Raw genomic sequence first — 57,671 nt, 5'->3', positions numbered from 1 at the left:
GGGTAACTGGTAGTGAACTTTATTTTTCAAGAATGAATAGACCATATCTGTTTTTGTTAAATCCAACCTTCAAAATCATCTTTATACTTCCTATTACATTTCCGGTAGCGGCGGCAAAGGAAAACAACGGCCAGACTGATGATGATCACGGTGAGTCCTGATATAGTGCCTGTTGATAAATGATATTTCATGCCTGCTAAGCCTGTTTGATGATTAAACCATTAATTAAGATCTGCTGCTGCTGTCAACGTTTTCACCGAGGCTCTAAGTTTATCAATTGCCGTATTTCGCAGCTGCCTGATCCGCTCAGCACTCATGTCCAGCTGTTTGGATATTTCAGTCGGGTTCATTTCATGCCCGCCGGTTATGCCATAGCTCAATTCGATGATTTTCCGCTCCCGGTCTGACAGGCCGGAAAGGAGCTCATCCATGGCGGTACGCTCCGACTCCGCCACCAATATATGATCGGGTGGCGGCACATCCTCCGGAAGCCGGTCCAGTAAAGAAACATCTTCGCCGCCGGAAGGCATGTCATAAGAGAAAGTCCAGGGGGCGCTATATAAAGCGTCCCTGATCTGTTCCTTTGACCTTTGTAAATGCTGAGCAAGTTGTTCCATCGTCGGCTCTCTCAGCGTCTCCTGCTCGATTTCCGCGATCGCCCTGTTGATCCTGGTAATCTCGTGGATCTTATTCATCGGCAAACGGATCATCCGGGCATTTTCTATAATGGCAGCACCGATACTTTGTCTGATCCACCATACCGCGAAAGAAATAAATTTGAAACCTCTTGTTTCGTCAAAGCGTTGCGCCGCTTTGATCAGGCCTAAATTCCCTTCGCTGATCAGGTCGCTCAGCGGCAATCCCTGGTGCTGGTATTTTTTTGCCACCGAAACGACAAAGCGGAGGTTACTCCGGACCATCCGCTCAAGGGCGGCTTTGTCGCCTTGTTTTATCCGTGCACCCAAAATGGCTTCTTCATCCGCGTCGATCAGGCCCTCTCTGTTTATTTCACTGAAGTAAATTTCGACGGAAGCATTGTCCCGGTGGGCAATATTGGGGGTAATTTGCAGGTTCCGCATAGGTTAAACAGACTGGGTAAATACATAGTTATCGATCGGAAAATCAGGATAATCCTGTTTTGCCATGGGCGGCTTTGGCAGGCCGTTGCCTCTTTTATCCGACAAATGCTCGAACATGTCCGCTGTCATCGTTTGGAGGTCATATTCAGGCCGCCATTGCCAGTCGAGCCGGGCCGCGTCATCTTTAATGCTGCCAGGCCAGCCGCGAGCTATCACGTTCCGGTAATCCGGTACGTAACTGATCCTGAAGTCCGGCAGGTGTTTTTTGATTTCCGCGGCCAGATCGCAGGGGGCAAAACTCATTGCCGAGAGGTTATAAGAGGTTCTGATACTGATCTTTTCTTTAGGGACCCTCATCAACTCCAGTATTGCCCGGACAGCATCCGGCATGTACATCATAGGCAGGCAGTTATCTTCTTCCAGGAAACAATCGTAGCGGCCATTTTTCAATGCTCCGTGAAATATTTCAACCGCATAGTCGGTAGTGCCGCCACCCGGCGCAATCGCATGGGAAATTAATCCGGGGAAACGGATACTTCTGACATCGACGCCATATTTTTCAAAGTAATAATTACACCAGTATTCCCCGGCCTTCTTGCTGATCCCGTAAACCGTAAGAGGTTCCGCTGCCGTATGCTGCGGGCAATTATACCTGGGTGCCCCTGGGCCAAAAACAGCTATACTGCTCGGCCAGAACACTTTCTCCACTTCATTCGATCTGGCGATCTTCAAAACAGACAGCAGACTTTGAACATTCAGTTTCCAGGCCGTATCAGCCTGCATTTCCCCTTTTGCGGAAAGCATGGCCGCCAGCAGGTAAATCTGAGTTACGCTGTACTCACGGACAACATTTTCCAACCGCGGATGATCCAGTACGTCAAGGCAGATATAATTCTTCAATCCCGGCGCTTCAGGAAGGATATCGGCTGCAATGATATACTCGGGACCATATTGTTTCATTAAGGCCATCGTTAGCTCGGTGCCGATCTGGCCACAGGCACCAATAATAAGAATCCTGTCTTTTTTCATCTGTTGCTGTTAGGTTTTGTATTAATCAGGCCGGTTAAAGGCAGGTCCGGGGGATACCAGGTATCCCAATCTGTCAAATACGGTTTCCGCCCTGTTCGGTTTAATTGATAATTGGTTGATGGAAGCCGCGCGGGTTGCGTCGTTTTCTGAAGCAAAGGTTGCGGCTTTTGGTCATTAAAACCACAGTACCGTATGATTTTGGAAAACATGACTGTGAAACACCGTTTTAAAATACATTATGCCTTTTTAGAGGCAAAAAACACGACACTTTCAGGAAAAAGAGCTTTTCAAGACAGGTCTGATACACTATCCAATACCTGACAGAACCTATACAAAATCTGATTTCAGGGCCTGTATTTGCATATTCAACACATTAATAACTAAATTGGCTTTACCGATTAACCAAAAACAAACCGTACAATTTACACTAAGCCAATGACCAGGGTGATTACTTTAGGCCAGTTCATCATTGAAAAACAGGCGGATTTTCCATACGCCAAAGGCGAGCTTTCCCGCTTGCTGCGGGATATCGGGATCGCCGCCAAGATCGTTAACCGGGAGGTAAACAAAGCGGGATTAATGGACATCCTCGGCAAGGCCGGCAGTACCAATATCCAGGGTGAACAGCAGCAAAAGCTGGACCTGTATGCTGACCAGCAATTTATCGCCGCGCTTAAAAGCGGCGGCGAATGCTGTATCGTCGCTTCAGAAGAAAACGAGCACATTATCAGGCTCGATACGGATGTCTCCAAAAATGCTAAGTATATCGTGGCGATCGATCCTTTGGACGGCTCCTCAAATATCGACGTCAACGTACCCGTAGGAACGATCTTTTCCATTTATCGAAGAAAATCAAATGAAGGAAGTCCCGGATTAAAAGATGTCATGCAAAAGGGCACGGAACAGGTTGCCGCGGGCTATATTATTTACGGCTCCTCTACTATGCTGGTCTACACGACCGGCAGGGGCGTAAACGGTTTTACCCTCGATCCTTCCATCGGGGAGTTTTGCCTCTCCCACCCCAACATGCAGATACCGGAAACGGGGACGATTTATTCCATCAATGAAGGAAATTATGTTCATTTCCCGCAAAGCGTGAAAGATTACATCAAATACTGCCAGGTCGAGGATACGCAGACAAACCGGCCCTACGCATCGCGTTATATCGGTTCCATGGTCGCTGACCTGCACCGTAACCTGATCAAAGGGGGCATATTTATTTACCCTGTTACGTCCCGCGCGCCATCCGGCAAGTTACGTCTGGTATACGAGTGCAATCCAATGGCTTTCCTAATCGAGCAGGCCGGGGGAAGGGCAACCAATGGTCATCAAAGGATACTCGAACTTGACATCCATGAACTGCACCAGCGCTCTCCGATTTTTATCGGATCGAAGAACATGGTCGAGAAAGCGGAAAGTTTTAACTTAATCCAACCTGAACTGCAATCATGCTAAAAACCGAACACCGCCTGGATAAGATAGATCTGGGGATTTTAAAGTTGCTGGAGAAAGACGCCAGACTTACGCACAAGGAGATCGCCCATGCAATGAGTTTATCCATAACACCAATTCACGCCAGGATAAGAAAATTACAGGAGGAGGGCTATATCCGGCGCTATACAGCAATAGTCAATCACAAAATGGTCGGCAAAGGCCTGATCGCCTATACACAGGTACAGCTGAAAGAACACTCCCAGGAAAGTCTGAGAGCCTTTATGGATGCGACGATAAAGCTTCCCGAGGTTATGGAGTGTTACCACATGACGGGGGCATTCGACTTCCTGCTGCGGATCGCGATCCGGGATATGGACGAATACAATAAAGTACTGATTGAAAAACTGTCCAAATTGCCTGACGTGGGTAACATGCAAAGCTTTTTCGTCATGTCTGAAGCTAAACATGAAACGGCGTATATGTTCGAGGGGACATAGCAAAATCGATCTTATCTGGCATAGCAATATTAATTTCACTGGATAGCGGTTATCCCTCGCCATAGTGGCTATCAATTAACGCCTCAAATTCCTGTATTTTTAATGTGATGAGCCAAAAGATTTGACATTTTGAGTCGATAAATCCACGTCGCCTCAAAATATCATTTTTTTGAGGTGATAACTATTTCTCACAATAAATCAATTCGAAAAATGGCCCACGCCTCAAAATTTAAACATTTTGAGGCGATTATAATTCATTTAATTATACTCCGAGTCGGATCAAATCGGAGGGCGCAAAGAAGTCAAGGTTGAACTTTGTGTAAAAATTATTGAATAACAAATCAACCCAATGTTCTTGTTATGTATATGTTACCGCTATCCTATTTTTTTGAAATGGCCGAATGTGACCCGAGAATCTCGGTGACGCATGTCGGCCTTTACGCGGCTATCATTTATTATTGGCACAGGCTGGATTGCCCGGGATCTTTTCGTGTTTTTGCAAAAGAATTAATGAAGCTGGCAAAAATTTCCTCATGCACCACTTACCACAAATGTATCAGAGACCTTAATGCTTACGGCTATCTGAATTACGAGCCTTCATTCGATCGTAAAGTTGGCAGCCTGATCATCTTTACGTCCATTAACCACAATCAGCGCAATGAATAAAATTACTTTTGAAGAGCTGCCTGAAATGGTAGGCAGACTATTTGCCAAATTAGAAAAGATCGAGGCCCTGCTGAAGGGGCAAAAAGCAAATGAACAAGATCCTGACGAGATGCTGACCGTCGACCAGGCTGCTGTCTTTCTTGACCTGGCAGTACCAACGCTTTACAGCAAGGTCAGCCGCCGTGAGATTCCTGTATGCAAGCCGGGTAAACGGCTTTATTTCAGCAAATCGGAGTTGACTGAGTACAAAAAAGGTGGTCGTCATCAAACCGTAAACCAAATGCTTGATGAGTACCAAGTGATTCCAAAAGTATTGAAACGTCGCTCCAAACGCTTTTCAGGAGGATACGGACGCTAACTTTTGGTTGATCTCCTTTAATTCTTTCATCAGCAGGTCTATGATATTAACTTCGCTCAATGTCTTATTACTTAAACTGATCTTGCCACTGGCTTCTTTTTTGACCTTATCAATCAGATGCAGGTAGCGTTGTGTACTTTTCAGGCTTTTCTGTCCCAGCATCCGCATCACCGTATGAATATCGGTCCCCATAATTAGTTGCAAAGTGGCAAAGGTATGCCTCAAGCAATGGAAAGTAAAGTTCGTTTTCTGTATTCCCGCACCTGTCAGCCATAATGTAAGAAAAGGCTTAAGCCGTGAATACCTGATCCCTCTGAAAACCCGGCTGTCAGATTCGGCTCTTACCCCCAACTGACTGTGCGCTTCATTGGAAATCGGAAGCGTCTCGGCTCCCTCTGTCTTCTCCTGCCTGAACTGTATATAATAATTGTCCTCATAGCCTCTAACTTCCGACCATAACAAAGTCTCGATATCCGAATAACGCAACCCAGTCATAGCGGAAAAAAGCGAGGCTCTTGCCATCAGATCATCATCATTTGGTGTCGCGGCTAGTTGCTGCAATTCTTCAAGCGTTAAAAATTCCCGGAATACCTCGCGCTCTTTGATCGGCTTCACCTGAGCGTAAAGATCCTCGGTGATCAGCTTTTCTTTGTATGCTGCTTTAAGCATAGATCTGAATTTTGCAAAATAAGCGACCGCCGTATTTAAAGAGATACCTCTTCCATGACGTCCAACCGACGGGCCCGACAAAATATAGTCCCTGTATTCCTCACAGTAAGCTTCAGTCAGATCGCAGAAGCGGATATGCTTGCCCGCATATCCTTCAAAATAACGCCATCCCATCTCCCAGCCCCAAGCATTCGTACCTGACTTCTTTGCGGCTACTTTTTTAAAATAATCAAGAAACTTACTTTGCCGCTGTGCTTTCGCAAGAAAGCCATAGGAGGCGTTTTGAATTTCCAGTGTTCGTTTTGCGCAAATATTTTCAGCAAGCAACATGGTTTCTTTATTATGCGTTTGCTCCAGTTCTGTCTGCGGTTTCGCAAAAATATAAAGCCCCAGAAACTCCCTTCGGGTGAATTGCCTGGTGTCAGGGTGTGGGATGGCCGGGTAGAAATCAAGATATAGTGATTTCCTTCCTTTCCCAATTGTTTTTTTCCTCAATGTCACACTCATAACTTCATTTATTAAATAGTTTATGAATTTCCTTTTTGGGCACATAGACGAACTTGCCCTGCTTCATTTTACGGACATTATGTTTTTTAATAAGTTCGTAAAAAGCTTTGCTCGACATACCGCTTACGTATTCAGCCTCAGCGATGGTATAACAATCGCTGATCCGAAGTGGCTTTACCGGAACATCCTGTATCATGGGCTTCATCTTTGGCGGATTGAACAGTTTGTCGATATCTGCACGAAGTATCCGGGTTTTTCTGATGCCCAGGTTAGTTGCCGCTAATCTTCCTGAATTGATCATGTCATAAATCGCCTGCTCACTGCTTTGCAGCAAAGTGGCGACATCGCCCACGGTGAGGTAGGATTTAGCCTGAATTTCATTTAGCGGTTTACTTTTAACCACTTTCATCTCTTCTTCACTTTTGGCGATCTTCCCTTTTCTGATCCGCTCCTTATAACCACGTCTTGCGCAATCAGTGGAGCAGAATTTAGTAACCGTGGTTCTGGCTTCAAAGTCCTTCCCGCAATATTGGCAAACCCGTTGAACCTTGATATTTGAAGACATCTTCTTTAATATTTATAATTACAAATTAACTTATTTAAGATTAAATAAGTTTAAATAAGCCAAGTTATTTCCCCTTTAAAATATGGCGAGGTACAAAATCTCAGCCGGGGTACAACTGAGGTACAAAAATAAACAAATCAAAACGAAAGAAACGAATAACAACACAAAGAAAAAACCGCTTTAAACATTGGTTTAAAGCGGTTTAGTATGTTTTATTGGGTGATGTTTTGTGGGCTTAAATATGTGTTATTTGCCGATACAAAACTTACTAAATATATTCTCCAGCAAATCGTCCGTAGTAACCACCCCAACTATCTCACCCAAATAATGCAAGGCCTGTTTAATATCCATCGATAAAAAATCGGAAGTAATACTACCATCAATTCCCCCCAATACCCTCACCAAAGCCTCCTCTGTTTTCTGCAAGGCCTCCAGGTGGCGGATGTTGGTTACCAGGGTTTCATCGCCGCTAAGCTGGTCTTTCACGGCCGATGAATAGATCTTGTGCTTCAGCTCATCAATGTGGCGTTTCTGTTTGGCCGAGATAATGATCGCCCTATCGGTATGCGGCAAAGCGGCTAATTGTTCGGGGTTAAGCAAATCAGCCTTATTGGCCACCACCAGCATGGTTACACCGGGCTTTTGCAGGCTTTCAATATCTTTATTCAGTTCTTCTATCGTAATCTCCGCAGCATCAAAAACGTAAATCAGCAAGGCCGACTGGCTTATTTTTTCCATCGTACGCTGCACACCTATCTGCTCAATAGCATCAGTGGCTTCGCGGATGCCGGCGGTATCTATCAGCCTGAAATTAATCCCCTGAATATTCAGCACCTCTTCAATGGTATCGCGCGTTGTACCCGGAATATGGCTTACTATAGCTCGTTCTTCGTTTAACAGCGCGTTTAACAGGGTTGATTTACCTGCGTTAGGCCGCCCCGCAATAACGGTGTTTACGCCGTTTTTGATGGCGTTACCCAGTTCGAACGAGTTTATTAACCGGCCAACAACTTTGGTTATCTCGTGGATAAGGTGTTTTAGCTCGTCGCGGTTGGCAAATTCTACATCCTCCTCGGCAAAATCAAGCTCCAGTTCAATCAGCGAGGCAAAGTTTACCAATTGCTCCCTCAAACCTTGTAGCTGGCTGCTGAAACCACCGCGCAGCTGTTGCAAAGCAACCTGCTGCGACGCTTTGGAATTAGAGGCTATTAAATCGGCAACGGCCTCGGCCTGGCTCAAATCAAGTTGGCCGTTCAGGAATGCCCGCAATGTAAATTCGCCCGGTTTGGCAGATCGCGCCCCTTTTTTTATGAACAGCTTAATAATGCTTTCGATAATATACCCCGAGGCATGGCAGGAAATCTCCACCACGTTTTCGCGTGTATACGACCGCGGACCAACAAACAGCGAAACCAGCACCTCATCCAAAATCAAATCACCATCAGCAATACTCCCAAAATGAATGGTATGCGATGCCTGCCTGGTTAAATCCTTGCCCTTAAAAACACTATTGGCAATAGAAATGGCATCCGGCCCCGAAAGGCGAACTACGGCTATGGCACCAACACCGTTTGGTGTGGCAAGGGCAACTATGGTATCGGTGGTATCAGTCATTTTTTAGTTGATAGTTCATGGTTCATAGATCATAGCCGAGGGCTGCCCTTATTCACCAAAGTACAAAGTTCGTTATTTCACGGGGATTTTTTTCAGATTAGCCGCAATACCGATTGATATGACCTTATTATTAAAAAGCGCTTTCTGCCATGATCTATGAACCATCAACCATGAACTAAAAATACTACCTTCGCAGCATTATGGTAACTTTTTTTGAAGCTTCGCTCGAAACTATTTCGGTGCATCATGTAGGCAACCAAACACAGGAAGAGATGTACGCGCTTTCAGATCAACCGCTTGAACTGAAAGACGAGATCATCCCTAACCTATTGATGCAATATTTTCTGAAACCCTTCGAGAAAGCCAACGAAGTTTACCACCTGATGCACAGCAGCCGCGACCTGGCTTTGAACGAATTACACCACTTTGCCACACAGGTATTTGATGATAACAGCAAATTTCACGAAGCATCGCAACAGATAGCCCGCCACCTGTATAAAGTTACCAACCACCCCAACATTAAAGGCGGCGAGCTTTATGTTGTTTATTTTAAGCAGGTTCAAATTGAAGGTAACCCGCTGGATACCATCGGCATCTTTAAATCAGAAAATAAGGAAACCTATTTAAAAGTATATCCGGACCAGGGCGGTTTCCAGGTTGATTATGAGCAGGATGCCATCAACATCAACAAACTGGATAAGGGCGTACTGATATTCAATATTGAAAAAGAGAATGGCTACAAGGTAGTTGTAGTTGATAAAACCAATGGCGGCCAGGAAGCTGCCCGTTACTGGAAGGATGAGTTTTTACAACTCAAAATCCGTAACGACAGTTTTAACCAAACCAACAACACGCTTGGCATCTACAAAAACTTCGTGACCGAGAAACTCGACGATGAGTTTGAAATGAGCAAGGCCGATAAGATCGACCTGCTTAACCGCTCGATGAAGTATTTTAAAGAGAAGGAAACCTTTGATATGGAAGAATTTTCGAACGAGGTGATTGGCAACGAACAAGCCATCGAATCGTTCAAAAATTTTAAAAACCAGTACGAGCAGGAGTTTGATAGCCCCATTGCCGATAATTTTATCATATCTGAAAATGCGGTAAAAAAACAGGCCAAGGTTTATAAAAGCGTGTTAAAGCTTGATAAAAACTTCCACATTTATATCCATGGCGATAAAGAACTGATTGAAAAGGGTTTTGACGATGGCCGCTCGATGAATTATTATAAGGTTTATTTTAAGGAGGAGGCATAACCTGCGCCTGCTTTCAAAACAATTTAAAATTTAATCTTTCAGTAAAACAGACGGTTATATTTTCCGGCAGATTTACTGTAAACCTTTGTAGTGGTGATAAGTCATACTGGTACAAACACGGTATTACTAACCAAATCACAACGTACAAATGAAAAGATCAATTATTATTCTTTCCCTGTTATTTATTATTACAAGCTGCGCCGCTTTAAAAAACGGAGGTGTACCTCAATACACCCTTGGCATGAGCGAACAAGATTTTACCGCTTCGCAACGATTTAATTTATCGCTTGTGGAGGCCACTCCGGGGCATACTATTTATAAAAGAACGGTAGAAGTCGATGCGCAAAGAGTAGTTGCCAGCATGTATTATTATTTTGATGATGGCAAACTGGTGCGGATGCGCCGGGTTGAAGAGCCAAAACCTATTGTGGTGGTTGAACAGAAACGGCAGGGCTTATAACATAACTGATGGTTTTGGGATTACTTAAAACTGCACACCCCAACGCTCTTCAATTCCGAGTCCAAACAGAGCGAAATCGTATTTAACCGGATCGGCAGGGTCAAATTCGCGCAGCCTTTCGGTTAGTTCTACTGCGGTTTGCCAGTCGGTTTGTTTACGGGAGATGAGGTTGAGCTTGCGCGATACCCTATCTACATGCAAATCGAGCGGACAAATCAGGTCGGCAGGTTTAATGCGGTTCCAGATGCCGAAATCAACGCCATTATCGTCCTTACGCACCATCCAGCGTAAAAACATATTTAAGCGTTTACAGGTTGATTTTTGAGAAGGGGATGATACGTGCTTTTTTGTACGATGAGGAAAATCGGGCAAAGAAAAAAAGTAGGAACGAAAGCCCCCCAGCCCCCTGAAGGGGGAGTAATCGCCATCTTCGGGAATAAAAGCGTCTTCGAGGGATTCAAACCGCTCATAATGCTGCCTGAAAAAAGCGATAAAGTACAATGTATCTACATCATTAAAAGTACGGTGCTTAAATTGCAGCAGTTTTTTCAGATCAGGCTCTTCGTGGTTGATGATGAAATCGTAAGGTGCGCCATCCATCAGGGCAATCAACTCCTTACATTTTTTGATGATGGTAACCCGCTGTCCCCAGGCCAGGGTGGCTGCCCAAAAGCCCATAATCTCGATATCCTGCTTTTGGCTAAACATGTGCGGGATGATTACCGGGTCGTTGTCAATAAATTCGGGGCGGTTGTATTGGGCAACTTTGGCGTCGAGGAAAGTTTTAAGGGCTTCCCCTCCTATTCCCATGAATGGCGATTTATCAGTATTAATACTCATAGCGCACAAAAATCAATCATTAGTATATCTCAGGTGCGCCGCTGTTTATCATACTTATCGACTCTTTAAATGTTCCGGCTATAAACTCCTCGCCTGGAGCAACTGAATAATCTTTAAAAACTCCGGGTTCGTTCCTTTTAAAGCCGATAACGTGGCTCATAATTAAAAAGTCGCAAAAACCTACCACATGCTTATTAGAGCTCTTTGCAAATTCTTCTATGATCCTGTCGAGCGACCAAAATGAAAACATATACTCCTGCCATTCATAATCTTCAAACCCATTTACTACAGTGTAAAGCGCTTTAAAATCATCAGGAAAATTGAAATTCAAAGTAGTTTCGGCTTTTTCGATATCAACAGCGGTTGCAGGAGGATTCATTTTTACCTCATCCTCCTGCCACAACTCAATCGCTTCTTTTATCCAATCTTCCATAGGAAACTTTAGCAAAAAGTACCCCGCTTATAGAGTGAGTTAGCTCAGAGCCTGTTTAACATCCTCTAACAAATCCTCAATATCCTCTACCCCTACACTCAAACGCAGCAGGTTATCAACCACACCAACCTTTTCACGCTCCGCTTTAGGTATCGAACCGTGGGTCATACTCACCGGGTGGTTAATCAGCGATTCAACACCTCCTAATGATTCGGCAAGCGAAAATACCTTAAATGATGACGCTATACGGAAAGTCTCCTGCAAGTCGGCATCTTTTAATATTATAGAGATCATGCCGCCAAAATCGCGCATTTGTTTTTTGGCTATTTCATGATTTGGATGATCGGTAAGGCCCGGCCAGTAGATTTTTTCAACTTTAGGATGATCTTTTAAAAAATCAGCTATCAGCCTGCCATTTTCGCAATGAGCTTTCATGCGCAGGTGTAGGGTTTTAATACCACGCAACACCAAAAAGCTATCCATAGGTCCCGGAGTAGCACCGCAGGCATTGTAAATGAACCAAAGCCTTTTATATAGCTCTTCGTCGTTCATCATTAATGCGCCCATTACCACATCGCTATGGCCGCCAATATATTTGGTTACCGAGTGCATCACGATATCGGCACCCAGATCGATAGGGTTTTGCAGGTACGGCGACGCGAAGGTATTATCTACCACAAAAAGCAGATTCTTTTCTTTGGTGATCTTGCCTATAGCCTCAATATCCACAACTTGCATTGTCGGGTTGGTAGGTGTTTCTATCCAAACCAGCTTGGTATATTCATTGGTATATTCAGCTACGATCTCCGGATCAGAAAGATCCAGAAAATGAAACTTGATACCATAGCTGGCATATATTTTGGTAAAAATACGATACGAACCACCGTACAGGTCGTTACCGGTAATCACTTCATCACCCGGCGAAAGCAGTTTCATAACTGCATCTGTAGCACCCATTCCGCTCGAAAAAGCGAGGCCAAATTTCGCGTTCTCCAAAGCGGCTAAACAATCTTCCAGGGCTTTGCGGGTTGGGTTGGTACCACGCGAATACTCATACCCTTTGTTATCTCCCGGCGATTTTTGCCAGTAGGTTGATGTTTGATATATCGGCGTCATGATGGCACCGGTAGTTGGATCGGGCTCCTGCCCTGCATGTATTGCTTTAGTTGCGAATTTCATTGTTCGTGCTGTAAGCACAGTCCATAGCCGATAGTCTATGAACCATAGTTAAAAATATTCATTCATAGCTATGGACTATCGACCATGGGCTATGGATCAACTTGCTAGTATGCTCTGGCGAAAAGCACCCTTTGTTTAGATGGGGCTCCTGTAAAAATACACTTACCCTCCTCCTGCTTATTATCCAAAGGTATGCAACGGATTGTCGCCTTAGTTTCCTCTTTTATCTTTTGTTCGGTTTCGGATGTTCCATCCCAGTGCGCACTAAGGAAGCCCGGTTGCTCATCTAACATACGTTTAAACTCATCCCAGGTATCAACCTCGGTGGTATTTTCAGCACGGAAATCGAACGCTTTTTTGTAGATATTATTCTGGATCTCTTCAAGCAGGCTTTCAATTTTAACGGCAAGACCCTCTTGTGTAGTAGTCTCTTTGGTTTTGGTATCCCTGCGGGCCAGCTCAACGGTACCGTTCTGCATATCGCGGCTGCCTATGGCTACGCGCAATGGCACGCCTTTCAGTTCGTACTCGGCAAATTTAGCGCCCGGGCGGTGTGTATCGCGGTTATCAAACTTAACCGAAATACCTTTGGCCTTAAGCTCTTTTTTCAACCCATCAACATAAGCGCTAATGTTGTCCAACTCCTCCTGGTGTTTATAAATCGGCACAACAACAACCTGTATCGGTGCCAGTTTTGGAGGCAATACTAAACCGGCATCGTCACTATGCGCCATGATCAACGCGCCTATTAAACGGGTTGATACCCCCCATGAGGTAGCCCAAACGTGCTCTATTTTATTTTCCTTGTTGGTGAATTTTACATCAAAAGCCTTGGCAAAATTCTGACCTAAAAAGTGCGATGTACCAGCCTGCAGGGCTTTACCATCCTGCATCAAAGCTTCAATGCAATAAGTATCCAAAGCACCGGCAAAACGTTCGTTGGCTGTTTTGCGGCCTTTCACTACCGGCAGCGCCATCCAGTTTTCGGCAAAGTCGGCATATACATCCAGCATTTGCTCGGTTTCGGCTATGGCTTCTTCGGCAGTAGCGTGCGCGGTGTGGCCTTCCTGCCATAAAAACTCGCTGGTACGTAAAAATAAACGGGTACGCATTTCCCAGCGCATAACGTTGGCCCATTGGTTAACCAGGATTGGTAGGTCGCGGTACGATTGGATCCAGCCTTTGTAGGTGTTCCAGATAATGGTTTCGGATGTTGGGCGGATAATCAGCTCTTCTTCCAGCTTGGCTTCCTCATCAACAATAATATTGCCTTCACCATCATTTTTTAGGCGATAGTGCGTAACTACAGCACACTCTTTGGCAAAACCATCCACGTGACTGGCCTCTTTGCTGAAGAATGATTTGGGTATTAAAAGCGGGAAATAAGCATTGCTATGCCCTGTATCTTTAAACATCCCGTCAAGCACTGCCTGGATCTTTTCCCATATCGAGTATCCGTAGGGTTTAATGATCATGCAACCTCTAACCGGCGAATACTCGGCCATGTCAGATTTAATTACTAAGTCGTTAAACCATTGCGAATAATCTTCGTCTTTACTGATAACACCTTTGCTCATATTGTTTGGATAGAATTAACACCTATATAATTAGTTGTATATTGCTGCCAAATTTATAAATTTAAAACTTATTTGAACTTGAACTTTTTACTTACCTGCTTATTATGAAACGGTATATCGCAATTGGAATAATCACTATCGGTGCCATGGCGCTGAGTTCCTGCTCAACAAGCAAGCTTGCATCAAACCAAAGTAATGACAATGTTTACTTCTCGGACGCGAAAGCAGCCGATGAACCTGTTTACGCACAGCAACCCGTATATAATCAAACGCCTGTTGCCGAAGATGGCTACAGCGATGATGATGACGATTATTTTTATTACGATGACTACTCATCGCGCATAAACCGTTTCAGCTACTCCTCGCCTTTCGGCTACTACGATGATCTTTATTACGGCTATAATAGTTACCCTTATTATGGCTATGGTTACGGTGGCCCTTACGGCTACGGTGGTGGCTATGGCTACTACGGCGGCACCTGGGGACTTGGCTATGGAGGCTGGGGCTTAGGACTGGGCTGGGGCTCTGGTTATTACGGAGGCTGGGGTTATGGAGGTTACTACGGTGGCGGATATGGCTATGGTGGATATTATGGTGGTGGTTACGGATACGGAGGCGGATATTATGCAGGTGGTGTGATATCATCGGGCACTCCCCGCCCCAACCGCGGCACAGGCAACCCGTTTGCCACCCGTGTTAATAATGGGCCACGCTCGGTTAGCAGCTTTACAAGAGGCATAGGTTATATTCCGGGCGGGCGTACCCGCACCAATAGTAATCCTAATGCCTATACCAACGGCGGCAGTAACGGCAATAACGGCACACGCTATGCACGCCCTGCCCGTACCGATGCACCGCCAAGCCGCGATAATCAGCCGGTTTACAGGCAACCACAGGTTGATCGTACTTCACAGCCGCAGCCATCTTATACCCCTTCAAACTCGGGCGGTGGTAGTTCGCGCAGTACCGGCAGCAGCAGTGGCGGCGGTGGTGGCCGTCCGTCAAGACCATAAACCTAAATTGTATTTACCTGAATTTTATGAAAATAAAATATTTACTAAGCGTAATTGCTATAGTAGCAATTACTAAAGATAGCTTTGCGCAATATTCGCAGGATGCCATCCGGTTTTCTACCTTTCAAACCGGCTCTACAGCACGTATAAAAGCCATTGGTAATGCCGGCACAGCCATCGGCGGCGATTTAAGTTCGGTAGGCGGCAACCCGGCAGGTTTAGGTTTCTTTACCCACTCGGAAGTTAGCTTAACACCCGAATATAATAACTCGAAGGTAAACTCAAGCTATTTTGGCCAGGCTGGAAGCGCCAATCGTAACGATGTAAATTTCAACAACGCGGACATCGTTTTTTATCAGCAATTAAGTACGCCCCGCGGGCGCGATAAAAGCAAAGGTTGGCTGAGTATAAATTACGGCGCAGGCTACAGCCGCACCAACAATTTCTACGAAAACATAGGCTACGGTGGCCGAAACCAAACCAGTTCCATAACCGATTATTACGCCGGCATAGCCAAACGCGAAGTTGGCCAATATGGCAGCGTTAATCCCGACGGACTGGACGGATGGGCTTACGATCAGGGATTGGTGGATAACTTTGGTCCGGCCGATAATCCAAACTCTTACAGCAGTACGGTAAACGTTCCGGTTACGCAACTGGCCGGCATCACCCGTACCGGTGGACAATCAGAATTTAACCTTGCCCTCGGTGCCAACTACAGCAATAAACTATATATCGGTTTAGGTTTAGCCATTACCGATCTGCGTTACGATTCGCATGCCAGCTTTACGGAAAGCGGCGCTGCCAATATTATTGAGAATGGTCCGTCAACTGATTTCAGATCAACCTTTGCGCAGGATCAAAGTACCCGCGGCTCGGGCTTTAATGCCAAACTGGGCCTTATTTACAAACCGGTGCAGGCTTTACGTTTAGGTTTCACTTTCACCACACCCACTTTTTATAACATTGATGATTCATACACCGAATCGCTGGCTACAAGGTATACCGGTGCCGGGAGTTATGAAAATAACCCTTCTGAGCCTTACCAGCTAAGTTATAACCTGCGCACCCCGCTAAAAGTTGCAGGCGGCGCCTCGGTATTTATCGGCAAATATGGTTTTATAAGCGGCGATGTTGAATATATTGATTATACAACCACCCACCTCAGCAGTAACGACAGTTATACCGCCGATGAAGATAATGCCACCATCAAATCCTTATACCGTTCAACCGTAAACCTGCACTTAGGTGCCGAGGTTAACGTGAACAGCCTTGTTTACCTGCGCGGAGGTTACAGCCAGCAAGGCAATCCGTTTAAAGATCGCAGCATTGGCAAGGATACCAAAACCGTAACAGGCGGTATCGGTGTGCGCTTTGGCAGTTATTTTATTGACGCTACGTATGCCCGCGTAACCGGCAAGCAAACTATTTTTCCTTACGAAGTAGGCGCAACCAGCCCCGGAGCTGTGTTGGATAAAACCAATAACAACGCGTTCCTAACCTTAGGATACCGCTTTTGACCGTTGATATTTTTTGATTACGCTGATTGCGTTGATTTTTTAACAGCCTTTTTGCTTTGTCGGAATGAGAATTTACAGAATTATAGAATTTTCAGAATAAGACTATGGCCCGCAAGTATACCACGCGGGCTTTTTAATTCTGCAAATTCTGACTCAGACATTCTGTTAATTCCCAAATTCTGCAAATTCTGATTCAGACAAAATCAACAGTTAATATCATTAACTTGCCTCTTTATTTTCAGTTGACATGATCAAACCATCTACATTAAAAATAAGCGGCACCATGCTTTTACTGGCAGCTGCCTGTTTCAGCTCGCGTGCCCAGCAATCGGCCGGAACCAAAGCCTGGGTAGCCAAATCAAACGAGTACACCAAAATCATCATCGAACTTGATAAAAAATACTCGCCGGAGTACGGCTCATCGCAAGGTTTGGCCGAATATGATAAGGACATCGCCGTACCCACCCTGCAAAACATCAAAGCCGAGCGCCGTGACGAAGAGGCCGTGGTTGCCAAGCTTACCGAAGCGCTTAAAACCGAGCATAACAATTTTATAAAGCAGGATATCAATATCATTATCACTCATTTAAAACTGGGCTTCCGCCAGCAGGATTTTGAACTGAACAGGCAGGTACCCTTTTTAAACGCAGCATCAACCGTTTACAGCGGACTGGAAACTTTACTTGACGACCAAACGCCCGAAGCCCGCCGCCAATCGGCAGTGATGCGGATGCGTAAATATGCCGGATTGGAAAAAGGCTATAAACCCCTTGCCGACATTTATAAAGAACGCGTACAGCAGCAGATGGCCGGTAAAAATATGATCTACCCATCCAAACAGCGCATGGGAACTGACCTATCGCGTAATGCAGCCATCATTAGCGGTATTGCCGAACTTTGCACCAAATACAAGGTAACTGGCTGGGAACAACCTTACGCCCTGCTCAAAAAGCAACTGGAGGCTTACGATGTTTGGACAAAAGCCAACGTTTTACCCAAAGCCCGCACCGATTTCCGCCTGCCGCCTGAAGAATATGCCATGAACCTCGAATCGTACGGTATTGATATTCCCCCGGCTAAAGTTGCTGAAATGGCTCATGCCCTGTTTAACGAGTTACAGGACGAGATGAAGCCCATTGCCGAGCAGATCGCAAAAAAACGCAACCTAAAATCGAGCGATTACCGTGATGTGATCCGAGAGTTGAAAAAAGAGCAGATTCACGGGGATTCGATCATACCCTTGTATGAGCAGCATTTGAAAGATATTGAGGCCATTATCCGCGATCATCAACTGGTTACCCTCCCAACCCGTCCGGCCATTATCCGCCTGGCATCAGCCGCCGAAACGGCGCAAGGACCCGCCCCGCACATGGTACCGCCTCCATTTTTGAACAATACAGGCCAGCGCGGCGTGTTTGTGCTGCCATTAAATATGCCAGCCTCGCCCGGCGAAAAGGCTACCGATAAATACGACGATTTCACCTTCGATGCCGCTTCATGGACCATCATTGCTCATGAAGCAAGGCCAGGCCACGAATTGCAATTTGATAAAATGGTGGAAGAGGGCGTATCGCAAGCTCGCGCTTTATACGCTTTTAACTCCACAAACGTAGAGGGCTGGGGTTTGTATTCTGAATACATTACCCGTCCGTACATGCCGTTAGAAGGGCAGTTGGTATCGTTAGATTATCGCCTGTTAAGGGCAGCCCGCGCTTTCCTCGATCCGGAATTACAGGCCGGTAAAATCACACAGCAACAGGCTCTGGATGTGCTGATGAACGATGTAGTACAATCACGCGCTTTTGCCCGCCAGGAGGTTGAACGCTATACTATTAATGCGCCCGGCCAGGCTAACAGTTATTTTTATGGCTTTACCAAGATGATAGCTTTACGTAAGGATACTGAAGCAGCATTAGGCAGCAAATTTAATGCGCTGCATTTTCATGATTTTATATTATCGCAGGGCATTTTACCACCTGCGTTGATCCGTGAGGCGGTGATGAATGAGTTTGTGCCGAAAGAGAAAACACTATAAAACAAAAAGCCGGATGGTAAAAGCATCCGGCTTTATTATTAAAACGTTATTGCTAAGTAAGCTAAAGCGGGCGTTTCTGAAAGCTTATAATACCTCAGGCGGGGTGGTCTGTCACAACCTGAGTAGGTAAAAGCCAAGACCTCTGAAAGAAATATTACATTACTATCTTGTCATGCTGAGGAACGAAGCATCTTCTTCGCCCTGTATAGCGGCTATGCAAGTTGTAGAAGATGCTTCGTTCCTCAGCATGACAACATGTTTTAAATGTCATGGGTAGCTTATCGAAAGGGCACGCGTAGAGCCCCCGCCCACCATGCTTCGACAGGCTAAGCATGACAACTATTTTGAGCACGTCATGAGTAAGAACGAAGAATGGCGTTAATTGATAAACTTACTTTTTCGCCTGCTTCAAAAGCCACCCGGCAATATCATTTGCCGCCTTATCATTTTCATATCCCGCCGGCAAACGGCCGTTTACATATTCGTTATACAGCCATGGGTCGCCAACAGCAATAACGGTACCTTTTCCATATTTGGTTGAAGCAATTATTACAGCGCCCTCCTTATTTTTAAGCACAGGAATGGCGGCACCGCTTAACCGTATCGAACAGGCATCTTTCATAAAAACTTTACCCGCTGTTTTTAATACAGGATTGTTTTTTACGTAGATGGCCCCATCTTCAAAATGAGCGTCATCCACAACATGATTTTGCAGATCATTATTAAAATGCATCCCAAACTTAGCAGCAAGATTGTTAAAATGCGGCAGCTCAACATTAACACTATCGTTAGCCATCATCAATAACACACCGCCTTTTTTTACCCAGGCCGATATATTTTCAATATCATCCTCCTGGATATAGTTAGGCCTCGGGCTTTCCTTTTTGGTATCCGGATCAACAATAATATATACCGATGATCCTTTCAGGTTATTTAATGTAGGCGCTACACCAAGGGTATCCAGTTTAGCACCTTTACTTGTAAATGCCTCACCAAAAATCTTAAAACCGTTGTTATCCGTTTCATCCCACAGGTAATGAAAACGCTCGGGCTGGCCGTTGGCACTTTTATGTACTTCGTGGTTGAAATAATAATCAAGCGTTACGGTTTGTGCATTTGCGGCAAAGCCGGCGAAGATGAATAGACAGGTTAATGATGATTTGAGTTTCATGATGATAGCTTTTTCTTATTCCCTTCCTCCGGAGGGCTGCGGTGGGCAAGCGCGGTGGCAGAGAGGGGATTGTACGCCTTGCATATTTACGAGCATGGCGATGAAACCCCTCCCTACACCCTCCTGAGGGAGGGAATCGCACGGCCCTATGCTTTTTATTTGTTTGATACCTTTTATTACACTCCTCCAAAAATCGAAAACCCGCCATCCACGCAAATCATCGATCCGGTTACAAATGCCGAGGCGTCGCTTAACAGCCATACCAATGCGCCTTTCAGTTCATCGGCCTGGCCAAAGCGTTTAAATGGCGTCTGTTTGATCACCAATTCGCCGCGTTGGGTGTAACCTCCTTCAGGTTTGGTAAGCAGGTTACGGTTTTGCTCGGTAAGGAAAAAGCCGGGTGCAAGGGCGTTCATGCGGATGCTGTCGCCATAGCGGTTGGCCAGTTCAACCGCAAACCATTGGTTATAGCAGTCAACAGCCGCTTTGCCCATGTTATAGCCTAATACTTTGGTAATGGCACGCTTAGAGTTCATGGACGAGATATTGACTATACTTCCCTTACCCGTTTTAGCAATGGCTTCACCAAAAACCTGTGTGGGGATCAGTGTGCCCCAAAGGTTCAGGTCCATCACTTTTTTCATCCCTTCGATGTTCATTTTAAAAACATCCTCATCGGGTTGTAAAACGCCCTCGGGCATATTGCCCCCTGCGCCGTTCACTAAACCATCTATCCGGCCAAAAACAGCCAGCAATTTATCTTTGGCTGCTATCAGTTCGGTTTCGTTCATTACGTCGGCAACTAAAGCTATGGCTTTACCACCTGCCTCATTTATCGCGTTAGCACGTTCTTCGGCTACCTGGGCGTTACGACCCAAAATGCCTACAGCGCCTCCGGCTTCAACTATGCCATCAATAAATGCTTTACCTAATATCCCTGTTCCGCCGGTTACTACTATTACTTTACCGGCCAATGAAAATTGATTATCCACTTAAATTATATTTTTCGGGTTGATGTATTGTTATTTTAAATCAGCTATCGCGATGGCGTCCATATCGGTATAATCGAGGTTTTCGCCGGCCATGCCCCATATAAAGCTGTAGCTGGCCGTGCCGCTGCCCGAATGGATGCTCCATGGCGGCGATACCACGGCGTCGTAATTATCCATGGTGATGTGGCGGGTTTCGTTCCCTTCGCCCATGTAATGAAATATCTTTTGGCCGGCAGGCACATCGAAATAAAAATAAGCTTCCATACGCCTGTCGTGCACGTGAGCCGGCATGGTATTCCAAACGCTACCCTCATGCAGAATGGTTAAACCCATCACCAGCTGGCAGCTTCGTACACCTTCCAAATGGATATACTTATTAATGGTACGCTTGTTGGCCGTAGCCGATGAGCCCAGTTCAACCTTTACAGCATCGGCATGAGTTAATAAAGTTTTTGGATACACTGCATGGGCGGGCGACGATAAAAAGTAAAATACGGCCGGGTTAGCAGCATCAACACTTTCAAAAGTTACGTTTTTGGTGCCTTTGCCAATGTACAGGCAGTCCAGTTTGTTTGTTTCAAAAACCTGTCCATCGGCTTTAACCACACCCCGACCGGCCACGCTGATAATCCCTATTTCGCGGCGCTCCAGGAAATACTCCGCACGTAGGTTAGGATAGTTTGGTAACTCAAGCACGTTGCTTACCGGGTTGGCCATACCTACAATCATCCTGTCGTAATGGGTATAGGTGCAATTAAGCTCATCGGGCTTAACCTGTTTATCAATCAAAAATCTTTCGCGTATGGTGGTGGTATTGTAGCTTTTAAAATCCGAAGGATGGACGCTGTGTAATGTTTTCAAAGCAAATGTTATTTTAGAAAATTCGTGGTTATCAGATACAAGTCTACAATCTTAAAAAGTATTAAAAAAGGGCTCTCAACCTTATTTTCACTCCAACGTTATAGTACAAATCACAATTCCTTATCAGCAAAAAACCAATTAAACTTTAACTATAACGTTTAAGTAAATATTTAAGGTTTTACATATCAATTTAATTAATTAAGCTTGTATAATTGAAGCATAAAGTGGTGTAAAATACCAAAACCGCCCTTTAACAACCGGTAAACCATACTAAACTATGAAACATTTATCAGCCTGCAAAAACATAGCCTTAGTTGCGCTTTTTTTGCTCATAACAGAGATAGCATCTGCACAACAACAGGAAATAACCGCCAAAAGTGCAAAAGCATGGGTTAAGGAACGCGTATGGGCCAATGGCTTAAAACTTAAGCTTAACTCATCAACCAATAATGTTGAATTTGCCAAACAATATGCAGCAAACAAGCCCCTTTGGGACAAAGCCTTCGAGTTTTTACGCGATCGTAACCTCGACCTGATGCCCCCCGGCAAATACCCTATAGATGGCGATAATGTTTATGCCTCGGTTACCGAAGGCCCATCCAAAGAGTTTGATCAATCGGCCTGGGAATCGCACCAAAACTACATTGATTTACAATATGTAATTAACGGCAAAGAAAAAATTGGTGTAGCTCCCATCGAAAGCCTCACCGTTACCAAACCCTACGATGCAGCTAAAGATGGTGCCAATTACAGCGGAGAGGGTAAATATTTTACAGCTACGCCCGACGAGTTTTTCCTGTTTTTCCCATCAGATGGTCACCGGCCTAATATTAAGGTTGATGGGTATGATAAGGTGAAGAAATTGGTGATTAAGATAAGGGTGGCGAAATAAAATTGTCGTCTGAATCAGAATTACAGAATTTTAGAATTTTCAAAATTAAGAGTACCAGCCCGCAGATAGATCGTGCGGGCTATTTTAATTCTGTTAGCTCTAAAATTCTGATTCAGACATTCTGTTAATTTTAAAATTCTGTAAATTCTGATTCAGACACCCTGCATCGTCCTCACCAGCTTCCTCACGTCAAAGCCCTGCTCAGCCGCCTGCGCTACCAGTTTATTATAGATCTGCTCATCAAGCGTCGAGCGCCGACTCAATATCCACAGGTATTTACGATTGGGATGACCAACCATGGCATAACTGTAATCATCGCCGAGTCCGATGATCCAGTATTTACCTTTAAAGGGCCATTGAAACTGCACCTCCAGTTTGGCATTACTCGTTTTATCGGCCACATAAGCCCGGCCCTCGGCAATTTTTATCTTATTATCCTTAATGCACCTGTTTTTAACAATAATGCCGCCATCAGGAGCCAAACCATAAGCAGCCGAAGTAAAGGTGCATCCCGATTCGAACCATTGCGGGAAAGCCGCAATCTCAAACCAGGCACCCACATATTTTTTTAAATCGACATAGGGAACGGTTTCAAGCGGTTGGCACCGCAATGCCTGAGCGGCAATGGCAGCTAAACCCAGTGCTACAGAACCTGCAATGATCTCTTTCTTCATAAATTAATAACGCCCGTTACGCCTGAAATGTTTAGGCAACGGGCGCATAAATGACATACAAAGGGCATATCATTATTTAATTACCTTTGCGCCAAAGCATTATTTTATAGCATGCCCCATAAAACAAACATCAGTATTTTAGGCTGCGGCTGGTACGGCAGTGCATTGGCAAAGGCATTGATTGCCGATGGTTTGCAGGTGAAAGGATCAACCACCTCAGTAGCCAAACTGGATGAGTTGGCGGCCGCAGGTATTAAACCCTACCTTGTTAATTTTTTACCGGGCGAGGAAAGTTATGATGCCGCTTTTTTTGATTGTGATGTGTTGTGGATAGCCATTCCGCCCAAAAGCCGCGGCGGCGAAGGTGCTGTTTTTGTTGATAAGATAAAAGGCATTATCAATGCCATAAAGCAGCATGCTGTACCTAACGTAATATTCATCAGCTCGACAGGAGTTTATGCCGATAGTAACCGGCAGATAAACGAAGAAACCGATCCGCACCCTAATACTGAAGCAGGCCGGGTTTTGCTGGAGGCCGAAAATCTTTTTCGTACTGAGGATAGCTTTAAAACCACGATTATCCGTTTTGCAGGTTTGATAGGCCCGGCACGCAACCCGGGCAGGTTTTTTGCCGGAAAAAAAGAGATTCCGAACGGAAATGCACCTGTTAATCTGATCCACCTGGACGATTGTATCGGATTAAGTAAAGCGATATTGGCAAAAAATGCTTTTGGATATTTGTTTAATGGATGTGCTCCTCATCACCCTGCAAAAGCTGATTTTTATACCCACGCGGCCATGCAATCAGGCCTTGAAAAACCTGAGTTTATAAGGGAGTTAAAAGAATGGAAAATTGTGCGCAGCATAAACGTGGGGCCGGTACTTGGCTATGAATATACCACCCTGTGGTAAGCTATCTTTATTTCGGAATTCGGATGTTCAATTTCGGATTTATTTTTTGGGGTTTACACCGATTATTTTTTGATTACACCGATTTACTGTGTGATTTCAGAATTCGGATTTTCGACTTCGGATTTTTTGTCTGAACTCGAATTTATGGAATGAAGGAATTAACAGAATGCTTTACAAATTCGAAAAATTCAAATAATTCCCCCAAATTCCGGTTCAGACTTTTTTTCACCAATTTGCCTGGCATTCTGCTCATTCTTTAATTCTGTAAATTCTGATTCAGACACTATTCCTTATACTCCAACGTTTTCTTCAGCACCACCTCCTCTGCCGAACGGGCTATCATCACATCGAACGTACCGGGTTCTGTAACCAGCTTCATATTAACATTCCAAACGGCGATATCCTCAGGTTTTATCTTAAATTTTACCGTTTTGGTTTCGCCGGGTTTCAGGCTGATTTTGTCGAAGCCCTTCAGGGCCATAACGGGTGTAGTTACCGAATTTATTTTGTTGCCGAGATACAATTGCACTACCTCTTTTCCCTCCATGCTGCCACTATTGGTAACATCAACCGAAACCGTTACCTCTTCTCCTTTGCTAAACGTAGGTGACGACACCTGCATATTGCTGTACTTAAATGATGTATAGCTTAACCCGTAGCCAAAGGGAAACAGCACACCAGGCGATGAAAAAACATAATCCTGCCCCGGCTTTTCGGGCGAACCGGGGTTATGGTAAAAACCCTTGTTTGATGCAACGTGGTTATAAAACACCGGGATATGCCCGGTTGATTGGGGGATAGAAACTGTAAGCCTGCCGGATGGGTTTACCTTACCAAACAGAATATTGGCAATGGCGTTGCCACCCCGTTCGCCGGGGTACCAGGCTTCAACAATGGCCGGGATGTTTTCCTTTTCCCAACTGATACTTTGCGGGCGGCCGTGTACCAGCACCAAAACAATCGGTTTACCTGTTTTATACACCTCCTGTAGCAACTCGCGCTGTACGCCATCCGGATTGATATCGGTAACATCGTACCCTTCACCACAGGTAAAGGGATCTTTAGGTTCACTTTCGGGTGCGTGCCCGTTCCAGCCTACACCCGAAAATACCACACTGGTAGTACCTAAAACCACCACTACGGCATCGCTGTTCCTGGCGGCATCAACAGCCGCTTCAAAACCGCTTTTGTCCGATCCGGAGAGCGCACAGCCTTTGGCATAATTGATCTTTATTTTATTGCCTGCCAATTGTTTAATCCCATCCAACACGGTAGTGCCTGAACGGCTATCCCTTGTTGAACTATAATCGCCGTACTGAACCTGGTTAGCGTTGGGGCCAATCACCGCCAGCGATTTCAGGCTGTTTATATTAAGCGGTAACAGCTGTTTTTCATTTTTTAGCAGGATGATGGATTCTTCGGCTATCTGTTGTGACAGCGCGATATGATCGGGCGTATGTACACGTTTTTTTAGCGCCAATGTATCAGGCAGGGCCTTTTCAAACAGTCCGGCTTTAAATTTTATGGTGAGGATACGGGCAACGGCGCTGTCAATCTGCGCCTCTTTTACCTTTCCTGTTTTTACCAAGTTAATCAGCTTTTCATATACATCCGGGCTGGGTGCTTCCAGGTCGACCCCGGCGTTGAGGCCTATGGGCGCAGCGTTATCAGCATCTTGCGCGATATGATGAAACGTATACAAATGCTTGAGGCCTTCATAATCAGAAAAAACATACCCTTTAAATCCCCACTCCTGCCTTAATATAGTTTGCAGCAGCCACTTATTGGCATGCGCGGGTACGCCATCAATCTCGTTGTAGGCGGGCATCAGCGCGTAAATATTTGCCTTTTGTACAGCGGCCTTAAAAGGCGGCAAAAACATCGACCGCAATTCCCGTTCGCCTACCGATGCCGGGGCCAGGTTAATACCTGCTACCGGGATGCTGTAAGCGGCGAAATGTTTGGCTGTACAAATCACCTTATCCTTCCCTATTCCATAGATAGTTTGCGACGGATCGCCCTGCATGCCTATAACAAATGAAGTTCCCATCCGGCTTACGAGGTAAAGGTCTTCTGCATAGCATTCCTCATTACGGCCATAACGCGGGTCGCGGATGAGATCGAACAGAGGCGATAATGCCTGGTCTACTCCCGATGAGCTGGCTTCATAAGCAATTACCGAACCCATTTTTTCTATCAATGCCGGGTTCCAGGTACTGCCTTGCGCAATGGCCTGCGGAAAGATAGTGGCTCCTGCGGCCAGTTGCCCGTGCAAACATTCGCCTATTTGTATGGGCGGGATACCTAAGCGGGTTTGTTCTTTGGCGTATTTTTTTGCCGAGATGGATAGCGTGGCAATATCATTGATATTTGTAAAAGGACTTTCACAAACGCCATAAGCTATGGGGTTTTGCATCGAGCCTTTTAGGGAGTTCATACTCATCTGGCCTACTTTTTCTTCCAAAGTCATGCGGGCCAGGAGGTCTTTTACTCGCTCGGCTACCGGCGCTTTCGGGTTTTTATAAACCTGTGCGTTGGCGGTTTTTATTACAAAAGCAAAGGCTATAAGTAGGGCTATTTTCTTTTGCATAGGAAATATAAATTTATCATTTTTAACGTAGAGACGCATCACATGCGTCTCCCGCATGCAAATCACGAAAGCTAAGCAACCCGGACTTGCAGGTAGCTTATCCTAAAGGAGGCGCATGTGATGCGTCTACAAAAAACAGGGAGACGCATGTGATACGTCTCTACAAAACAGCCATTAATGTATCAGATAAAACTTCGGATAAAGCTTATCTCCTCCAACTGTTTTCAACTCAATCAGTGTTTGATTTTCATTGGCCTTATCCGCCATATAATGTCCGCTTAAAGCATAAACGCCTTTTTTCAGATGCAACAATGCTTTTTGCGGCTCCACGTAAGTGTTAAATCCGGGTTTAATTACCTCCTCATTATCCACAAACAAGGCAGGGCTTACTTCAAAACCTGATGTAAGTTCGTAATCAGCTTCTTTATCTATCTTAATAAAACCTTTAATTTTCACCCAGTTAATATATTCTTCAGCAACCGGTTTAAACGGTACAATAAGGTTGGTTACACCGGTTTCAAAGGGCTTTTCATTTTCCAGTTTGGCAATATCGCGTTCGCGGGTTTTAAAAATTTCATAGGCCATACCCGGTTTCAGGCTGGCCGGTTTTTCATGGGTCGGTTTAATGCTTACCCGTTTAATATTTGCCGTTTGGCGAATGTGCTGATCATTCAGCGTCCAGGTGGTAAAAGTTCGTAAGCCGATGCTATCTTTCAGCGGGACGTTGATATTTACCGGGAAAGGTACTGCGGTGCTGTTTGCATCGGGCATTTTACCGTTAATATTGTAACGAACTTTAGCTCCGTTCAGCGGATAATTCATCACTAACTTAAGCCTGGTTTTGTTGGTTACTATGTTGTCAATTCCGTCAATATCAGGCAAGCGTGCGTTAAAATTCCAAAGTTTGAACAAGCCGTACTGGTTTTTCATTTTCCAGCCAAAGCGGTCAAGGTTCTTCTCGCTCTTCGGGCTCCAGGTTAACTCTGCAACAGCAAGGGCACGGGGGTAAACCATGTATTGCAGGTGTTGCGCATTAGGAATCTTTTCATTCCAGATATTGCCCTGCGCGCCTAAAATGTATTCAGCCTCGGCGGCAGTTAACTCTTTCGATTGAGGTTCGTAATTATACACCATTTGCCAGGTAACCGGCGGGTTCCAGCCTATAGGTTCCAGCTCTTCGTTGGCCTGCGGGGCATCAAAATACATGTAAGGCAGCGGGGTCATCACCACATGGTGGCGCATTTTGGCGGCGGCTATCCCACCGGCTTCACCCTGCCAGCTCATAACGGTAGCCGATTCGGCAAGGCCACCCTGCAGTATCTCATCCCATCCTACCAATCGTTTATTTTTGGAGAGCAGGAATTTTTCTATCCGTTTAATAAAATAGCTTTGTACCTCTTTCTCGTTTTTCAGATGTTCGCGCTTCATGAGGGCAACAGCCGTAGGGCTTTTCAGCCAGTCCACCATTTCGGCTTCGTCGCCGCCTATGTGTACATATTGGTTGGGGAATAGCTCTATCACTTCTGTAAGTACATCTTCCATAAACTTAAAAGTGTACTCGCCGGGGTCGAGCATCCGAACGCGGTGTTTGGCTCCTGTCGAGTCCTGGCAGCCCAGTTGCGGGTAGGCAAAAATGGCCGCCTCGCTATGGCCGGGCATTTCTATTTCGGGGAGGATTGTCACAAACCTGTCCTGCGCGTATTTAATCACGTCTCTAATCTCATCTTTGGTGTAAAAACCATCACGCCCATCATCTATCAGGTTATCAAGCTTACGGAATTCGCCTCTTTTTGCGTAATAACTGATTTTTGAGCCAACTTCTGTAAGGCGCGGGTATTTATCTATCTGGATGCGCCACCCCTCATCATCAGTTAAATGCCAGTGAAAAGTGTTGAGCTTATAGTGCGCCATCACATCGATGTATTTTTTCACTTCATCCACAGTAAAAAAATGACGGCTCACATCCAAACTCAAACCACGCCAGCCAAACCGGGGCTGATCGGCAATGGCACAGGCCGCAATTTTTAATGGTGCGCCTTTATCCGTGGGTAACAGTTGAATAAGCGATTGCACCCCATAAAATACACCGGCGCCATTACCGCTGATGCTTACCGAAACAGGTGACACATGCATAGTGTAAGCGCCCTCCTGGTTCGACCATACATTGTTCAGCCTGATAGGCGTTTTGGCAGGGATCTGCCCGTAAACCTTCACCGTCGTTGCCAAACCATAATTTTGATTGAGGTATTCCTGCAGATACCTGCCTATTGGCTCGGTTTCTTTATTTACGCCGATAACAGCGGCTTTACTTAACACCATGCTTCCGCTACCTGCTTTCAGGCTAACCGGCTGCGGGATAATATGAAACTGCGCTTCGGCCGCTGCCGTTAAAAACAGCATGGCCGATAGCAAAATATATTTTAATGATGATTGCTTATTCATTTCGGTAGATAACAGACAGGATTATATTTTAACGGTGATATTCTTTTTGTAAAGGATCCACACGGGGATAAAGATAATAAGCACAGTAAGGATTGCCCCCGCCAGCGAAGCATTCTCGGGTGACAGGTACAGCACAAACGCATGATAATAAACAAACGACCATAAATTGGTTTTCTGCACCGGGATGGCCGCCAGCACAGCCGGAATAATATCGGCCAGTACATACGCAGCTATCGCATTTCGTCCAAAAGCCAAAAACGGCGGCAGCAGGGCTTTGTTACCTTTTATATCGATAAACCAGTAGGATAATGCGAGGATATTAATGGCCAACCCGGCGGTCAATAATACAAACGAGCTTGTCCATAACTGTTTGTTGATGGGGAAAAATGTGTTCCAGATGAGTGCTAAAACAATCAGAATGATTCCAACGCCCATCATCTTAAACAGATCGGTACTGGTTTTGAATTTGCCTGTTTTAAGCCAGGCACCGGTAAACACGCCCAACAAACAGGTTGCCACCGATGGAATGGTGCCCAACAACCCTTCCGGATCCCAGGTTTTGGATGCACCCCAGAGGTGATTTTCGGTAAACACCGAGCGGTCTATCCAGGCACCTAAATTGGTTGCCGGCTCAAGATTTGGTGTACCGAAGCCCGGTACAGGCACCAACGTCATCAATAAATAATAGCCTATCAAGCAGATTACGGCAATAATCACCTGCGTACGGATACCCGTTTTAACGTACAACAAGGCAGTTATGCCAAATACGAGCCCGATGCGCTGCAACACACCGGGAATGCGCAAATGCGCGAACTGAAAATCGTTTATCAGGGGCAAACAAATGCCCAATGCTATGATAATAATAGTTCGACGTAAAATGGATAGCAGCAGCTTACTGTGGTTTTCAACCTCGGCTTTTTTGCTTTCCATGGCGTAAACTATGGATACGCCGACCATGAATAGAAAGAAGGGAAACACCAGATCAGTAGGTGTACAGCCGTTCCATTTGGAGTGTTCAAGCGGCCAGTAAATGTGCCCCCAATCGCCGGGATCATTCACCAATATCATGGCAGCTACGGTAAATCCTCTGAAAAAATCGAGCGATAAAAGTCGAGGCCGTTTTGTTTTTGATGTGCCTGATTCCCGGGCGGGTTGCTGAGGATTGAATACTATGGTTGCCATTATGCTTGAGCTTGCTTAGCTATTTTTTTTATGCGTTTTTAATGTGTATTTAAATTGGTATGTGCCCGAGCCAATGTCCATTTGCAAATCGCTGCCGGTTGCCGGTTTAACATTGGTAATATCATTATTGGCAGTGATATCAACATTTCCCTCGGTAACCGTACCGTTAACCGATGGCAGGGTAACATGCGCGGTGGTGTTTGGCGGCACTATCACATCTAAAGTAAAAATGCCATTGTCAATACTCCATGCCGATTTCACCTTTCCGTACAGGGTTTCCAATTCGGCGTGGGCATTGGTGAGTTTGCCGCCCGGGTGCGGGAAAATATTGATTTTATGAAAACCCGGATCAGCCTCATCTGTATTAATACCGGCTACAACGCGGTACATCCAATCGCCTATGGCACCGTAGGCGTAGTGGTTAAATGAGTTCATCTCCGGGTCTTCGAAGGTGCCGTTGGGTTTTATGCCATCCCATCGTTCCCATATAGTAGTTGCTCCGTTTTTTACGGGATAAAGCCATGAGGGGTATGATTCCTTCATCAACAGATCGTAGGCGATATCGGTATGACCGAAGCGACTTAACACGTGGCAGATGTAGGGCGTGCCTAAAAAACCTGTTGTAATGTGTTCATCATAATCCTCAATATTGTGAACCAGCCTTTGCGCGGCAGACTCGCGCAGGTTTTCGGGCAGCAGATCAAAGTTCAGCGCCAGCACGTAAGATGTTTGCGTGCCCGAAATCATGCGGCCATTTGGCGTGACATATTCTGCCTGGAAGGCTTTTTTAATATCGGCCAATAGCTGGGTGTATTTTTTAACATCGTCCTGCTTACCCAATATGGTGGCTGCATTGACAACCAACTGGGTTGAGTATGCATAAAAGGCCTGGGCTATCAGGTTTTTATCGGTAAGGGCGGCACCGTCTTCATAATCGGTGCCGGCGTAAAACAGCCAATCGCCAAAGTGGTTGCCGGTATCCCATAAGCCGGCGCGGGTGTGGGCGGTTATGTAGCCGACCCAGGCGGTCATGCTGGCGTATTGATCTTCCAGTACCTTTTTATCGCCGTAGGCCAGGTAAATATTCCAGGGGGCAATAGTTGCCACATCACTCCAGCCCGATGCCGCCGACAAGCTTTTGTCGCCAAGCACATCAGGTATCACGTATGGAACGGCACCGTTTTTATGCTGATCTGCCGAGAGATCTTTCAACCATTTGGTAAAAAAACCGGCCACATCCATATTGAATGTTGCGGTGCGGGAAAAGGCCTGTGCATCACCTGTCCAGCCCATACGTTCATCACGCTGCGGGCAATCGGTAGGCACATCAATAAAATTTCCTTTTTGCCCCCATTGAATATTGTGCTGTAATTGATTGATAAGCGGATTTGAAGTAGAGAAGCTACCGGTTTGCGCCATATCCGAATACAAGGCAAAAGCGGCTACACTGGTTGAATCGATCGGGCCGTTATAACCAACTACCTTCAGGTACCTAAACCCCTGAAAGGTGAAATGCGGTTCGAAGGTTTCAACGCTATCGCCTTTAAATACATAGGTATTTTCCTGTTTGGCAGTACGCAGGTTTTTTGTGTAGAAGTTTCCTTGCTGATCCAAAACCTCGGCATGAAAAAGCTTCACAGTATCCCCTGCTTTGGCTTTAAACTTAAACTGCACCCATCCTACCAGGTTCTGCCCAAAATCAACAACCTTTTCGCCTGCCGGCGTAGTAAATACCTTAAGGGGCTTAAACATTTCGTGCTTACGCACCGGCGGACCAAAAGTAGCAACCAGATTTTCTCTTACAGAATCGGTACGCACCGAGTCCCAGGTGGCAGCGTTATAAGTAATGGTTGCCCAGCCCTTCTTTTCCTTACGGGCATCATAAACCTCCCCATCAAAAAACGACGATGAGCGGATAGGCCCATACGCAACCTTCCAGCTTTTATCCGAATTGATAATTACGCGTTTGCCATTGGTATAAACCACTTCTAACTGGAACAGCAAACCCAGCTTGCTGCCGTACACGTTTTTTTTGCGGTTGTAAGTATAGCCGCGGTACCAGCCATCACCAAGGGTTACGCCAACGGCATTATCGCCTTTCAGCAAATCGGCAGTAACATCATACACCTGGTATTGCAGGCGTTTGTTGTAGCTTGTCCAGCCGGGGGCAAAATAATCAGTGCCTATGCGTTTGCCGTTAAACTGGGCTTCATACAGGCCATGGGCTGTGATGTATAAATGTGCTGCACGTACTTTATGATCGAGCTTAAATGTTTTGCGAAACATGGGGCTGGGGCCGCCTGTGGTATCCGAAAGGTAATTGTCTTCTATCCATTTGGCTGTCCAGTCGGCAGGTTTTAGCAAACCCATTTTCCAGGAGTTTACCATGCTCCAGGGAGTAACCTGCTGGCGGTTATTCCAAACACGCACCTGCCAGTAAACCTTTTGGCGCGAGGCCAGCATAGGCCCGCCATAATAAACGTGCAGCGATTCACCCGAAGTTACCTTTCCTGATGTCCAGATCAGGTCTTTTCCTTTCAGCAGGGATACGGCATTACTGCCTACCCTCACTTCATAAGCCGTTTGTTGGATATTGCGGTCGCGGGTTATCAGTTTCCAGCCGAGACGCGGGTTGGCCTGGTCTACAGCAATGGGGTTGATCTTATACTCGCAGATCAGGTTATCAACCCGGAACGGCGGCGGAACGGGCGGCGCTTTCTGCGCCAGTACAATTATCGGCAAATACAAAAAAAGCAATACAATAATGCGTGTGCATACCTTTTTACACATACCTTTTTGGGGTTTAATAGTTGATGCTATTAAATATACTTTAACAGCAATATTGTTTTGATATGCACCTGTAATTTTTTTTGAGCAGGCCGTAAAATGATGCGTTCATTGCAATATAGGGTATAAACGTATTATGGCCCGGTAATAGTTTTAACCGGGCCATGTAACATTATTAGTGTTCGAGGTTGGCCTGGTTTAATGGATAAGGGTACAGCAAACGGATATTGGCATAAGCAGCCGAATTAATCTGCCACGAATCATTTTTATAAGCGCGTTCGCTGGCTGCGTGGGCTTTCATTACTTCGGTAGCTTTGCCGGTACGCAATAAATCAAACCAGCGGTGGTTTTCGAAAGCAAGCTCAACCTGGCGTTCGTGAGCTATTGCTGTGCGGAACTGTTCCTGAGTGCTTACATTCAGATCAGGATTGGAATTTCCGATTGATTTAGGATCGAGACCGGCTCGGTGCCTAACCAGGTTAAGGTATTTAAATGCATCGCTGCTACCAAAACCCTGTTCGTTCAGGCATTCGGCAAGCATCAGGTAAACATCGGCGTAGCGATAAACCGGGAAGTTGTTACCGGTAATGCCTTGTACTGCGCCAATGCTCTGGTATTTTTTGATGAAGGGCAGATCGATGCCATACTCATCCGATGTAAAGTCGGTTAGTGAGGCATCCCTCCTTGCATCACCATCTTCATAAGCGTTTACCAGGTCCTGCGTTGGGATATTCCAGCCGTTGGGGGCGCCGTTGGCTATCTCATAGCCGGTGATATCGGTATCGTAATAATCCCAGGGGATGAAGGTATCTACAAAATCGCTGCCCAGCCCGTTAGGGCCTTCAATATATTGGATCTCAAAAATCGACTCAGGACCGTTTTCCTTTTTGATGTCAAAATTATCGGCATAATCATTATTCAAACTGTAAACCCCCGATGATATAATACTGCGGAGTAAGGGTATGGCCAGATCAAATTTCTTCTGGGTCATGTAAACTTCGGCCAGCATGGTTTCGGCTGTTCCTTTGGTAACACGGCCCTTGTCGGTTTGAGCAGTAAACCTTAACGGAAGCTTGGTTATAGCAGCCTGCGCATCGGCAATAATCTGGGTGTATATATTAGCTACCGATGTTTTAGTTGCGGTTTTGAAAGCATCACCTACCGATTGAGTTTCGGTAATTACCAACGGTGCATCGCCAAACATGCGTACGATGTTAAAATAGTTAAAGGCGCGTAAAAAATAGGCCTGCCCACCAATGGTATCGGCCGAAGCAGCATCAACGGTGCCTGTGGGGAGCCTGGCGAGGATTACATTACAGCGCTGAATATCGGCATACGAGTTATTGAAAAATGATTCAACTATATCGTTATTGTTCAGTTCCCTAAACTCATCTATCTCCTCTTTATTGGTAGCCGAACGATCATAGGGATCATATTCGTACGAGGTATTGTCAGACCGCATCTCGGCCATGGCCCACATCGAGCCGTTGTAGATGCCCTGCAGCGGAGCATACGCGCCGTTTATGGCCTGCTGAAACTGAGCCTTGGTTTTATAAAAATTTTCTTTGGTTTGCGAATCGGTTGGCTGAAGCGAGAGATAATCTTTTTTACAACCGGCAAAGCCAATGGTGATAACAGTAAGAAAAACGTAGATATATATTTTCATGATCTGTTGATTGTTAAAGTGTTGATAATTAACCATACCCGCCGCATTAAAATGTAACGTTGCAACCCAGCGTATAAACTGCCGATACCGGGTAGCCGGTAAAGTTTACATTAGGCGATAGGGATCGGTTACCGTCCTGCCCTTCAATGCCCACTTCGGGATTACCACCCTTATAACCGGTTATCAGTATAGCGTTCTGTGCACTGAAATAAACCCTGAAGTTTTTGCTGAATTTGGTTTTGAAGTTATAGCCAAGGTCAATGTTCTTCACGGCGAGGTATGAATTGCTCTCAACCCAGTAAGATGGATAATAATCGCGGGCCAGGTTGGTGTTTGATACCGTTGTGGGCAACAAACCTGCGCCCGGCTGCTTGGCCGAACGCCACCGAGCCATAACGCTTTGCTCAACATTAAACACGCCATCCAAATTGGTGGTGAATTGCTTGTACATGTTAAACACATGCCCGCCTACCGAGCCTGCCGATATGATATTCATATCAAAGCCATGGTATGCAAAGTGGTTATTAAAACCAAAAGTAAATTTAGGCCATGGGTTGCCGATAGGCACCTGGTCGCTGCCGTCAATTACGCCATCATTGTTAACATCTTTATAGCGGATATTCCCCACCTGTTCGCCGTCAAAATGAGGGTACTTATCCAGCTCGGCCTGGTTTTGGAAGATGCCCTCGAATATGTAGCCAAAAAATTGCCCCAGCGGCAGGCCTGCTTTGGTAATACTGGTTGGGTTATCATTGATAGGCGCATCGTAAATATGATCTGTTGATCCAAGACTCAACACCAGGTTGCGGTTAAATGACAGGTTAAAATCGGTATTCCAGGTAAAATCTTTACTTACTATGTTTTTAGTGGTAACTGTAAACTCCCAGCCCCTGTTGCGCACATTACCTACGTTTGAGAGTGCCCCTGTGTAACCCGATGAGCCAGGGATAGTAATAAACTGCAGCATATCCTGCGTATAGCGGTTGTAATACTCTGCTATAATGTAAACCCTGCCTTTAAACAGCGAGAGGTCCATACCTATATCCAGCTGGCGCGTGGTTTCCCAGCCCAACTGCGTATTTCCCGGATCGCTTAATGCTGCACCCGGAACCAGCACACCGCCAAAAGTGTAATTGGCCGGATCAACCGGCGGGATGGATTGGTAGTTGCCCACGCTGTTATTACCTGCGTGGCCGTAGCTGCCGGTAAATTTTAACTGATCTATAAAGCTGGTTTTAGGGAAGAATGATTCATCCGAAATACGCCAGCCGCCCGATATCGAAGGGAAAGTCCCCCATTGATGACCGGGTGCAAACCTTGATGAACCGTCGCGACGGATAGAGGCACCCAACAGGTATTTATCTTTATAGGCATAGTTTACCCTTGCAATTAATGATTGCAGGCGCCATTCTTCATCACCGGCATCGGCAGTAACAATAGTAGCATGATTTAATGATTTTATCACATCATCAGGAAAGCCCGTACCATACGCAAACCTGAAATGGGTATTTTCCTGCTGCAATGAATAATCGCCTAAAACAGTTAAAGTATGGTTACCCCAGGTTTGTTTATAGGTGATGGAGTTTTCGTTAAGCCAGTTAAGCGAGTTTCCTGAACTGAAATTACCCTGGGCTTTAACACGTGTGCCTGTACCATCATCGGGCGCATTAAAACCGCCCAGAAAAGATGGCCTGAAGTAGTCGCCGTTGCTGTTTTGGTAATCAACACCAAAGGTTGATTTGATATCGAGCCCTTTAATTGGCTGCCAGGTGATGTATGTATTAGCCAGCGTGCGGAAATCTTTATACATATTGGTGGTGTTAACCAGGGCACTCACCGGGTTATTGTTTTGAAATGTACCCGGCGAACCAATTACATGGGTATATGAGCCATCGGGCCGTTTTACGGGTACAAGCGGGCTTTCCAGGTAGGCCTGGCTTAATGCCGCGGTAAGGAAGTGACCATCTGTTTGCTGCAGGTTACGCTGGCTGTAAGTTGGCGCTATGCTTAAACCCACGGTAAGGTTTTTGGCGATATCGGCATCCATATTGCCTTTGATAGAGTACCGGCGGAAACCGGTATTCAGCACCGTACCGCGCTGATCAAAAAAGCCCATCGAAAATAATGACCTTACTTTTTCGGTACCGTTTGATACGGTAACATCATAGTTTTGCATAGGTGCGTTGCGTGTTACCGCATCAAACCAATCGGTGCCAAAACCATATTTAGATGGGTTTTGATATTCTGCCGGGATTGGGGTATGAGTGCCGTTCACCGCATTGGCATCCTGAATAGCCTCTTTACGCCACTGGGCAAACTCGGCGGCGGTCATCATTTTCAGCTTACTTTTAGGCAAGATGGTCTGGATGCCTGTGGATGTGTTTACCGTAACGCTCGATTCGCCTTTTTTTGCTCTTTTTGTGGTGATCAGGATAACACCATTTGAGCCACGCGACCCGTAGATAGCTGTCGAGGCCGCATCTTTCAATACGCTTATATTTTCAATATCATCGGGATTGATGGTACTTAAAGGGTTTTGATACTGATCGAACCCCGGAGAGATCGGGAAGCCGTCAATTACATACAAAGGATCATCGCCGGCACCAACCGAACCTGCGCCGCGGATGTTGATGGATACGCCACCACCCGGTGTGCCCGTTACCTGGTTTACGGTAACACCCGCCAACTGGCCTGCCAGTTTTAAATCAACGCTGGCAGCTTTAATCTCTTTAATGTTGCTCATTTTAACCGAGCCTACGGCGCCGGTAACATCCTTGCGTTCCTGGTTACCGTAGCCTACTACCACAACCTCCTTCAGCTCCTGGTTGTCTTCGGCTAAAACCACGTTAATGGTGGTTCGCTTATTAACCGGTTCTTCTTTGGTTTGAAAGCCGATATAGGTAAATACCAAAGTAGCATTATCATCGGCACTCAATGTAAATTTGCCATTCACATCTGTTACAGCGCCTACATTGGTTCCTTTTATCTTAACATTAACACCGGGCAAAGGCTGGTTTTTATTATCTGTAACGGTCCCCGTAACGGTTATGGGCACAGCTGCTGCTTCAACAGTTTCTTTTTTATTTACAATGATGTTTTTGTTTTCGATAACATAAGTTAGTGGTTCATCCTTAAAACATTGTTTTAATGCCTCATCCAACGATGCATTACTGAGTTGTAAAGAGATAGGTTTGGCTTTTGAAATATCCTTGTACCTGTAAAAAAAATAATAGCCGCTTTGTTTTTCAATGGCTTTGAAGGCCTTGTCGATACTTATCGACTTCTCGTTTAATGTGATAGACTGTGAAAAACTTTTAGCGCTTAACTGCAAACAACCGATAGTAATCAATAAGACCGTTAATCTCATGGTCAAAAATAGTTTTGAATAGGTACCTGTGGCACTAAATACTTTACCAGTAAAGTTTAAATGCATAACTTCGTAATGTTTGGGTTAAAAATTGAGTTAACGAAATACGACAAGCTTGATCCACAACATTATGCCGGAAGCGTTGCAGCGCTTCCGGCTTTTTCTTAGGACAAGGGTTTTAGGTTGGAATTTCTTTTTTGAGAGCTTTAGTTAGTGTTTTTTCATAGGTTTTTGAGTTTGGGGGATTAAAATTCAGTTTCCGGTTATTTTAAGGGGCAACAATTATCTTTTTGTTCTCTATCCTAAAACGCACATGGCTCAACTCCAAAATGTGCAGCACCTGCGATAGTTTTACATCGCGTCTGATCTTACCAACAAACTCATCGTCAGGTATCTTACCTTCGTATACCACCTCGGTATCATACCACCTCGAAAGCTCCTTCATAATATCTTGTATGTTTGAGCGGTTAAAGTTGAACAGGCCATTTTTCCAGGCCAGCTCTTCGTCCGTGTCAACATCAATTACTTTTATGCCATTATCATTTATAATGCCCTGCTGGCCGGGTTTAAGCGTATTGCTCACATCACCGCGAATCAGCTTAACAGCTCCTTCAAGCAGGGTGGCTTTTATCCCTTTATCATCACTATAGGCCGAAACATTAAAATGCGTGCCCAACACCCTAACCTGTGCATCTTTTACCTGCACTGTAAATGGTTTCGCCTTGTTATGGGCTACCTCAAAATATCCTTCGCCTGTTAACTCAACATCGCGCTGATTGCCCGAAAAGGTTGTCGGGAATTTAAGCGATGACGCGGCGTTCAGGAAAACGGTGGTACCGTCGGGCAGCACAACATGAAACTGGCCTCCACGAGGTGTGCTGATCGTGTTGTAAGCAAGGGCACCGGCCGGGGCATGATCTTTATCCGCATCGGTATAAACCACCTGTCCGTCATCGGTTTTATTTATGCTGATATCGCCGCTTTGGTTAAGCAAACCTATTTTGGCCGAATCCAATATTACTTTTTGTCCGTTGGCTAGGGTTAAAACAGCCCTGTTATCGCCGGGATCAACATCGTGCTTAACTACTGCTTTGTTTTGAGCAAGCTGAGCCGGATACTGGTGTTTACCGATCCAATGGTAAACCGCCGTGCCCATTACCGCTAAAGCGGCAACAGCGGCAGCCACATTGCGGAAACGGTGCAGGTTTACAATTTTTGGCTGAGCGATAGGTTCTGGTTGTACGATGGCCTGCCGGATGTTGGCCAGCATTTTATCTTCCAGTTTCTGCTTTACACCCAAAACTTTTTCGTCCCATTCTGCATCACCCTGAAAACTTTCAAAAAAAACAGATAACTGTTTCTTCTCGGCAGCAGTGGCCTGCCCGGCAAGATATTTATCTATTAGTTTTAAAAATTCGTGTTTTTGCACAATTGGTTGGTTTTAATAGGGAGAGTAAAAAAACGGGGGTATCCCCTACGCGGAAATAAAAAAAATTGAAATATTTTTTGGGGGAGAAGAAATTGATCTGAAAACTGATATATCCCCAACGTCATTGCGAGGCACGAAGCAATCGCGAACTATACAAAGCGGATTTGCATAGCCGCTCTGCTCCCATGCGATTGCTTCGTTCCTCGCAATGACGGCTTTTATATGTTTTTAAGCAACTTCTAAAGAAGGATGAAATGCTTTAATCTTATTTATCCAACAAAAACATCAACGCCTCCATAATAAAAGCCGCACCTAAGGACCCTCGCAATTCGCGCAGAGCTTTGGTTAAATGGTTTTCGACAGTTTTGGTAGAGATATTCAACTGCATGGCTATTTGCTTATGGCTAAGGCATTCTTCGCGGCTAAGCTTGTAAACCTCACGGCATTTGTCGGGCAGGGTATCAATAACCCGGTTAATCTGCAACAGGAGTTCTTTATGCTCGATACTTCCGTGGGTGGTTGGGGTATGCAGGCGCTCTATCAGATCATCAAAAATTTCGCTCCGCACCGAACCTGTTTTTATTTGCCGGTAAACGCCGTAACGCACCGAAGCATACAGGTACGCTTTAAGTGATACGCTGATCTCCACTTCGGCACGGCAATCCCAAAGTTTAATAAATAACTCCTGGATAATATCCTCGCAGGCCTGCCTGTCTTTTAAAATATTATAAGCTGCGCTAAAAAGCGATGCCCAATAGCGTTTATAAATAATGGTAAGTGCTGCCTCATCATCAGCTTTAAGCAAGCCAATGAGCTGCACATCACTCATCAATATTTTATCGGGCATAGTTTATAATTAAGCTAACAGAAAACTTTATGCTAAAATTACTTAAATATTAATTTATTATCCCCAAAAAGTACAAATAGCCCTATCTATTGGTTATAAAGCACTTAGCATTCAGTAATTTGCAAATAATATTTGCATAAATTAGGTTAATGGACGCATAAAACGACAAAAAGTATCGGTGTTGTTACAAATCCCTCTTTATACAAAGTAAGTTTTACCTATTGCTGATAAACAAAAAAGGGCAGCCTCTCCAGACTACCCTTCACTCTTAAAACACTCAACTCTGAAAACAATTATCTTGTTAAAATAGCGTTGGCTAATGCCAGTTCTTCGCCGGTTATGGTATGCGGACGGCCTTTGTATATTTTTAAGGTGATATCCGCTTTCAATTCTTTTAAAATATCAACGCTTTCATTAACCCTGCTTACCGGTACATGCGGATCAGGATCGCCGGTGGTGATCAGTACCGGGGTATTATTAAAATCGCCCTGGTAGTTTTCATTAACCAGTTTTTCGCCTATCAGTCCCCCGGTGAGGGCTATGATGCCGCCGTACTGGCCGGCATTGCGTGTGGTATATTCCAAGGTTAAACATGCGCCCTGCGAAAAACCGAGGAAGTAAATATTTTCCTGCGCGATGCCTTGCTGTTTCAGATCATCAACTACGCTGCCGATAACTTCCAATGCCGAATCAAGCGCCGGTTGGTTATTCTGAACCGGGGCGAGAAAACTGTACGGATACCAGCTATGTTCGGTAGCCTGTGGCGCAACGATCGTAAAACCTTCAAGATCCAGGTGATCTTTTAGAGATATAATGCCCGATGCCGATGCGCCCCTGCCGTGCAGCATGATGATGGCCTTTTTGGCCTTTTCGGCGGGCAAGCCCGCCTCAATAACCTGTTTTGTGTGACTGTACATAATTAACATTCCTTATATTAACGATGGCAAGGCTTTTTCTAATTCGCCGCGCAAATGTTCATGCTGTGCTGGTAATTTTAAGCCTGTGCCCAATAATTCAACCGGCTCATCAACCGCGAAGCCCGGGTTATCGGTAGCTATTTCGAACAATACACCACCCGGTTCGCGGAAGTATAATGAGTAGAAATAGTTCCTGTCTATTTTATCGGTGATGTGTAAACCGAGTTTGGCAATTTTTTCACGGTACTCCATCAACACTTTTTCGTTTGGCACGCGGAAGGCCACGTGGTGAACCGAACCACCGGCTACATGCCCGGCAACTTCGCCCGGAACTTCAACCAAATCCACAATAGCTGCGTTCTCAACCGCATCGGTTACAAACCTGTAGCGGTTAACATGCTGTTCCAGCAAACGGTAGCCTAAAACATCAGTCAGGATTTTGGCGGTAGCCTCAATTTTGTTTGATGTAATGGTGATACTGTGGAAGCCTTTGGTTGCGTTGGCGGCAGTTACTTCGGCAGTTTCCCATGGTGTGCGATTGTCGGCTGCTTTAGGTACGATCAACTCAAATTTTAAACCATCAGGATCGAGGAAGGTAAGGTACTGCTCGCCAAATTTTTCGGCTGGTTTGTTGTAGATCACGTTGTTATCTTCAAACCTTTTTAACCAGAAATCCAGGCTTCCTTCGGGTACCGAGTAACCAATCTCGGTTACCTGCCTTGCACCTCTTCTACCTGCAGAAATACCTTCCCATGGGAAGAATGTAAGGATAGAACCTGGCGTACCGTTTCCGTCGCCATAATATAAGTGGTAGGTACCGGGATCGTCAAAGTTTACGGTTTTTTTAACCAACCTTAAGCCCAATACACGTGTATAAAAATCATAGTTTTTTTTGGCGTTACCAGCAATTGCTGTAATGTGGTGAATGCCGTTTATAGTGTTTTCCATTGTTTTCGTTGTTTTTAAAATCAGTAATAACTGCTTTGTTATTATGATTCAAAATTACAGCGAATATGGCGCGGGACACTTGATGTAGGATAAGAAAAACGGGGGGAAGGATTTTTTGAGGAGAGATTTTTAATTCCCTCCCAAGGGAGGGGTGCGGGGGGATTGTGTAGTGGCAGGGAGGGGTTTGTACGCTATACTTGTTGGCTTACATAGCGGCCAAACCCCTCCCTACACCCTCCCAGGGGAGGGAATCGCACAAAGCCCATGCTTTTTCGATGGCGGGTATATACTTTATTTCACCGCACTAAACAAAAACACCGCCGATTCCCCTAAAATAACCTGGTCGCCTTCATGAAGTGGGTGGCCTATCTGGGTGGAATTTAGCTTGATCATTCTGCCATCAGCAGCTACATGGATCTTGGTTTTATTGCGTGGAGGTACGCCGCCATCATCTGCAAAAATCATAAAACGCTCGCTTTCCATATCAAACTCGATATGGGCATGCTGGCGACTGATGTATTTATTGCTTTCATCCTTGCTATCACCTGGGAAAACGAGTTGGTTTAACCGGAACGAGCCGTTTTCGGTAACCGATTTTTTATCTCTGCCGATGTTCAGTTTCGGATCGGTGGCTTTGATCAGGTATTCTTCCTGTTCGGCTTCGCCGTTCAGGATCCTTAAATAAGCTACAAACGATGCCGAATTATGGGCTACCTGCTTGCGGGTGTGCATGATAAAGGCCACATCCAGGTCATTAGCGCGGCGGGCATCGGATGGGAGGCGGTCGGTAAAGTCAACATCCAGCGTCCAGTCATCGGGCAGGTTGATGGCAAAATCATCGGCTATGCGTTGGATTTCGTTTTTAAACAACTGCTTATCGTGGATATAAACAGCACCTTCATACATGCTGAGATCTTCGGTATGGTTATCGATAAAAAGCTTAAGCTCCTTGATATGGCCGCCTTCGCCGCCTTCTATTTTTTGTAACGATTCTTTGATGAAACGCAGTATCGCCTCGCGAAGACTTTTCACATCATGAGGCTGATTATCGTCACTTTTTCTGAATAAATTAAATACCATACGCTATTCCTTTCTGCTTAAACACTATTCGTTATCTATGGTTTCGGCCTCTGCACTTTTTGGCGCCATACTTTTAATATAACCCTTTTTCAATAAAAATGGGATCACATGGTTTGCGGCGAGGTGTACCGCGTCCGACGATCCTCTGGTCGATTCTATCCGGATACAAACCACCATATTGCCATTGCCTTTTACCTCCGGGGCAAAAAACACATACCAGCCATCGTTTACGCTCACATTGTGAACAATACGCTCGGGCGTACCGGTTTTACCGGCCACCTTAATGCCTAATATAGGCTCTTTCGGCGCGCTTTGCTCTATCATGTACTGCGTTAATAAACCGGCGTAGCGCGGATCTTCGGCCAGCTTAATACCATGCTGCACGGCCACCGTCGAATCGGCTATTTTTAGCGCAAACCTGTTGGGCAGCAACAGGCCCTGGTTTGCCACGCCCGATACCAGCCTGGCTACAGCCGCCGGTGTGGCTATCAATTCGCCCTGCCCCCAGGCCATACCCGAAATACCTTTGGCCCTGGTTTTATGGATGTTATTAGGATCGTACCGTGGCCGGGTATCAAACTCGGTTTTGCGCCACAGGGTGCGCCATTTTTCTTCCTGGGCATCGTTTTGCGGTGGCTTGTTGTAGTAATAACCGCCAACTCCGCGTAAAAACATACCGGTTTTCATATACAGGGTAGCCATGTATTCCTGCAGATGTTCCTGGTTGGCCAGTTTAATAAAGTATACGTTGTTTGATTTGGCAATGGCCCGCTCCATGGTGATCATCCCGGTTTCGTCCGGTTCGATGCCTTTTGTACGGATCCGCTCTTCGGTGCTTACATGATACTGAATTTCTGAAGCTCCTATGCCCAGTTTATTAAATGCCGACATAGCCGTAAGCACTTTTGCTGTAGAACCTGGCTGACTGGCATAGGTAAAACCCAGATCGGTAGTGGTTACCCAGGTGGCCAGTTTATTCTGATCGGCCAGCGGCATGGTCAACTGATCCCAGTTATGGATAGGCGGCAATGGGTATTGTGCCGATGTAAGTACATCGCCGGTACCAGCTTCCATAATCACCACCGATACCCTATTATCCAATAAAGAAGTATCCGAAGCCATTGATTGCTGGATGCTGGTTTGCAGATCGGCATCCATAGTAAGCTTCACATCGCGGTTTTTATTTTTAAAGGCTGCCACTTCGGGGCCATTAATATCGCTTACAAGCAGGGTAGCCAGGGCGCTGTAATCTTTTTTGGCAACGCTCATTTCTTTCATGCCGCGGGGTAAAAACCTGTCTTCCTGGTAGCGGGAGGCTTTTACGTTATAACTGGTGATAGGCATGTGGAAACCGCGAAGTTCGGCAGCGTGTTCGTACTCGGCAAAGTAGCCGTTGGTGCTGCCATTAAATACGCCGGTGTTTTGGTCGCCGGTCCAGAAAAACATTTGCTCCTCGTAAGGGTAAAACCTGTCGAGCCTTTTGTGCATCGCAGAATCGAGGTTATAATGCAGCATGCCCGATTCGCTGAGTTTTTTTCTTTGTTTTTCGATGAGTTCGGGCTTGCTTGTGGCAAGGATTAAGCCGTTACGATCATAAATGGTGCCGGCCTGTAGCCTGTTCATCAAAATGGCTATGCGCGGGTTATAGCTAAACATGCGCAGGCCGCTTTTATCGGCAACCAGGGCAGGTTTTACCACCCATTGTTTATTGTTTGAAGTATAGCGCGATACATTCACAACCAACAGCACCACACCGGCCAGTGCGGCGGCCAATGCCGGTACCAGGTTTTTATCCTGTTGTTTGGTGATGTAATCCATCTGCACAGCTGTACCCCTCACCCTTGATACGGATAGCAGGAAACCGGCGGCCAGCAGGTTAATCACCAATGATGAACCGCCGTAACTTTCAAAAGGTAAAGACACACCGGATAATGGCAAAGCCCCTATCGAACCACCGGCAATCAATAAAAACTGCACGAAGGTACACACGCCAATGCCCGCGCTCAGGTAAAACAACAGCGGCATACCCGTTTGCCTGCCGATAATGATAGAACGGTGAAGGTACATCAAAAACAGGATGAACACGGCTGCCATACCGGCCCAGCCAAATTCTTCACCGATGGATGGAAGTATCATATCGGTATGGGCTTCGGGGATGGTTTTGGCAAAGCCCTGCCCTACGCCCTGCCCGGTTACGCCGCCGCTGGCCATAGCCCAAAGGCCGTTGGCTACCTGGTCGCCACCGTAAACTTCGTTATTCCAGGCATCCTGCCAGATGGCTTTACGTTCAACCAACCGTTCCACAGGACCGGGGATGATTTTATCGAGACCTGGAATTTTATCAATAGTGAGGAAAGCGGTAATAACCACCAGTGCCATTATAGCCGACTCGCTCATCCTTCTCCGCCTAAAGAAAACAACACCGCCCAGCACAAAGAAGGTAATACCCGCGCTGATGAGTACATTATCAAAAAACCAAGTGGCCAATACAAACAGCACTACAAAGCCGGCCATATACAAAAAGTCGCCGCGCGAAAAGGAGAACAAAATGATGAACGTAAAACAGATCACCATGGCCGGGCCCAAATCGCCCAAAACCAAAAACAGCAGCAGGGTGATAATGGTGGCGATAAGCGCGAAAGAAAAAAACGACCAGCGTTTACCCCAACTGGCGTACTGGCTGATAAAGCGCTCGTTAGTGGCAAAAAATCCCGCGAGGAAAATAACGATGAGGTATTTAACAATTTCGCTTGGCTGAAAACCTAACAGGTTCACCTTAACCCCACTACCCTCAGGCCCCGAGCCAAATAAAATAGTGCTGAACAAAATGCCCATAGCCACAATAGCCCATGGCCAGCCATTGGCCGCACTTCTGCTCCATTTAAATATCAGCAGGCGGTAAAAACCCGAATCGGGGTTTAGCTTGCGGAGATTGAATAGCTGGATAAGGCAAATACCTAAAACGCCAATGGCCAAATAGATTAAAGTATCCTTTGCCAAAAACCTATCACGCAAAGGGTCCTGTAAACTTAACAGGGTTAAAAACGAGATGCCGGTAAGCATCATAATCAAGGGCAAAATGAGCTGATCGGCCTCGGGGTAACGGGCGCTGAGCAGCAGGTGCAGCAGGATAAAGCCTAAAAAGAAACTGCCTGCTATAATCCAGTACCATTCGTTAAACTCATCCTGGTAACGCACAATAAAAGCACCTTCTTTTTTAAGGATATTAAAATCGCGCGTGGAAAGTAGTTTAATACTGTGCGGCGCTTGCGCAAATTTGAAACTTACATCTTTTTCCAAATCATCCACACCCTGCGAACGGCCAAATTCAAAGCCGGGTTGCATAGGCAGTACCGAAAAAGCTTTCCCCGTAGGTAGCTGGGCAAATACAAACCTTCCGGCTGCGTCGGTACGGGCAAAAGCGGTTAATGATTGCAGTACTTTTTTATGCTGATCATTTACAACGTACACTTTTTTATAGGCCGAACTATTTTCAGCCCAGCTTGATTTAGCTGCTGTTTCCTCATCACTAAAAATACTGTCGCGCGGCAAAATCATGGTCAATTTTACCAGTACACCGGGGATAGCTTGGCCTTTATGTTCGATGGTGCCTTTGATGCTGTACTCGCCAAGACCAAGATCAGTTTGGGCACCTAAGGATGGTGGGCTTTTCAGCTCCTGATCAAAACGGATGGAATCATCGCCGGTATAACCCAACAGTGTGCGGGATGTAAGCACCCGTTGTTTAAACAGCGCGCCACCTTTATTAAAAGCCTCATCGGCATTAACATAGTATTTGCGTTTGTTCAGTTCGCCGGTGTTATCAACCACATCACCGGCCGATTTACGTTCGGCAATTACAGATTCGATGTAGTCTATATCTTTCGGATCATCAAAATAATAACCTTTTTGCAGCAGCGCCTTTACGTTTTGGGCAGTGTTGGGCGCGTTAAGGTTTACTATGGTGCCGTCCTTCAGGCGTTTATCAACATCAACAAATTTAAGTTGCTGTACACTATAAAGCCTTACAAATAAAACGGCCAATACGATGCCGGTAAGCAGCAGGAACACACGTTCAAGCATCCTTCCGGGCGATTTAATTTTTTCCTGGGCCATTTATCAGTGCGTAGTTTTTGAAGGGATGGTATCGGCTTTAAACAAGCTGCCTAATGATCTGCCCGAAATATATTTCATGTTAGGCAACAGGTAACCGGTTAGTACAGGGATAGCGCAATTGTTAAAACGTACGTTTTTAAGCACCAGGGCATCGTTGCGGGTTGCAATACCTACCCTGAAACCGTCAAAGGCCACACTATCCAAAACCACATATTTACATTTAGCAGCCAGCACAATAGCCGGGCCTTTATAGGTAGAATCTTTTTTGAAGATGATTTCGCCTTTTGTTTTGATGTAGATGCTATCCTTATTGATATGCAGCGTATCCGTTAAAACAATGGGCTGTTTAAAATCTGCTGCCGAGAGCACCAGGGTGTTACCTTTCAGCTTATTGATGGTATCCTGTAATTTTAGTTCCTGCGCGTTTTTGATGGGTTGCGCTGCCAGTGTATCCGTTTTTTTGGGGATAACCGTAAACTCGCTGTTCTTTTTAAACTGCCAGATAAATCCGCCTAAAAATATAAAACACAAAATGCTTAGTATAGCTACTGTACCGCCGTTACCTTTGGTTTTCACCACAGTAGCGGGAGTCTGCTCTTTTTGAGCAACCGGTTTGGCAACTACCTCCTGCTGTTCAACAGGTTTTGTGGCTGTAGATGTTGGCTTGGTTGTAGCGTGCTGTTTCCGTTCTTTATCGTTATGTACCAGCACCACGGTTACGTTATCCTTGCCTCCTTTATTATTGGCCGCCTCAATTAGCTTTTTACCCTTGGCGGGCAAATCTTCGCCGGTGGTGAGGATATTGGTAATTTTGCTTTTATCAACCAGATCGGTTAACCCGTCACTGCAGATCAGCAGGATATCGCCGGGCAAAAATGGCGAACTGCCGGTTTCTACAAATTCCGGATCGTGGTCAATCTCCCGGGTAAACCCAAGGGCTTTATTTATTTCGTTGCGCTTAGGGTGGTCCATAGCAGCCTCTTCGCTAAGGCGACCGGAATCTTCCAGGAAACCAACAAATGAATGATCTTTAGAGATTTTTATCAGCGAATAATCGCGCAGCAGGTACAAGCGGGTATCGCCTACGTGGGCGTAGTAAAACTTATTGTTCAACAAGTCGGCAACGACCAGCGTAAGCACGCAGGCCATACTGCTTAGTTCTTTATTTTGTGCCTTTTCATCATAAATACGCTGATTGGCAATTTTAAAGGTATTCACCAGCAGGGGCACAATATCGCCGGCTATGTATTGCAGCTGCTCTAAAATGGTGGCACGGGCAATTTCGGCGGCAATTTCGCCGCCTGCGTAGCCGCCTACCCCATCAATCACACAGGCAATAATAAAATTGCCATCGCCCGATTTTTCGGCAATAAAAACGTCTTCGTTATTTTGCCTTTGTTTACCGGTATCCGTTATTCCGAAAAAATTACTTGCCATGGTTTTTACTGGAATTTTTTATGTCGATAAAATGAGCTATTAATAACAGCACACATATAGCCAACAACCCTACTGATAATATTTGCGACATTATGGTTCGGGTTTGAAAATGTTAATACCTACTATCCCGTTAAGCAAAATCCTCGAGTTAAAAGGCAGTTCTACCCAAACCGGCGCGTTTACATCACTTGGCGCAACTTCCTGTTCATTAATCAACGTGCGTTCGCCAAAGGAGGCCATGTAAAACTTGCCATCGGCTTTATTAAGGCGGATGCGCAGGTGCGGCGTGTTCACCCATTCGGATGGCACTTTAAACACTGCCTGCTCATCCCTTTCCTCGTCCGAGCCTGATACCACGATGTCGTCATCTTTAATCAGGTACTCCACCTTGCGGCCAACAAATTGCTTATCGGGCATAATGGTTTCCAGGCGCGCCAATACTTTGTTGCCCGCTTTAGATACCTCCCGCTCGTTATAATGCAGATCATTAGCATAAGGAAGCTCATAATACCCCTCGCTATAGTAGGTGAAGCCCTTCAGCACATCATTGCTGATATCCAACGTTTGGGCCACACCTGTTTGGCGGGGGATGAACGTAACCCGCAGGTTTTCTTCTTTCTTCGCCGTACTGCCCGGCAATAGTTTACCTATAAAACCTTTGTCGCCACGTTTATAATCGGGGTGCGATACCAGCCTGAATACCCATTTTGAGCTTGATGGCTCTACCTTTTTGCCTACCTCCTGGTATTCGCGTAGCAGCTCATAAAATTTCTTTACCGATTCGTTAACGATGATGCCGAGCAAGCCCGAGCGGTTATTCACAAACTCCTGGTAATCCTCTTCATTAAAGCTGATGATAAACTCGTGGTAAAAAACCACCCTATCGGCAAATGAAAGCTGCTTGATCGATTCTTTGAATTTTTCAATAATGTACAGGTACACATCGTCCGGAGTGAGGGCTTTCACCTTTTCGGCCTCTTTATTCAGAGGCTTGCCGTTGGGTAAAAACCAATCCTGCAAACCGATGCGTTGCCAGAATGTTGATTTAGGTTCCATATATAATTTACTAAATCATTAAAAATTTAAGTTGGAGGTATCCGCCTTCTTCACGCTGTCGCGGTAAAACTGCGCGTCCTGATTTCGCTTTTTAATCCGTTGTATATTTCTCAAAATCGAATCTGTGGTCGAATCAACCTCAGGTGGAATGTTACTGTTTTGTTCTTCCTCCAAAGGCTTAATACTGGGTTTCTGCTCCTGCGTATCTCTTCGCGTGGGCACAGACACCTGTGTAGTAGTAGTATCCTGTTGTTTTTTTGATGGTTTAAAAAGTCGGTTTACCACACCATGATAAATGCGGCCGCCAAACTTATCCATCACCACTGCCGAAAACACCGTAAAGCCGCAAAGTAATATCATAAACATGATAAAAATCGGTTTCGACATCCGTACCGATCTTGGATCATCCGGTGCAGTAACTACAGTTGGGGCCGGTTGCTTTCCTTCGTTCTCCTGGTAATACAACACCAGGCCTTGCAGGCGTTCATTCTCTTTCAGTAAAACATCGCTGTTCCAGGCATCATCCGGGTGACTGGTATTGATTGCGCCAATACTTCCCTGTACCAAAGCATCCTGTAACTCCATGCCACTGGCAAACCGGTTGTTGATATCCTTTTGCAGGCACTTGCTAAGTATTTGAAGTAACCAGGAAGGCACCATCATTTCAAGTTCACGCTTCTCTTCCGTCCAGCTTTCGGGTAGGTTTTTGCGCCTTAACTCCATCGCGTCCGGAACTTCCAGCTCCATATGGGCCAGCATTACGGCTGTGCGGGCGGTTTCGCCATTATCTTTTAGAGGGAACGGCACGCGGCCGGCTATCAGTTCGTATAAAATAATACCGTAGCTGTACACGTCGGTCTGGAAATACATCAGTCCTTCGTTTTGCTCGGGTGCCATAAACTCAATAGCCCCGGCATGGCGGATACTGGTACGGCGCTGATCATCAGACATAGCCGAAAGACCAAAATCCAACAGAACATAGTTACCGGTATGCACATTAAACTTTACGTTATTGCTTTTGATATCGCCATGTTTAACCGATACTTTATGGCAATGCGATAGCGCATTAGCCAGCTGATCGGCCAGTTTAATGATCTCTTTAATAGTAAAAACAGGCTCGTGCGGCGGTTTCAGCAGATCTTCCAGATCCGGTCCATCAATAAACTCCATCTCAATAAACGGGAACGAACCACTTTCGGTAATGCCCGAATTAAGGATCTTAACCACATTGGGGTTAGGTTCTTCGTTTACTTTTTTTAGTTTTTCAACCTCGTTTTGAAAATTACGGAAGTTTTTATCGTCGGTACTTTCGGTATGTATGGGGGTAGGCAGGAGTTTTACCGCGGTAATTATCGGACCATAACGGCGACCTTTATAAACGGAGCCCTGGCCTCCCGTTCGTAAAGCCCCCATGTTTTCCAATCCTTCGGTAATAGTAAATACTTTGCTCATTGAGTTATACTTGGGGTATCAGTATTGGTAACAAATATTAAAACTTTTTACTCAACATAACGCATGCATTAGTGTTTGGTATAAAAATATAAAAAAAAACCGCTGATTTTTTTGATTACGTTGATTGCGCTGATTGCTTGTGGGTTGATTTTGTCTGAACCGGGATTTGGGGAGATTTTTAGGATTTATGGTATTTTTTTCTTGTCCTATCTAACATAAGAACATATCAAATCCTGTGATCCCAAAAATCTCCCCAAATCCCGGTTCAGACATCATTCTCAATTCACCACTATCTCATCCACCATCAGCCATGCCTTTGCCCCGGCAATATATTCGCCTGGCGGAATAATGCCTTTATTGGTTCCTTTTACCCTGATGTAGCGGGCTTGTTGGGTTTTAATATTCGCCCTTACTTCGTTAATGCCATTGTCCGGAAAATCAGTTTGGCGGTAAACTTCCGTGTAATTGACACCATCTGCGGATGCTTCGAAAGTTAGCAAGGTTGGCTCCCACATTTTTTGCCAGTGGTATTTCAGGATGTTGATACCTAAGCGCGATACGCTTTGCACACTACCCAGATCAACAACCGCATCCAGGTCATCGCCGCTGAAACCGTACCATTGGCCATCATTATAAAGCTTACTGCCAAAAACACCGTTTACCAGGCTAAAGGTATTGCCGGGATTATAACCTCCCTGCGGCTGGTTTTTAAGCGTTACCTTTTTACCTATGGCTTTGTGAAAAGTGAACGATTTTTCATAAGTACGGCCAACCTGTTTGCCATTTAACAACACAATAGCTTTATTAAAGCTGTGAGGTTCTATCGTGACTGAATTAGATTCACTGGTTGTGTATGCTTTATCACCCTCCTGCCGGTAAGCTATTTTAGCGCCGGGCAGCGTTGTTTTAAGGGTTAAAGCTACCTGGTGGTTTGCCGTTTCCGTTACCGAGTCAATTATCTCATCAAAAACATTGGCAGCGTTTACCTTCAGTCTTTTTAATAAGGGTTGCTGGTATCTTAATCGTTTTAAAAAATCAGCGTAGTTTTTATTTGATTTAGAACTCCAGCCAACTTCGGCCAAAGCCAACATCCGCGGGAACAGTTGCCGCTCGGCCTGTTCCGGGCTGGCCATGTATTCGCTCCAGGCATTGGCCTGTACGCCTTTAATATATTTGGCCTCCTCTCCGCTTAGCTCGTTGGTTATTGGTTCGTAGTTGTACACTTTGCTTAAAGGTGTATAGCCTCCGCCAGCCAATGGCTCTTCGGGATAAAGCGATTGGTAATAATCCAGATAAACATATTTTTCGGGCGTCATGATGGCTTCCTGGTGTTGCTTGGCAGCGGCTATGCCTCCTTCTTCGCCCGTCCAGCTCATTACGGTTGCACCGGGGGTTAAGCCGCCTTCCAGTATCTCGTCCCAGCCAATGATCTGCCTGCCTTTGCTGTTGAGGTATTTTTCCATCCTGCCTATGAAATAGCTTTGCAGTTCCTTTTCATCTTTCATATGCTCGTCCTGAATGCGTTTTTGGCATTTGGGGCAGGCTTTCCATTTGGTTTTAGGGCATTCGTCGCCGCCAATGTGGATGTATTTTGAGGGGAACAGCGGCAGCACCTCGTCCATTACATTTTGTAAAAAGGTAAATGTTTCATCGTTACCGGCACAGTACACATCATCAAAAATACCCCAGAAGGTTGCGGCTTTGTACGGGCCGCCGGTACAACCCAATTGCCGGTAAGCCGCTAAAGCTGCCAGCGCATGACCGGGCATTTCAATTTCTGGTATTACGGTGATATGCCTTTGCGTGGCGTATTTTACAATATCCTTTACCTCATCCTGGGTATAATATCCGCCATAACGTTTACCATCAAACCGATGCGGACTATCTTTTTTGTGACCGATAATGGTTTCATCCCTATAAGCCGAAATACTCTGCAACAGCGGGTATTTTTTAATTTCGATACGCCAGCCTTGGTCATCCGTTAAATGCCAGTGGAAGGTATTGATTTTATAAAGCGCTAACAGATCGATCCATTTTTTAATTGCGGCAGGCTCAAAAAAGTGGCGGCTTACATCGAGGTGCATTCCGCGGTAGGCGAAGCGGGGATGATCTGAAATATCATATCCTTCAAGCGTTAATTTACCGTTAGATATTTTCAGCAATTGTGCAAGCGATTGTAAGCCGTAAAAAACACCGGCTTCGTCATGCCCGGTGATAGTTATTTTGTTGCGTTTAACAGTTAATGTATAGCCTTCTTTCGCTTGCACTCCATTGCTATCAAGCTGAAGCCATACGTTAGGGTAAACCATTTTGTTATTTACAGATGGTTCAACTCCGGTTAGTGAACGCACATAACTTTTAAAAAATGTGAGGTTATCAGCATCCACGTCATCCCCCAAACCAATTGCAAGATGCAGCGGGAATGTATAAACCACATGATCGTTTTTTACCACTAAAGGCTGAGGAATGATGCCCCTAACGGCGATCTGTGCTTTGCCCGAAACGGCGAATACGGCGAGCAATAACATGGCAGCCGATATTTTTATGGACTGGATTGGAAGGCGGAAATAATTGATCATCAAAAGTAAATGTAAAACCGAATATACTTTTTTTGATGATGGAGAACGGCAATTTTTTTTATCACCGTAGAGAATCACATGGGCCTCCTATGCGTTTCTACAAAAAGGCGCCGCGCTTATGATCCTATCGCCTTCCGATAATTACGCAAAGCCCTGATAATCGACATCACAATTTCATGCTGCCCTTCGTCAGAGTTCAGGTATTCTTCCTCTTCCGGATTGTTGATAAAACCGGTTTCAATCAAAACGGCAGGCATAGCGCTGTGGGCCAGCACCAGTACGCCCTGCTCTTTAACGCCATTGCTTTCGCGGCCGTCAATGCCGGTAAATTCGTCATCAACCAAATCGCCAAACAGGATGCTTTGCTTGCGGTATTTCTGGATGTAGGCATTAAGGATGATGAGATTTGAGGGATCACTCTCGTCATAGCTCTCATAGTTTTGCTTATAATCCTTTTCCTGGAAGATAGAGGCGTTTTCGCGCACGGCCTCTTCCTGTTCCTTAAGCCTGTGGAAACCGTAAACCAGCAGCAATACACCTTTTTGTTTGTGTGCACGCGCGGCGGTACCCTCGGGCGATGAATTGCAGTGGATAGAAATAAACAGGTTCCCTTTATTTTGGTTGGCTATGGCCGAACGCTGGTTAAGCGGGATAAACGTATCATCGGCACGGGTAAGGATAGATTTAACATCGGTAATGGCCGTATCCATTGCTGCTTTCAGTTTTAGGGCGATAGATAGGGTTACGTTTTTTTCAAACGAATGTGATCCCCTGGCCCCTGCATCTTTACCGCCATGCCCGGCATCAATAATAACCGTTTTAAATTTAAAGGTAGTAACCGCAGGGATAGTATCTTTTTGCTGCGCGATGGATATAAGAGGAACAGATAAAAGTAACAGGACAATTATCCCGAAGAAAACACCACACCTCATTTTTTTACCGCCTTTTTACTGCATTTAGGGCATAAACCATTAGCATAAATTGTAAAGCCCTGCGGCTCAAAACCAGCCGGGAGATTGATGGCAGGTAAATTCATATCATTTAAACAATACACATTTTTGCATTGGACACAGTTAAAGTGCAGGTGCTCATCATGATGATGATGCTCCGTACAGTTTGATGAACACAGTGCGTAATTCGCCGTGCCATTCAGATCGAACACTTTATGAATGATCCCCTTTTCTTCAAACGCGCTCAGGATGCGGTAAAGGGTAACCCTGTCGATATCGTGCATCAGGTTCTCCAGGTCGGGCTGCGAAGTAGCCGTATTTCTCGACGACATCATTGATAAAACGCGCAACCTTGGGGCGGTTTTTTTCAGGCGATGCTTGTCAAGCAGGTGCTCAAAATACTGGGTATCGCGGGTTTGTATCATTTAACTACTTAGGGTTATAATGTATAAGGCTGCAAATTTAACAATGGTTTATAATATGTGGCATTTATACAATTTTTATAACGCTGTTTTTTGCATTGTTATTATGCAGCTTAGTTGCAACATGCTCACGACTGTTATGGTTACATGCCGGACTTAAAAAGCAATTAAAAATCAAAAAAGCATAAAAAAATTTCCGGTGGCGTTTTTCCATCATTCAACCTTTTTAAGTTTATAAACTTTATAATGGTGGTTGCAGGCCCCGGTATACCGGTAGTTAACAAAATGCGCCGAGGCAATGAGCAAGCCGCCTGCCGGTACCACCAGCCACTCTTTAACAAATACCGAAAAAGCATGGCCTGCAAGGATCAATCCGAAGCCAGTAATCAGCATCAATAATGGTAAAATACGGTGATGGGTGCGGTAAGATAAACCTATTGAATAAACGCCTATTGCCAAAGCAAAAACGATCATCCCCCATTCTACCCAGGCATCAGCCAAAAAGCCAAGACCTATAAGCGGCAGACTGGTAAATATCAATGGTACCACCGCACAATGAATGGCGCACAAAGTTGAAGCTGTAATACCGATATTGTCCAGCCGCGGTGATAGCTTTTGAAAATTCATACTGCAAATATAGATAAGTTGTTGCAACATTATTGCATTAAAAACCACCACACGCTCAGATTTACTTAAATTAACAAATTAGTGACAATTAGTTAATATTAACAAAATGAAGCTGTATTTTAGCGGCCTTTATTTTAACATTACATTGAATTTAGCCCCCCTATACCATATAAAACAGCTTTGGAAAGCGGCCTATAACACCCGAAGCAGCCGGTTAAAGTTATTAGGCGCCACCATTGTTATAGTAGTCATTATTAACCTGCTCCCCTCTTTTTTTAAGTATATAGAACGGAGAACAGACGGTGTAGTATTACATGACTGGGTGCTGGCGCACCTGCCATCCTACGATCTTTCGGTACCGATTTTCATCCTCATCTGGAGTATGGGACTGTTAATGATGTGGCGCGGATTGTATAACCCAAGGGTGTGCATCAGTTATATCTGGACGCTCAATTTTGTATGTATTGCCCGTTTTATCACCATAACTTTGGTTAAACTTAACCCGCCTATCGGCCTTGTACCTTTAATCGATCCGAGTACCAGCGTATTTTACGGGCACACATTTATCACTAAAGATTTATTTTTTTCGGGCCATACGGCTACCATGGTGCTTGTTTACCTGCACCTGCAAAAACGCAGGGATAAATTCATCGCCTTAATCTGCGCAGTAGTGTTAGTAGTACTGTTACTCATTCAGCATATCCATTATTCCATAGATGTTGTAGCCGCGCCATTATTTGTATATGGCTGCTGGCGGTTAACCAAATGGCTTGGCCTCCAATAAGCGCTATTCCCAGCTATCCACCAGGTGCATCGTATCTTTTAAATCGGCATAAAGCTTTTTGAATACCGGGAACATCCGGCTGTATACTTTGTGGTTGTTTTTATTTGGCTGGATGATTTCCTGGTGTTCAACTTTAGTTAGCTGTTCATAACGTTCCGGGTGTAATACCCGTGCAGCAAGGTAAATAGCCCCCATGGCCGATGAATCTTCAGATTGCAGCACGGCCAGTTTTTTTCCGGTGATATCGGCCAAAACCTGTGTCCACACCGCCGAACTGGTAAAACCTCCGCTGATATTAACTTGGGTGATCCCGCCCGAGGCATCTTCTAAAGTTCTGAGCACATCGTTCAGGGCAAAGCAAATCCCCTCAAGCCCGGCCCGTAAAAAGTGCGAACGGGTATGCGATGGTTTGATATTGAAAAACGTGCCGCTGGTTTTGGTATCCCAAAGCGGCGCACGCTCCCCATACAGGTAAGGTAAAAATATCAGGCCTTCGCTACCTGCAGGTACCGTGGCTATCTCCCCAAATAAAGCATCATAATCAGCGCCGCCGGGATTTTCCTTTTTCAGGAAATTTTTCAGTAGCCAGTTCAGGGCTATTCCTCCGTTATTAACCGCGCCACCACAAACAAAAGTCTGTTCATCAAGCAGGTAATTAAATACCATAGCTTCGAAATTGTAAACCGGTTTGGAATGCGTTATCCTTACCGCTCCGCTGGTGCCAATGGTTAAAGCGGCAATCCCGTCGCCGGTAGTA

47 protein-coding genes (2 of these 47 only partly in view) are annotated in these 57,671 nt (G+C 45.4%); 12 read left to right on the top strand and 35 right to left on the bottom strand.

Going from position 1 to position 57,671, the window contains the following annotated elements; genetic code table 11:
- The 4 genes in view from pckA to HYN43_RS02345 are tightly spaced (at most 30 nt apart) and all read right to left on the bottom strand, a layout consistent with a single transcriptional unit that may run on beyond the window.
- Positions 1–45, bottom strand: partial view of a phosphoenolpyruvate carboxykinase (ATP) gene (gene pckA / locus HYN43_RS02355; RefSeq protein ID WP_119409225.1) — the 5' end (the start) only. It extends 1,509 nt beyond the left edge of the window; the window shows 45 of its 1,554 coding nt (coding positions 1–45); it begins with the start codon at positions 43–45; its stop codon lies off the left edge, out of view.
- A gap of 11 nt (positions 46–56) precedes the next feature.
- Positions 57–191: a hypothetical protein gene (locus tag HYN43_RS30845; RefSeq protein WP_281024311.1), complete on the bottom strand. Its 135-nt coding sequence runs from the start codon at positions 189–191 to the stop codon at positions 57–59.
- A gap of 30 nt (positions 192–221) precedes the next feature.
- Positions 222–1,079, bottom strand: coding sequence for a sigma-70 family RNA polymerase sigma factor (locus tag HYN43_RS02350; RefSeq protein ID WP_119407924.1), 858 nt, complete (start codon positions 1,077–1,079; stop codon positions 222–224).
- Positions 1,080–1,082: 3 nt separating this feature from the next.
- A complete protein-coding gene (locus HYN43_RS02345; RefSeq protein WP_119407923.1) occupies positions 1,083–2,108 on the bottom strand; it encodes an NAD-dependent epimerase/dehydratase family protein in 1,026 nt (341 codons plus the stop codon).
- 435 nt (positions 2,109–2,543) lie between these two features.
- On the opposite strand from HYN43_RS02345, the gene fbp reads away from it, so the two are divergent.
- The 4 genes from fbp to HYN43_RS02320 all read left to right on the top strand — a co-directional run bounded on the left by fbp (position 2,544) and on the right by HYN43_RS02320 (position 5,063).
- A complete protein-coding gene (gene fbp, locus HYN43_RS02335; protein ID WP_119407921.1) occupies positions 2,544–3,563 on the top strand; it encodes a class 1 fructose-bisphosphatase in 1,020 nt (339 codons plus the stop codon).
- Entirely contained in the window at positions 3,557–4,039 is a 483-nt protein-coding gene (locus tag HYN43_RS02330; RefSeq protein WP_119407920.1) for an Lrp/AsnC family transcriptional regulator, read from the top strand. The genes fbp and HYN43_RS02330 overlap by 7 nt, the downstream gene beginning before the upstream one ends.
- Before the next feature lie 510 nt (positions 4,040–4,549).
- On the top strand, positions 4,550–4,705 hold the full coding sequence (locus HYN43_RS30580; protein WP_205589855.1) for a hypothetical protein: 156 nt from the start codon (positions 4,550–4,552) through the stop codon (positions 4,703–4,705).
- The gene (locus tag HYN43_RS02320) at positions 4,698–5,063 is read left to right on the top strand and encodes a helix-turn-helix domain-containing protein (RefSeq protein WP_119407918.1); all 366 of its coding nucleotides are present in this window, start codon (positions 4,698–4,700) and stop codon (positions 5,061–5,063) included. The genes HYN43_RS30580 and HYN43_RS02320 overlap by 8 nt, the downstream gene beginning before the upstream one ends.
- On the opposite strand, the gene HYN43_RS02315 is transcribed toward HYN43_RS02320, so the two are convergent.
- The 3 genes from HYN43_RS02315 to mnmE form a co-directional block, all read right to left on the bottom strand.
- Positions 5,043–6,239 (bottom strand): tyrosine-type recombinase/integrase, encoded by a 1,197-nt coding sequence (locus tag HYN43_RS02315; RefSeq protein ID WP_245447123.1) that lies wholly within the window; start codon positions 6,237–6,239, stop codon positions 5,043–5,045. The genes HYN43_RS02320 and HYN43_RS02315 overlap by 21 nt on opposite strands.
- Before the next feature lie 4 nt (positions 6,240–6,243).
- Positions 6,244–6,804: a helix-turn-helix domain-containing protein gene (locus HYN43_RS02310; RefSeq protein WP_119407916.1), complete on the bottom strand. Its 561-nt coding sequence runs from the start codon at positions 6,802–6,804 to the stop codon at positions 6,244–6,246.
- A gap of 246 nt (positions 6,805–7,050) precedes the next feature.
- On the bottom strand, positions 7,051–8,418 hold the full coding sequence (gene mnmE / locus HYN43_RS02305; protein ID WP_119407915.1) for a tRNA uridine-5-carboxymethylaminomethyl(34) synthesis GTPase MnmE: 1,368 nt from the start codon (positions 8,416–8,418) through the stop codon (positions 7,051–7,053).
- 200 nt (positions 8,419–8,618) lie between these two features.
- Here mnmE and HYN43_RS02300 point away from each other — a divergent pair, with 200 nt between their 5' ends.
- Together HYN43_RS02300 and HYN43_RS02295 are read left to right on the top strand one after the other, a co-directional pair.
- Positions 8,619–9,677, top strand: a complete 1,059-nt coding sequence (locus HYN43_RS02300) for a nucleoid-associated protein (RefSeq protein ID WP_119407914.1) — start codon at positions 8,619–8,621, stop codon at positions 9,675–9,677.
- Between the two features lie 148 nt (positions 9,678–9,825).
- On the top strand, positions 9,826–10,137 hold the full coding sequence (locus HYN43_RS02295) for a hypothetical protein (RefSeq protein ID WP_119407913.1): 312 nt from the start codon (positions 9,826–9,828) through the stop codon (positions 10,135–10,137).
- A 24-nt stretch (positions 10,138–10,161) separates the two neighbouring features.
- Here the strand turns inward: HYN43_RS02295 and HYN43_RS02290 are convergent, their stop codons facing one another.
- The 4 genes from HYN43_RS02290 to proS form a co-directional block, all read right to left on the bottom strand.
- On the bottom strand, positions 10,162–10,977 hold the full coding sequence (locus HYN43_RS02290) for a TIGR02757 family protein (RefSeq protein ID WP_245447121.1): 816 nt from the start codon (positions 10,975–10,977) through the stop codon (positions 10,162–10,164).
- A gap of 19 nt (positions 10,978–10,996) precedes the next feature.
- Positions 10,997–11,410: an SMI1/KNR4 family protein gene (locus HYN43_RS02285; RefSeq protein WP_119407912.1), complete on the bottom strand. Its 414-nt coding sequence runs from the start codon at positions 11,408–11,410 to the stop codon at positions 10,997–10,999.
- Positions 11,411–11,449: 39 nt separating this feature from the next.
- Positions 11,450–12,589, bottom strand: coding sequence for a cystathionine gamma-synthase (locus tag HYN43_RS02280; RefSeq protein ID WP_119407911.1), 1,140 nt, complete (start codon positions 12,587–12,589; stop codon positions 11,450–11,452).
- A 104-nt stretch (positions 12,590–12,693) separates the two neighbouring features.
- A complete protein-coding gene (proS, locus tag HYN43_RS02275; protein WP_119407910.1) occupies positions 12,694–14,166 on the bottom strand; it encodes a proline--tRNA ligase in 1,473 nt (490 codons plus the stop codon).
- Between the two features lie 104 nt (positions 14,167–14,270).
- On the opposite strand from proS, the gene HYN43_RS02270 reads away from it, so the two are divergent.
- From HYN43_RS02270 to HYN43_RS02260, 3 genes are all read left to right on the top strand, one after another.
- The gene (locus HYN43_RS02270) at positions 14,271–15,179 is read left to right on the top strand and encodes a hypothetical protein (protein WP_119407909.1); all 909 of its coding nucleotides are present in this window, start codon (positions 14,271–14,273) and stop codon (positions 15,177–15,179) included.
- A gap of 26 nt (positions 15,180–15,205) precedes the next feature.
- A complete protein-coding gene (locus HYN43_RS02265; protein ID WP_119407908.1) occupies positions 15,206–16,699 on the top strand; it encodes an OmpP1/FadL family transporter in 1,494 nt (497 codons plus the stop codon).
- 247 nt (positions 16,700–16,946) lie between these two features.
- Positions 16,947–18,734: a DUF885 domain-containing protein gene (locus HYN43_RS02260; protein WP_119407907.1), complete on the top strand. Its 1,788-nt coding sequence runs from the start codon at positions 16,947–16,949 to the stop codon at positions 18,732–18,734.
- A 391-nt stretch (positions 18,735–19,125) separates the two neighbouring features.
- On the opposite strand, the gene HYN43_RS02255 is transcribed toward HYN43_RS02260, so the two are convergent.
- The 3 genes from HYN43_RS02255 to kduI form a co-directional block, all read right to left on the bottom strand.
- Positions 19,126–19,905, bottom strand: a complete 780-nt coding sequence (locus HYN43_RS02255; protein ID WP_119407906.1) for a DUF4350 domain-containing protein — start codon at positions 19,903–19,905, stop codon at positions 19,126–19,128.
- A gap of 176 nt (positions 19,906–20,081) precedes the next feature.
- On the bottom strand, positions 20,082–20,897 hold the full coding sequence (locus HYN43_RS02250; RefSeq protein ID WP_119407905.1) for an SDR family oxidoreductase: 816 nt from the start codon (positions 20,895–20,897) through the stop codon (positions 20,082–20,084).
- 30 nt (positions 20,898–20,927) lie between these two features.
- On the bottom strand, positions 20,928–21,758 hold the full coding sequence (gene kduI, locus HYN43_RS02245) for a 5-dehydro-4-deoxy-D-glucuronate isomerase (protein ID WP_119407904.1): 831 nt from the start codon (positions 21,756–21,758) through the stop codon (positions 20,928–20,930).
- 277 nt (positions 21,759–22,035) lie between these two features.
- Here kduI and HYN43_RS02240 point away from each other — a divergent pair, with 277 nt between their 5' ends.
- Positions 22,036–22,650 (top strand): NanQ anomerase/TabA/YiaL family protein, encoded by a 615-nt coding sequence (locus HYN43_RS02240; protein WP_119407903.1) that lies wholly within the window; start codon positions 22,036–22,038, stop codon positions 22,648–22,650.
- Positions 22,651–22,802: 152 nt separating this feature from the next.
- Here the strand turns inward: HYN43_RS02240 and HYN43_RS02235 are convergent, their stop codons facing one another.
- Positions 22,803–23,324 carry a lipocalin family protein gene (locus HYN43_RS02235; protein WP_119407902.1) on the bottom strand — a complete coding sequence of 174 codons (522 nt, stop codon included), beginning with the start codon at positions 23,322–23,324 and terminating at the stop codon, positions 22,803–22,805.
- Positions 23,325–23,435: 111 nt separating this feature from the next.
- Between HYN43_RS02235 and HYN43_RS02230 the strand changes: the two genes are divergently transcribed.
- Positions 23,436–24,236 carry an SDR family oxidoreductase gene (locus tag HYN43_RS02230; RefSeq protein WP_119407901.1) on the top strand — a complete coding sequence of 267 codons (801 nt, stop codon included), beginning with the start codon at positions 23,436–23,438 and terminating at the stop codon, positions 24,234–24,236.
- A gap of 283 nt (positions 24,237–24,519) precedes the next feature.
- On the opposite strand, the gene HYN43_RS02225 is transcribed toward HYN43_RS02230, so the two are convergent.
- From HYN43_RS02225 to HYN43_RS02135, 19 genes are all read right to left on the bottom strand, one after another.
- Positions 24,520–26,826 carry a glycoside hydrolase family 3 N-terminal domain-containing protein gene (locus HYN43_RS02225; protein ID WP_162996260.1) on the bottom strand — a complete coding sequence of 769 codons (2,307 nt, stop codon included), beginning with the start codon at positions 26,824–26,826 and terminating at the stop codon, positions 24,520–24,522.
- 174 nt (positions 26,827–27,000) lie between these two features.
- Positions 27,001–29,268, bottom strand: coding sequence for a beta-N-acetylhexosaminidase (locus HYN43_RS02220; protein WP_119407899.1), 2,268 nt, complete (start codon positions 29,266–29,268; stop codon positions 27,001–27,003).
- 21 nt (positions 29,269–29,289) lie between these two features.
- Positions 29,290–30,450, bottom strand: a complete 1,161-nt coding sequence (locus HYN43_RS02215; protein WP_119407898.1) for an acyltransferase family protein — start codon at positions 30,448–30,450, stop codon at positions 29,290–29,292.
- Between the two features lie 15 nt (positions 30,451–30,465).
- The gene (locus HYN43_RS02210) at positions 30,466–33,240 is read right to left on the bottom strand and encodes an alpha-L-rhamnosidase (protein WP_119407897.1); all 2,775 of its coding nucleotides are present in this window, start codon (positions 33,238–33,240) and stop codon (positions 30,466–30,468) included.
- Between the two features lie 172 nt (positions 33,241–33,412).
- Complete coding sequence (locus tag HYN43_RS02205) at positions 33,413–34,903, bottom strand: RagB/SusD family nutrient uptake outer membrane protein (protein ID WP_162996259.1); 1,491 nt, start codon at positions 34,901–34,903, stop codon at positions 33,413–33,415.
- Between the two features lie 46 nt (positions 34,904–34,949).
- The gene (locus HYN43_RS02200) at positions 34,950–38,270 is read right to left on the bottom strand and encodes a TonB-dependent receptor (RefSeq protein WP_162996258.1); all 3,321 of its coding nucleotides are present in this window, start codon (positions 38,268–38,270) and stop codon (positions 34,950–34,952) included.
- Positions 38,271–38,538: 268 nt separating this feature from the next.
- Complete coding sequence (locus HYN43_RS02195; RefSeq protein WP_119407894.1) at positions 38,539–39,699, bottom strand: FecR family protein; 1,161 nt, start codon at positions 39,697–39,699, stop codon at positions 38,539–38,541.
- A gap of 265 nt (positions 39,700–39,964) precedes the next feature.
- Positions 39,965–40,546 (bottom strand): RNA polymerase sigma-70 factor, encoded by a 582-nt coding sequence (locus tag HYN43_RS02190; RefSeq protein ID WP_119407893.1) that lies wholly within the window; start codon positions 40,544–40,546, stop codon positions 39,965–39,967.
- Positions 40,547–40,839: 293 nt separating this feature from the next.
- Positions 40,840–41,463 (bottom strand): alpha/beta hydrolase, encoded by a 624-nt coding sequence (locus tag HYN43_RS02185; RefSeq protein WP_119409223.1) that lies wholly within the window; start codon positions 41,461–41,463, stop codon positions 40,840–40,842.
- Between the two features lie 12 nt (positions 41,464–41,475).
- Complete coding sequence (locus HYN43_RS02180) at positions 41,476–42,411, bottom strand: ring-cleaving dioxygenase (RefSeq protein ID WP_119407892.1); 936 nt, start codon at positions 42,409–42,411, stop codon at positions 41,476–41,478.
- 291 nt (positions 42,412–42,702) lie between these two features.
- Positions 42,703–43,491, bottom strand: coding sequence for an FHA domain-containing protein (locus HYN43_RS02175; RefSeq protein WP_119407891.1), 789 nt, complete (start codon positions 43,489–43,491; stop codon positions 42,703–42,705).
- 24 nt (positions 43,492–43,515) lie between these two features.
- Positions 43,516–47,607 (bottom strand): FtsW/RodA/SpoVE family cell cycle protein, encoded by a 4,092-nt coding sequence (locus HYN43_RS02170; protein WP_119407890.1) that lies wholly within the window; start codon positions 47,605–47,607, stop codon positions 43,516–43,518.
- Positions 47,608–47,610: 3 nt separating this feature from the next.
- Positions 47,611–49,044: a PP2C family protein-serine/threonine phosphatase gene (locus HYN43_RS02165; protein ID WP_119407889.1), complete on the bottom strand. Its 1,434-nt coding sequence runs from the start codon at positions 49,042–49,044 to the stop codon at positions 47,611–47,613.
- A gap of 90 nt (positions 49,045–49,134) precedes the next feature.
- Positions 49,135–50,100 (bottom strand): hypothetical protein, encoded by a 966-nt coding sequence (locus HYN43_RS02160; RefSeq protein ID WP_119407888.1) that lies wholly within the window; start codon positions 50,098–50,100, stop codon positions 49,135–49,137.
- 18 nt (positions 50,101–50,118) lie between these two features.
- Positions 50,119–51,552, bottom strand: coding sequence for a serine/threonine protein kinase (locus HYN43_RS02155; RefSeq protein ID WP_119407887.1), 1,434 nt, complete (start codon positions 51,550–51,552; stop codon positions 50,119–50,121).
- Positions 51,553–51,830: 278 nt separating this feature from the next.
- Positions 51,831–54,080: a glycoside hydrolase family 20 protein gene (locus HYN43_RS02150; protein WP_119409222.1), complete on the bottom strand. Its 2,250-nt coding sequence runs from the start codon at positions 54,078–54,080 to the stop codon at positions 51,831–51,833.
- Positions 54,081–54,247: 167 nt separating this feature from the next.
- Positions 54,248–55,063: an N-acetylmuramoyl-L-alanine amidase family protein gene (locus HYN43_RS02145; protein ID WP_119407886.1), complete on the bottom strand. Its 816-nt coding sequence runs from the start codon at positions 55,061–55,063 to the stop codon at positions 54,248–54,250.
- The gene (locus HYN43_RS02140; protein WP_119407885.1) at positions 55,060–55,506 is read right to left on the bottom strand and encodes a Fur family transcriptional regulator; all 447 of its coding nucleotides are present in this window, start codon (positions 55,504–55,506) and stop codon (positions 55,060–55,062) included. Before HYN43_RS02140 ends, HYN43_RS02145 begins: the two co-directional genes overlap by 4 nt.
- Positions 55,507–55,716: 210 nt before the next feature.
- Positions 55,717–56,130: a MerC domain-containing protein gene (locus HYN43_RS02135; protein ID WP_119407884.1), complete on the bottom strand. Its 414-nt coding sequence runs from the start codon at positions 56,128–56,130 to the stop codon at positions 55,717–55,719.
- A 106-nt stretch (positions 56,131–56,236) separates the two neighbouring features.
- Here HYN43_RS02135 and HYN43_RS02130 point away from each other — a divergent pair, with 106 nt between their 5' ends.
- Positions 56,237–56,914, top strand: coding sequence for a phosphatase PAP2-related protein (locus HYN43_RS02130; RefSeq protein ID WP_119407883.1), 678 nt, complete (start codon positions 56,237–56,239; stop codon positions 56,912–56,914).
- A gap of 3 nt (positions 56,915–56,917) precedes the next feature.
- On the opposite strand, the gene HYN43_RS02125 is transcribed toward HYN43_RS02130, so the two are convergent.
- Positions 56,918–57,671 carry the 3' portion of a gluconokinase gene (locus tag HYN43_RS02125; RefSeq protein ID WP_119407882.1) on the bottom strand. 740 nt of this gene lie beyond the right edge of the window, so the window shows 754 of its 1,494 coding nt (coding positions 741–1,494); its start codon lies beyond the right edge, outside the window — the gene reads right to left on this strand; its stop codon occupies positions 56,918–56,920.

The sequence above is a fragment of the Mucilaginibacter celer genome, from assembly GCF_003576455.2.
GTDB classification, from domain to species: domain Bacteria; phylum Bacteroidota; class Bacteroidia; order Sphingobacteriales; family Sphingobacteriaceae; genus Mucilaginibacter; species Mucilaginibacter celer.
Note: the sequence above shows the minus strand (reverse complement) of the source record. Positions and strands in the feature narration are given on the sequence as shown.

Bases quoted from the DNA above. Each gene is read 5' to 3' on its own strand.
- HYN43_RS02135 (WP_119407884.1), bottom strand. From the start codon at position 56,130: ATGAATTTTCAAAAGCTATCACCGCGGCTGGACAATATCGGTATTACA.
- HYN43_RS02190 (WP_119407893.1), bottom strand. From the start codon at position 40,546: ATGCCCGATAAAATATTGATGAGTGATGTGCAGCTCATTGGCTTGCTT.
- HYN43_RS02200 (WP_162996258.1), bottom strand. From the start codon at position 38,270: ATGAGATTAACGGTCTTATTGATTACTATCGGTTGTTTGCAGTTAAGC.
- HYN43_RS02175 (WP_119407891.1), bottom strand. From the start codon at position 43,491: ATGGTATTTAATTTATTCAGAAAAAGTGACGATAATCAGCCTCATGAT.
- HYN43_RS02320 (WP_119407918.1), top strand. From the start codon at position 4,698: ATGAATAAAATTACTTTTGAAGAGCTGCCTGAAATGGTAGGCAGACTA.
- HYN43_RS02180 (WP_119407892.1), bottom strand. From the start codon at position 42,411: ATGGAAAACACTATAAACGGCATTCACCACATTACAGCAATTGCTGGT.
- HYN43_RS02300 (WP_119407914.1), top strand. From the start codon at position 8,619: ATGGTAACTTTTTTTGAAGCTTCGCTCGAAACTATTTCGGTGCATCAT.
- HYN43_RS02225 (WP_162996260.1), bottom strand. From the start codon at position 26,826: ATGCAAAAGAAAATAGCCCTACTTATAGCCTTTGCTTTTGTAATAAAA.
- HYN43_RS02160 (WP_119407888.1), bottom strand. From the start codon at position 50,100: ATGGAACCTAAATCAACATTCTGGCAACGCATCGGTTTGCAGGATTGG.
- HYN43_RS30845 (WP_281024311.1), bottom strand. From the start codon at position 191: ATGAAATATCATTTATCAACAGGCACTATATCAGGACTCACCGTGATC.
- fbp (WP_119407921.1), top strand. From the start codon at position 2,544: ATGACCAGGGTGATTACTTTAGGCCAGTTCATCATTGAAAAACAGGCG.
- HYN43_RS02145 (WP_119407886.1), bottom strand. From the start codon at position 55,063: ATGAGGTGTGGTGTTTTCTTCGGGATAATTGTCCTGTTACTTTTATCT.
- HYN43_RS02235 (WP_119407902.1), bottom strand. From the start codon at position 23,324: ATGAAGAAAGAGATCATTGCAGGTTCTGTAGCACTGGGTTTAGCTGCC.
- HYN43_RS02260 (WP_119407907.1), top strand. From the start codon at position 16,947: ATGATCAAACCATCTACATTAAAAATAAGCGGCACCATGCTTTTACTG.
- HYN43_RS02330 (WP_119407920.1), top strand. From the start codon at position 3,557: ATGCTAAAAACCGAACACCGCCTGGATAAGATAGATCTGGGGATTTTA.
- HYN43_RS02130 (WP_119407883.1), top strand. From the start codon at position 56,237: ATGAAGCTGTATTTTAGCGGCCTTTATTTTAACATTACATTGAATTTA.
- HYN43_RS02315 (WP_245447123.1), bottom strand. From the start codon at position 6,239: ATGAGTGTGACATTGAGGAAAAAAACAATTGGGAAAGGAAGGAAATCA.
- HYN43_RS02290 (WP_245447121.1), bottom strand. From the start codon at position 10,977: ATGAGTATTAATACTGATAAATCGCCATTCATGGGAATAGGAGGGGAA.
- HYN43_RS02150 (WP_119409222.1), bottom strand. From the start codon at position 54,080: ATGTTATTGCTCGCCGTATTCGCCGTTTCGGGCAAAGCACAGATCGCC.
- HYN43_RS02280 (WP_119407911.1), bottom strand. From the start codon at position 12,589: ATGAAATTCGCAACTAAAGCAATACATGCAGGGCAGGAGCCCGATCCA.
- HYN43_RS02265 (WP_119407908.1), top strand. From the start codon at position 15,206: ATGAAAATAAAATATTTACTAAGCGTAATTGCTATAGTAGCAATTACT.
- HYN43_RS02295 (WP_119407913.1), top strand. From the start codon at position 9,826: ATGAAAAGATCAATTATTATTCTTTCCCTGTTATTTATTATTACAAGC.
- HYN43_RS02310 (WP_119407916.1), bottom strand. From the start codon at position 6,804: ATGTCTTCAAATATCAAGGTTCAACGGGTTTGCCAATATTGCGGGAAG.
- HYN43_RS02165 (WP_119407889.1), bottom strand. From the start codon at position 49,044: ATGGCAAGTAATTTTTTCGGAATAACGGATACCGGTAAACAAAGGCAA.
- HYN43_RS02185 (WP_119409223.1), bottom strand. From the start codon at position 41,463: ATGTACAGTCACACAAAACAGGTTATTGAGGCGGGCTTGCCCGCCGAA.
- HYN43_RS02205 (WP_162996259.1), bottom strand. From the start codon at position 34,903: ATGAAAATATATATCTACGTTTTTCTTACTGTTATCACCATTGGCTTT.
- HYN43_RS02345 (WP_119407923.1), bottom strand. From the start codon at position 2,108: ATGAAAAAAGACAGGATTCTTATTATTGGTGCCTGTGGCCAGATCGGC.
- proS (WP_119407910.1), bottom strand. From the start codon at position 14,166: ATGAGCAAAGGTGTTATCAGTAAAGACGAAGATTATTCGCAATGGTTT.
- HYN43_RS02220 (WP_119407899.1), bottom strand. From the start codon at position 29,268: ATGAATAAGCAATCATCATTAAAATATATTTTGCTATCGGCCATGCTG.
- HYN43_RS02210 (WP_119407897.1), bottom strand. From the start codon at position 33,240: ATGTGTAAAAAGGTATGCACACGCATTATTGTATTGCTTTTTTTGTAT.
- HYN43_RS02215 (WP_119407898.1), bottom strand. From the start codon at position 30,450: ATGGCAACCATAGTATTCAATCCTCAGCAACCCGCCCGGGAATCAGGC.
- HYN43_RS02350 (WP_119407924.1), bottom strand. From the start codon at position 1,079: ATGCGGAACCTGCAAATTACCCCCAATATTGCCCACCGGGACAATGCT.
- HYN43_RS02285 (WP_119407912.1), bottom strand. From the start codon at position 11,410: ATGGAAGATTGGATAAAAGAAGCGATTGAGTTGTGGCAGGAGGATGAG.
- HYN43_RS02255 (WP_119407906.1), bottom strand. From the start codon at position 19,905: ATGAAACTCAAATCATCATTAACCTGTCTATTCATCTTCGCCGGCTTT.
- HYN43_RS02170 (WP_119407890.1), bottom strand. From the start codon at position 47,607: ATGGCCCAGGAAAAAATTAAATCGCCCGGAAGGATGCTTGAACGTGTG.
- HYN43_RS02240 (WP_119407903.1), top strand. From the start codon at position 22,036: ATGAAACATTTATCAGCCTGCAAAAACATAGCCTTAGTTGCGCTTTTT.
- HYN43_RS02230 (WP_119407901.1), top strand. From the start codon at position 23,436: ATGCCCCATAAAACAAACATCAGTATTTTAGGCTGCGGCTGGTACGGC.
- mnmE (WP_119407915.1), bottom strand. From the start codon at position 8,418: ATGACTGATACCACCGATACCATAGTTGCCCTTGCCACACCAAACGGT.
- HYN43_RS02140 (WP_119407885.1), bottom strand. From the start codon at position 55,506: ATGATACAAACCCGCGATACCCAGTATTTTGAGCACCTGCTTGACAAG.
- HYN43_RS02155 (WP_119407887.1), bottom strand. From the start codon at position 51,552: ATGAGCAAAGTATTTACTATTACCGAAGGATTGGAAAACATGGGGGCT.
- HYN43_RS30580 (WP_205589855.1), top strand. From the start codon at position 4,550: ATGAAGCTGGCAAAAATTTCCTCATGCACCACTTACCACAAATGTATC.
- HYN43_RS02270 (WP_119407909.1), top strand. From the start codon at position 14,271: ATGAAACGGTATATCGCAATTGGAATAATCACTATCGGTGCCATGGCG.